The sequence below is a fragment of the Gordonia terrae genome, assembly GCF_001698225.1.
GTDB classification, from domain to species: domain Bacteria; phylum Actinomycetota; class Actinomycetes; order Mycobacteriales; family Mycobacteriaceae; genus Gordonia; species Gordonia terrae.
In genome coordinates, this window is sequence record NZ_CP016594.1 from 5,404,488 (window position 1) to 5,462,158 (window position 57,671).

General features: G+C 67.8%; 45 protein-coding genes and 1 pseudogene (2 of these 46 cut by a window edge). 23 read left to right on the top strand and 23 right to left on the bottom strand.

Annotated features, from left to right (window positions below):
* The 5 genes and pseudogenes from BCM27_RS23965 to BCM27_RS23985 all read right to left on the bottom strand — a co-directional run.
* A protein-coding gene (locus BCM27_RS23965; protein ID WP_004020456.1) for an acyl-CoA synthetase crosses the window boundary here: on the bottom strand, positions 1–1,165 show its 5' portion. The gene continues 482 nt to the left of window position 1, outside the view; 1,165 of the gene's 1,647 nt are visible here — the first part of the coding sequence; the start codon lies at positions 1,163–1,165; its stop codon lies off the left edge, out of view.
* A gap of 329 nt (positions 1,166–1,494) precedes the next feature.
* Positions 1,495–3,188: pseudogene (locus BCM27_RS23970) on the bottom strand (HNH endonuclease signature motif containing protein).
* A gap of 256 nt (positions 3,189–3,444) precedes the next feature.
* A complete protein-coding gene (locus BCM27_RS23975; protein WP_004020459.1) occupies positions 3,445–4,521 on the bottom strand; it encodes an acyl-CoA dehydrogenase family protein in 1,077 nt (358 codons plus the stop codon).
* A gap of 8 nt (positions 4,522–4,529) precedes the next feature.
* Positions 4,530–5,735 carry an acyl-CoA dehydrogenase family protein gene (locus tag BCM27_RS23980; RefSeq protein ID WP_004020460.1) on the bottom strand — a complete coding sequence of 402 codons (1,206 nt, stop codon included), beginning with the start codon at positions 5,733–5,735 and terminating at the stop codon, positions 4,530–4,532.
* A 64-nt stretch (positions 5,736–5,799) separates the two neighbouring features.
* The gene (locus tag BCM27_RS23985; protein ID WP_004020461.1) at positions 5,800–7,476 is read right to left on the bottom strand and encodes an AMP-binding protein; all 1,677 of its coding nucleotides are present in this window, start codon (positions 7,474–7,476) and stop codon (positions 5,800–5,802) included.
* Between the two features lie 116 nt (positions 7,477–7,592).
* Here BCM27_RS23985 and BCM27_RS23990 point away from each other — a divergent pair, with 116 nt between their 5' ends.
* Together BCM27_RS23990 and BCM27_RS23995 are read left to right on the top strand one after the other, a co-directional pair.
* The gene (locus BCM27_RS23990) at positions 7,593–8,912 is read left to right on the top strand and encodes an MFS transporter (RefSeq protein WP_033204149.1); all 1,320 of its coding nucleotides are present in this window, start codon (positions 7,593–7,595) and stop codon (positions 8,910–8,912) included.
* A gap of 132 nt (positions 8,913–9,044) precedes the next feature.
* Entirely contained in the window at positions 9,045–9,998 is a 954-nt protein-coding gene (locus BCM27_RS23995; RefSeq protein ID WP_004020463.1) for a DUF808 domain-containing protein, read from the top strand.
* A 70-nt stretch (positions 9,999–10,068) separates the two neighbouring features.
* On the opposite strand, the gene BCM27_RS24000 is transcribed toward BCM27_RS23995, so the two are convergent.
* From BCM27_RS24000 to BCM27_RS24025, 6 genes are all read right to left on the bottom strand, one after another.
* The gene (locus BCM27_RS24000) at positions 10,069–10,851 is read right to left on the bottom strand and encodes a sulfite exporter TauE/SafE family protein (protein ID WP_004020464.1); all 783 of its coding nucleotides are present in this window, start codon (positions 10,849–10,851) and stop codon (positions 10,069–10,071) included.
* A gap of 62 nt (positions 10,852–10,913) precedes the next feature.
* The gene (locus tag BCM27_RS24005; RefSeq protein WP_004020465.1) at positions 10,914–12,020 is read right to left on the bottom strand and encodes an ABC transporter ATP-binding protein; all 1,107 of its coding nucleotides are present in this window, start codon (positions 12,018–12,020) and stop codon (positions 10,914–10,916) included.
* 106 nt (positions 12,021–12,126) lie between these two features.
* Complete coding sequence (locus BCM27_RS24010) at positions 12,127–13,014, bottom strand: carbohydrate ABC transporter permease (RefSeq protein ID WP_004020466.1); 888 nt, start codon at positions 13,012–13,014, stop codon at positions 12,127–12,129.
* Positions 13,014–13,967 (bottom strand): carbohydrate ABC transporter permease, encoded by a 954-nt coding sequence (locus BCM27_RS24015; RefSeq protein ID WP_004020467.1) that lies wholly within the window; start codon positions 13,965–13,967, stop codon positions 13,014–13,016. The genes BCM27_RS24010 and BCM27_RS24015 overlap by 1 nt, the downstream gene beginning before the upstream one ends.
* Positions 13,968–13,969: 2 nt before the next feature.
* Positions 13,970–15,328 carry an ABC transporter substrate-binding protein gene (locus BCM27_RS24020; RefSeq protein ID WP_004020468.1) on the bottom strand — a complete coding sequence of 453 codons (1,359 nt, stop codon included), beginning with the start codon at positions 15,326–15,328 and terminating at the stop codon, positions 13,970–13,972.
* Entirely contained in the window at positions 15,325–16,368 is a 1,044-nt protein-coding gene (locus BCM27_RS24025; protein ID WP_004020469.1) for a sugar-binding transcriptional regulator, read from the bottom strand. Before BCM27_RS24025 ends, BCM27_RS24020 begins: the two co-directional genes overlap by 4 nt.
* 149 nt (positions 16,369–16,517) lie before the next feature.
* Between BCM27_RS24025 and BCM27_RS24030 the strand changes: the two genes are divergently transcribed.
* The 4 genes from BCM27_RS24030 to BCM27_RS24045 all read left to right on the top strand — a co-directional run bounded on the left by BCM27_RS24030 (position 16,518) and on the right by BCM27_RS24045 (position 21,304).
* Entirely contained in the window at positions 16,518–17,582 is a 1,065-nt protein-coding gene (locus BCM27_RS24030; RefSeq protein WP_004020470.1) for an NAD(P)-dependent alcohol dehydrogenase, read from the top strand.
* Entirely contained in the window at positions 17,579–19,054 is a 1,476-nt protein-coding gene (locus tag BCM27_RS24035) for a mannitol dehydrogenase family protein (protein WP_004020471.1), read from the top strand. The genes BCM27_RS24030 and BCM27_RS24035 overlap by 4 nt, the downstream gene beginning before the upstream one ends.
* On the top strand, positions 19,051–20,457 hold the full coding sequence (gene xylB / locus BCM27_RS24040; RefSeq protein WP_004020472.1) for a xylulokinase: 1,407 nt from the start codon (positions 19,051–19,053) through the stop codon (positions 20,455–20,457). Before BCM27_RS24035 ends, xylB begins: the two co-directional genes overlap by 4 nt.
* Positions 20,458–20,530: 73 nt before the next feature.
* Positions 20,531–21,304 carry a class I SAM-dependent methyltransferase gene (locus BCM27_RS24045; protein ID WP_004020473.1) on the top strand — a complete coding sequence of 258 codons (774 nt, stop codon included), beginning with the start codon at positions 20,531–20,533 and terminating at the stop codon, positions 21,302–21,304.
* 199 nt (positions 21,305–21,503) lie between these two features.
* Here the strand turns inward: BCM27_RS24045 and BCM27_RS24050 are convergent, their stop codons facing one another.
* Entirely contained in the window at positions 21,504–22,337 is an 834-nt protein-coding gene (locus tag BCM27_RS24050) for an aldo/keto reductase (RefSeq protein ID WP_033204264.1), read from the bottom strand.
* Between the two features lie 154 nt (positions 22,338–22,491).
* Complete coding sequence (locus tag BCM27_RS24055; RefSeq protein ID WP_004020475.1) at positions 22,492–25,914, bottom strand: serine/threonine-protein kinase; 3,423 nt, start codon at positions 25,912–25,914, stop codon at positions 22,492–22,494.
* Positions 25,915–26,130: 216 nt separating this feature from the next.
* On the opposite strand from BCM27_RS24055, the gene BCM27_RS24060 reads away from it, so the two are divergent.
* From BCM27_RS24060 to BCM27_RS24080, 5 genes are all read left to right on the top strand, one after another.
* Positions 26,131–26,334, top strand: coding sequence for a cold-shock protein (locus BCM27_RS24060; protein ID WP_004020476.1), 204 nt, complete (start codon positions 26,131–26,133; stop codon positions 26,332–26,334).
* A 130-nt stretch (positions 26,335–26,464) separates the two neighbouring features.
* Positions 26,465–27,232, top strand: coding sequence for an oxygenase MpaB family protein (locus BCM27_RS24065; RefSeq protein WP_004020477.1), 768 nt, complete (start codon positions 26,465–26,467; stop codon positions 27,230–27,232).
* Positions 27,233–27,304: 72 nt separating this feature from the next.
* Entirely contained in the window at positions 27,305–29,623 is a 2,319-nt protein-coding gene (locus BCM27_RS24070; protein ID WP_004020478.1) for a glycerol-3-phosphate 1-O-acyltransferase, read from the top strand.
* Complete coding sequence (locus BCM27_RS24075) at positions 29,620–31,113, top strand: HAD-IB family hydrolase (protein WP_004020479.1); 1,494 nt, start codon at positions 29,620–29,622, stop codon at positions 31,111–31,113. The genes BCM27_RS24070 and BCM27_RS24075 overlap by 4 nt, the downstream gene beginning before the upstream one ends.
* A complete protein-coding gene (locus tag BCM27_RS24080; protein ID WP_004020480.1) occupies positions 31,110–32,564 on the top strand; it encodes a wax ester/triacylglycerol synthase domain-containing protein in 1,455 nt (484 codons plus the stop codon). Before BCM27_RS24075 ends, BCM27_RS24080 begins: the two co-directional genes overlap by 4 nt.
* 7 nt (positions 32,565–32,571) lie before the next feature.
* Here the strand turns inward: BCM27_RS24080 and BCM27_RS24085 are convergent, their stop codons facing one another.
* Positions 32,572–33,321 carry a FadR/GntR family transcriptional regulator gene (locus tag BCM27_RS24085; protein ID WP_033204266.1) on the bottom strand — a complete coding sequence of 250 codons (750 nt, stop codon included), beginning with the start codon at positions 33,319–33,321 and terminating at the stop codon, positions 32,572–32,574.
* Between the two features lie 240 nt (positions 33,322–33,561).
* Between BCM27_RS24085 and BCM27_RS24090 the strand changes: the two genes are divergently transcribed.
* Complete coding sequence (locus BCM27_RS24090; RefSeq protein WP_004020482.1) at positions 33,562–34,332, top strand: enoyl-CoA hydratase-related protein; 771 nt, start codon at positions 33,562–33,564, stop codon at positions 34,330–34,332.
* Positions 34,333–34,357: 25 nt separating this feature from the next.
* On the opposite strand, the gene BCM27_RS24095 is transcribed toward BCM27_RS24090, so the two are convergent.
* Both BCM27_RS24095 and BCM27_RS24100 read right to left on the bottom strand, forming a co-directional pair.
* On the bottom strand, positions 34,358–35,128 hold the full coding sequence (locus BCM27_RS24095) for an SDR family NAD(P)-dependent oxidoreductase (RefSeq protein ID WP_004020483.1): 771 nt from the start codon (positions 35,126–35,128) through the stop codon (positions 34,358–34,360).
* 26 nt (positions 35,129–35,154) lie between these two features.
* Positions 35,155–36,036: a sugar phosphate isomerase/epimerase family protein gene (locus tag BCM27_RS24100; RefSeq protein ID WP_004020484.1), complete on the bottom strand. Its 882-nt coding sequence runs from the start codon at positions 36,034–36,036 to the stop codon at positions 35,155–35,157.
* A gap of 169 nt (positions 36,037–36,205) precedes the next feature.
* Between BCM27_RS24100 and BCM27_RS24105 the strand changes: the two genes are divergently transcribed.
* The 4 genes from BCM27_RS24105 to BCM27_RS24120 all read left to right on the top strand — a co-directional run bounded on the left by BCM27_RS24105 (position 36,206) and on the right by BCM27_RS24120 (position 40,222).
* A complete protein-coding gene (locus BCM27_RS24105; RefSeq protein WP_004020485.1) occupies positions 36,206–37,585 on the top strand; it encodes an MFS transporter in 1,380 nt (459 codons plus the stop codon).
* A complete protein-coding gene (locus tag BCM27_RS24110) occupies positions 37,582–38,478 on the top strand; it encodes a transketolase (protein ID WP_004020486.1) in 897 nt (298 codons plus the stop codon). Before BCM27_RS24105 ends, BCM27_RS24110 begins: the two co-directional genes overlap by 4 nt.
* Position 38,479: 1 nt before the next feature.
* Positions 38,480–39,466 (top strand): transketolase family protein, encoded by a 987-nt coding sequence (locus BCM27_RS24115; protein WP_004020487.1) that lies wholly within the window; start codon positions 38,480–38,482, stop codon positions 39,464–39,466.
* A 96-nt stretch (positions 39,467–39,562) separates the two neighbouring features.
* Entirely contained in the window at positions 39,563–40,222 is a 660-nt protein-coding gene (locus tag BCM27_RS24120) for a GntR family transcriptional regulator (protein WP_004020488.1), read from the top strand.
* A gap of 67 nt (positions 40,223–40,289) precedes the next feature.
* On the opposite strand, the gene BCM27_RS24125 is transcribed toward BCM27_RS24120, so the two are convergent.
* Together BCM27_RS24125 and BCM27_RS24130 are read right to left on the bottom strand one after the other, a co-directional pair.
* Positions 40,290–40,880: a TetR/AcrR family transcriptional regulator gene (locus BCM27_RS24125; protein WP_033204152.1), complete on the bottom strand. Its 591-nt coding sequence runs from the start codon at positions 40,878–40,880 to the stop codon at positions 40,290–40,292.
* 198 nt (positions 40,881–41,078) lie between these two features.
* Positions 41,079–44,468 carry a pyruvate carboxylase gene (locus BCM27_RS24130; RefSeq protein WP_004020490.1) on the bottom strand — a complete coding sequence of 1,130 codons (3,390 nt, stop codon included), beginning with the start codon at positions 44,466–44,468 and terminating at the stop codon, positions 41,079–41,081.
* Between the two features lie 256 nt (positions 44,469–44,724).
* Between BCM27_RS24130 and BCM27_RS24135 the strand changes: the two genes are divergently transcribed.
* The 4 genes from BCM27_RS24135 to BCM27_RS24150 are packed head-to-tail and all read left to right on the top strand — an operon-like array spanning position 44,725 to position 49,299.
* Entirely contained in the window at positions 44,725–46,476 is a 1,752-nt protein-coding gene (locus BCM27_RS24135) for a PEP-utilizing enzyme (RefSeq protein ID WP_004020491.1), read from the top strand.
* Positions 46,476–47,432 carry a TIGR03619 family F420-dependent LLM class oxidoreductase gene (locus tag BCM27_RS24140; protein ID WP_004020492.1) on the top strand — a complete coding sequence of 319 codons (957 nt, stop codon included), beginning with the start codon at positions 46,476–46,478 and terminating at the stop codon, positions 47,430–47,432. Before BCM27_RS24135 ends, BCM27_RS24140 begins: the two co-directional genes overlap by 1 nt.
* Positions 47,429–48,532 carry a zinc-binding dehydrogenase gene (locus tag BCM27_RS24145; RefSeq protein WP_004020493.1) on the top strand — a complete coding sequence of 368 codons (1,104 nt, stop codon included), beginning with the start codon at positions 47,429–47,431 and terminating at the stop codon, positions 48,530–48,532. Before BCM27_RS24140 ends, BCM27_RS24145 begins: the two co-directional genes overlap by 4 nt.
* Entirely contained in the window at positions 48,529–49,299 is a 771-nt protein-coding gene (locus tag BCM27_RS24150) for an SDR family NAD(P)-dependent oxidoreductase (RefSeq protein ID WP_004020494.1), read from the top strand. Before BCM27_RS24145 ends, BCM27_RS24150 begins: the two co-directional genes overlap by 4 nt.
* A gap of 10 nt (positions 49,300–49,309) precedes the next feature.
* Here the strand turns inward: BCM27_RS24150 and BCM27_RS24155 are convergent, their stop codons facing one another.
* Genes BCM27_RS24155 through BCM27_RS24165 form a run of 3 tightly spaced genes read right to left on the bottom strand, consistent with a single transcriptional unit; the run spans position 49,310 to position 52,232 of the window.
* Complete coding sequence (locus tag BCM27_RS24155; protein WP_004020495.1) at positions 49,310–50,359, bottom strand: zinc-dependent alcohol dehydrogenase; 1,050 nt, start codon at positions 50,357–50,359, stop codon at positions 49,310–49,312.
* 8 nt (positions 50,360–50,367) lie between these two features.
* Entirely contained in the window at positions 50,368–51,345 is a 978-nt protein-coding gene (locus BCM27_RS24160) for a TIGR03621 family F420-dependent LLM class oxidoreductase (RefSeq protein ID WP_004020497.1), read from the bottom strand.
* Positions 51,342–52,232, bottom strand: a complete 891-nt coding sequence (locus tag BCM27_RS24165) for a sugar phosphate isomerase/epimerase family protein (RefSeq protein ID WP_004020498.1) — start codon at positions 52,230–52,232, stop codon at positions 51,342–51,344. The genes BCM27_RS24160 and BCM27_RS24165 overlap by 4 nt, the downstream gene beginning before the upstream one ends.
* Before the next feature lie 92 nt (positions 52,233–52,324).
* Here BCM27_RS24165 and BCM27_RS24170 point away from each other — a divergent pair, with 92 nt between their 5' ends.
* Complete coding sequence (locus BCM27_RS24170; protein ID WP_004020500.1) at positions 52,325–52,843, top strand: VOC family protein; 519 nt, start codon at positions 52,325–52,327, stop codon at positions 52,841–52,843.
* Positions 52,844–52,854: 11 nt separating this feature from the next.
* Here the strand turns inward: BCM27_RS24170 and BCM27_RS24175 are convergent, their stop codons facing one another.
* Both BCM27_RS24175 and BCM27_RS24180 read right to left on the bottom strand, forming a co-directional pair.
* Positions 52,855–53,343, bottom strand: coding sequence for a nuclear transport factor 2 family protein (locus BCM27_RS24175; protein WP_004020502.1), 489 nt, complete (start codon positions 53,341–53,343; stop codon positions 52,855–52,857).
* A gap of 29 nt (positions 53,344–53,372) precedes the next feature.
* Complete coding sequence (locus BCM27_RS24180; RefSeq protein WP_004020503.1) at positions 53,373–54,833, bottom strand: aldehyde dehydrogenase family protein; 1,461 nt, start codon at positions 54,831–54,833, stop codon at positions 53,373–53,375.
* 264 nt (positions 54,834–55,097) lie between these two features.
* Between BCM27_RS24180 and BCM27_RS24185 the strand changes: the two genes are divergently transcribed.
* Together BCM27_RS24185 and BCM27_RS24190 are read left to right on the top strand one after the other, a co-directional pair.
* On the top strand, positions 55,098–55,724 hold the full coding sequence (locus BCM27_RS24185) for a hypothetical protein (RefSeq protein WP_004020504.1): 627 nt from the start codon (positions 55,098–55,100) through the stop codon (positions 55,722–55,724).
* A protein-coding gene (locus tag BCM27_RS24190; protein WP_033204155.1) for a putative PEP-binding protein crosses the window boundary here: on the top strand, positions 55,721–57,671 show its 5' portion. It continues 593 nt past the right edge of the window; only the first 1,951 of its 2,544 coding nucleotides appear in the window; its start codon is at positions 55,721–55,723; its stop codon lies off the right edge, out of view. Before BCM27_RS24185 ends, BCM27_RS24190 begins: the two co-directional genes overlap by 4 nt.

Below are 57,671 nucleotides of genomic sequence, written 5' to 3' on the forward strand. Positions count from 1 at the left end.
CGTCGAAGAGCGCCAACCGGCTGGTGACCGGCGCGCGACCCACCGTGCCCGGCGCCAGGCGGAGCTCCTTCGGTTGCGCGACCGTCGCGATCGCCACCTCGGTCGAGCCGTACAGGTTGTAGAGCACGTCGCCGAAGGTGTCCTGCACTGCTTCCGAAAGTGTCGGCGACAGTGCGGAACCCGCGAGCACGATGATCTTCAGCGACGACACGTCGTACTTGCCGATGACATCGGGGCCGAGCGCGACCATGCGGTGCAACATGGTCGGCACCGCCACCAGTACCTCCGCCTTGTGTTCGGCGATCGCCGCGAGCGTCTTCTCCGCATCGAACCGGCGCATCACCACGGTCTTGTTTCCCAGGGCGGTGCCCACGCCCCAGAGCGCGAACCCGGTGGAATGGAAGATCGGCGACACGATCACCATGGAACTGCGTTGCGGAATCGGGATACGGTCCAGGAGAAGAGCACTGGCGAACGGTGACATCTTCGACCGCTGAGCACCCTTCGGCAGGCCGGTGGTACCGCTGGTGAGGATGACCAGCCCGCCCCACTCTGCCGGTTCGGGCGGGGTGGACGTGTCGCCTCCGGAGACGATGTCGTCGAGGGTCCGGACGGCGTCGCCGATCGGGCGGTTGCCGTCGATCCAGGTGACGATGCGCAGGGTGTCGGCGGGCAGGGAGTCGGCGAGGTCGGTGAACTCCTCGTCGTAGAGCATCGCGACGATCTTCTCGCGTTCAGCGACCTCGGCGAACTGGGTCTTGCCGAATCCGGTGTTCATCATGGCGAGGCGGAACCCGGCCTTGCCCGCGGCGCTCATGGTGGTCAGCAGGCCACGATGGTCCCGCGCGATGACACCGATGACCGCTCCGGGCTTGATCCCCGACGACAGCAGGTGGTTCGCGAGCGCGTTGGCGTGTGCGTTCAGTTCACCGAAGGTGAGCTCGCCGTGTTCGTCGGCGACCGCTCCGGCCTCGGGATACTCGTCGGCCCCGTGCGCCACTGCTGCCGCGCACGGGCCGATGATCTTGGCACGCTTGACCGTCGTCAACAGTTCCTTGGGTCGCGTCGGATCCACCAGACCCGCCCGCCTGAGGACCTTGAACGCGCCGAACGCGTCCTGCGCCGATTCGACCACCGTGCCGACTGCACCGGTCACCGAGACCATGTCCACCCCACCTTTCGCGGCTGGGCCGCGTTGTCGCCTTCTTCTGGTCCGGCTGCGCTGTCGACGCACCTCTGGTCACCTTCGTCACCAGCCGCGATACAGGTGCAGGATATTGCCGACGCCGACGAACGATGTCCGTTTCGCCCAAACCGGTGTGCGCACTGCTGTATTCACGACATCTCGCGCCGAGGCCACCGTTCGCAGCCCCGATCGCGGGATCAGCGAGCGGCGAACTCGTGGCGACAGGCTACCAAGTCTGACAACTCACGTCATCAGATTGGAGCCTCCCCACTGACTGTCCCGAGTCGAAGCCCCCACGCCCTCTCGCGTCAGTATGGCGGCGGGTCCAACCGGTCGAGTTCTTCGCGGGCTTGTTTGTTGCGGGCGCGTTCGTGTCGCCGGCGGGCCAGTTTGGCGTCGAGTCGGCTGTGGGTGCGCTCGGGGTTGTCGGCGGACGCGATGATGTGTGGGGTGGGTGGGGCTTGGGCTGCTTGTTCGAAGCGGATGCGCCGCAGGTTGGGGAAGGTGTCTTCTAACGTTTCGGCGTCTCCGGGAACGGTGACGCCTTCGGGGGTGAGGTATTCGGTGACCAGCCGGCCATCCGGGTCGCGGTACTGCTCATCGATCCAGTCGCCGTGGGTTTTGAGGAGGTGCCCGGCGCGGCATTTGGCGTTGAGGTTCTCACTCGAGGTTGCCCCGCCCTGGGTGGGGTGGGTGTGGTCGTACTCGGTGACGTGGTCGAGATCGCAGTCGAACGCCGAACGGGTACAGCCGGGTTCGGTGCAGTATCCGTCCCGGACGCGCACGAAATCGGCGCACGCCCCGGTGGGCCGATACCCGTTACCGGGATGGGTCGCCGGATACACCACCGCCACCGAAGCAGCGGTATCGGTTGTGCTGTCAGGTGTCTTTGCGGCGGAATGGGTGTCGCCACCTGTGCGGGTTTCCGCAGCCGACGCCGGACGCTGCGCGGTCCGCTGTGCATCGTCGAGGCTTGCGAGGTAGGTGGGTTGGGTGCGGGCCGGGGTGACCGGAGTGAGGGTGGCATCAGGGCGGGCGGCGAGGTCACGCACATGCTCATCGGAGATGATGCCGTGCTCGTCGAGGAACCCCACCCCCGGCGCTCCGGCCAGGGTCGCAGCATCGGTGACCACATGAATCACGACCTCGGCACGGACCGCGTCGAGCACACTCTGCGGGTCCTGGATGACGGCGATGCAGGGCTCGTCGTCGTCGCACTGACACTCGAAGCTGGTCCGGGTCAACAGCGCGAACATCGCATCGGACTGCCGTATCCCTTTGGTGCGGCCGTCTCGCTTGCAGACCGCGTCAGCGAGAATGCCAACGGCTTTGGCCGCGATTCGTACGTTCTCTGCCGACATCACTGCGGTCAGTTCGGCGGTCCCGTCAGGCAGTTCATGGGTCCACACCCCACGCTTGTCCAGGGCATCTTTGCGGCGTTCACGCACCGCATCCGGATCATGACGAAACACCAGCCGATCGACCATGTCCCGCAGGCGGGCCCGGTCCCACACCCCGTGCGGCGGCGCAGCGTTGCGGCGATCTCGGCGTCGAGGACCGGAGTGATCGGGTCATCGGCGGGGATCAACTCGGTACGCGAGAGGATCAACCGGATCTGCCACTGCGACACAATCCCGTCCCGCAGCGTCTCCGCGGTGTCCGGTAACCGGTCCCGCAGCGCAATCGCCTCATCGATCAGAACTTCAGCTTGCCGACGCGACACCCCGCCCTGGCGGGCGATACGGGCCGCGCAGTCGGCGTGGCCGTCCATCACAAACCCGTCGGCGGTGGTGGTGACCAGACGGTCGGCCATCACCGCGATCGTCTGATACCGGTGCCATGCCAGATAGGACTCGCCGCGTCGTGTCGCGTCGAGGCCGGCCATCAACAGCACCATGTCGGTCTCGCCAGCACGGGCAGGATCGACCCCGGCGACGAACTCGCCCGGCAGATCGGTCCACACCGCCACCACGCACCCCCCGACACGCTGACCCCGACCCACCCCAGGCCGGGGCGTGATCTGTTACCCACCAATCTAAACGCCGCCACCGACGATTCCGGAGATCAGTCCACAAGCTGCACGCGACATACCGGATCTGTTGTTGCGCAGCCGCAATGGCCGACAGGTGGTTTCGACTCGGCGCCTCGCTACGCTCGGTGCCGGCTCAACCAGCGGGAGGGCGGCTCAACCAGCAGCGAGGGCGGCACCCCGACGCCCGGAGGTGGCCCAGCCAGCAGAAGGGCGGCTCCGCCGACCATCACACCGACGTCGCGCGAGCCCGTCCGAGCATCGCGTGGGCGACGGTGTCGACGTGCACGGCGTGGTCCTGGAACAGCAGCTGATCGGTCTTGGCCCGCCGGAAGTGATGATGCAGCGGGTGCTCCCACGTGAACCCGATGCCGCCGTGGATCTGGATGGCCTCCTCGGCGGCGAACATCGCGGCGCGCGAGGCCAGCACCCGTGCCGAGGCGGCACGCTCGGCCAGTTCCACGTCGTCGAAGCGGTCGGCGTCCGCAGCGTCGAGGACGGTTGCCTCAGCCAGTTCGGTGGCCACCAGCATGTCGACGAGGCGATGCTTGAGCGCCTGGAACGACCCGATGGTCCGGCCGAACTGTTGCCGCGTCTTCGCGTAGTCCACGGTCATCTCGAGGCACTGGCGGGCAATCCCCACCTGCTCGGCGGCCAGCGCGATCATCATCAGCGAGCGCGCCCGGCCCAGGCGTTTCGCGAGCTGCGGACCCGACACCCGGACCGCTTCCGCGCCCGCGAACTCGACGCAGGCGAACTCCCTTGTGAGATCGAGGCTTTCGCGCACATCGCGGCGGACTCCGGCAGCGCCGCCCTCCACGACACCCAGCTCCACCCCCGATGCGCTGTGCGCCACGACCACCAGCACGTCGGCCGACGCGGCGTCGAGGACGACGTCCTGACGACCGTTCAGGAGGAGCGTGCCCCGCTCGGAGAGTTCGGCGTCGATCGACGAGGACACGACCGCGGAACCGCAGACGAGCGCCGCACGACGCTCACCGGTCACGATGGCCGGCAGCTGCGCTCGCCTGCCCTCGTCGTCGGCGGCGTGGAGCAGGGTGAGGCCGGCCATGATCACCGACGAGAGATAGGGCGAGGAACCGAGACGGCGACCGTGGGCGGTCATCACGACCGACGCGTCCTTCAACCCGTATCCGGCCCCGCCCAGGTCCTCGGGGAACGGGATCTCGGTCAGGCCGAGCTCCCGAATCGACGACCAGAGATCCTGTGCGGGAGCGTGATCCGACCACGCATCGGTGAGGGCAGCCTGTAGATCGCGCTGCTCCACGGTGAGTTCGATGGGCATGTGTACTCCTAGCGGGGTTCGCGCGGCAGTCCGAGGCCGCGTTCGCCGATGATGTTCCGTTGGATCTCGTCCGAGCCGCCCGCGATGCGGTAGCCGGGTGCGCCGAGTAGATGCTCCGACCATGCGAAGGTGTCGGACTCACCGGTGTCGGCGATGATCCGGTCGCCGAGAAACGATGCTGCCGCGTCGCCGACGCGCTTCAGGTTCTGCGTCCACACGAGTTTCCCGATGGAACCCTCGACTCCCGGGACGGCACCGGCGCGCTCACGTTCGGCGTAGCGCGCCACCATCAGTGCCGCTGCCCGTTCGTAGATCGCGGCGTCCCCGAGGCGCTGCCGGACAAGCGGGTCGTCGGACAGCCCGAGACGGTCGACGAGACGAGCGAGATCGACGCTGTTGCCACCGGCACTGACGATTCCGGCGCTGGAGTTCCGTTCGAAACCGAGTGTGGTGAGCGCGACCTTCCATCCGTCGCCCTCGGCACCGACCCGCAGGGAATCCGGCAGCTCGACATCGGACAGGAAGACCTCGTTGAACGTCGATCCGCCGGACATCTGCCGGATCGGCCGGATCTCGACGCCGGGCGTGTCCATCGGCACCATGAATGCGGTCATGCCCTTGTGTTTCGGCACCGACCGGTCGGACCGGGCGATGAGCAGACCCCACTCCGAGAATTGCGCGCCGGAGCTCCACACCTTCTGGCCGTCGATCCGCCAGGTGTCCCCGGTACGCACCGCTTTCGTCGACAACCCGGCGAGGTCCGAACCCGCTCCGGGTTCGGAGAACAGCTGGCAGCACAGCTCGTCCGCGCGCAGGAACGGGCGGACGAACCGTTGCCGCTGCTCCTCGGTGCCCAGCGCGTGCAGGGTCGGCGCGACCAATTCCACTGTCACCAAGACATTCTCATGGCGTTCGGGCGTCTGGTACCCGCGTTCGAGATTCACATAGACGCGTTCATGACCCGCTGTCAGGCCCGGGCCGCCCCAGTCCGGACCCCAGGTGATCGCGCCGAAGCCCGCGTCCACGCGTCGTGCCTGCCAGGCCCGAGCCGCGTCGATCAGCGCGCGTTCCTCGTCGTGGGTCCGGTTGTGGAAGATGGCGTAGTTCGGTTCGTGCTCCTGTGTAGCCCGCGCGGGGAGTTCCGCGTCGAGCCAGGACCGTGCCTGGGTTTCGTAGTCGTCGAGCGTGATCGCGCCCGGCATCGTGGTCGTCATTCTCGTTGTCCCTGTCCTGCTCGGTGTGGCGGTCGTACTCGGAGTTTCACTGACGCAGCGCTTCTCATCTCTCGTGTGCAGCGGAGATGGTCACGGCCTGCATCTGTGGCGGTGTGACCGCACGGTCGCGCGTCCAGTCGCGGAGGGCGAATTTCTGGATCTTCCCGCTCGCCGTCTTCGGCAGGGAATCGACGACGAAGATGCTCTCCGGAACCTTCTGCATCGCGATTCCTCTCGCGGAGAGGAACTCCCGTACCTCCTCGAGTGTGAGATCGACGGCGTCCCGGGTGACGACGAAGGCGCACCCACGCTCTCCGGTCCGGGGATCCGGCCCGGCGACGACCGCGATCTCGGTGACGGCGGGGTGTTCGCTCAATTCGTTCTCGACATCGTGCGTGCTGATCTTCTCGCCGGACCGGTTGATGATGTCCTTGATCCGGCCGGTGATGTGGATGCCGCCCTGGGCGTCGAAGTAGGCGAGATCCCCGCTGCGGAAGAACCCGTCGGCGGTGAAGGCCTCCTCGTTCAGCGAGGCGTCGAGGTATCCGAGACAGGTGTCGGGTCCGCGCCAGAACACCTCCCCGACGACGCCGGTCGCAGCGCCGCCCCCGGCTCCGTCGGACACGATGACCTCGGTCGGGGCCAGCACGCGTCCATCCGTGCCGGTCCGCAGGTACGGATCATCCGATCTGTTCGCCGACGTCACCGAGGGTCCCTCCGTGGCCCCGTACATCCGCGTGACGGTGCCGAGCACCTCGGTCGCCCGGGTCACCAGCGAGTCCGGGATGTCGGCGCCCCCGCAGATGATGTACCGCACCGACGGGGTCCGGACGCCCCGCACGGTGGCGGCCTCGAGCAGGCCCCGCAGGAACGGCGTTGCGAAGATCATGAAACTCGCGTTGTTCTCGAGCACCCTGGTCAGCGCGACTTCGGGGTCCCACACGTCCTGCAGCACCACCGGCGCACCGAGCAGGAACGGCAGGGTCAGGGCACAGTTCACCCCGGTCACGTGCGTCACCGGTGACGGGTTGAACACGACGTCGCGCTCGTTGAGCCCGAACGTTTCGATCATCGAGCTGTTCTCGAAGACCAGCGTGTTGTGACTGTGCAACGCCCCCTTCGGGTCCGCGGTCGTTCCCGACGTGTACAGCAGCAGGCAGACGTCGTCGGGATCGGCGCGGGGCAGCGCGCGCACGGTCTCGATCATCTCCGGCGTCGCGGAATCGATCAGCGACATGAGGTCGACAGCCCCGGCGTCCGAGGTCGCGCGTCCGGTCGTCACCACCAGCTCGAGTTCCGGAAGTTGCTGCCGCAGAGAGGCATACATGGCCTCGTGATCGAAGCCCCGGTGCGTTCCGGGAACGAAGGCGGCCTTGGTTCGTGCCTGGCCCAGAATGAAACCGACTTCACGCTCGCGATAGATCGGCACGATCGGGTTCGCGACACCGCGAACCCGGTGGATCGCATGGAAGACGACGACCGCGTCGGCGGAGTTCGGGAGCTGGAAGGACACCACGTCCCCCGGTCGGACGCCGCGGTCGTACAGCGCGGCGGCGAGGCGCAGGGACTCGCGCTCGACGTCGGCAAATGTCAGTCGCCGGTCACCGTCGATGATCGCGACGACGTCCGGATACAGCGCGGCGGCGCGCTCGACGAAGTGGTCGACGGTCTTGTCCCGCCAGTGGCCCGCCGCCCGGTACTGCTCGGCGAGGTCGGGATGTGGAGAGTGCGTGGGACGCATGGTGTTTCCTCTGGGAACTCTTGCCGATTGCTCGTGTCGCGTTCTACAGTAACCCACGTCTCACTAAATATGTACATATTAGTGCTCCCAGCGCCCTTCCCTCAGAAAGAGACCCCATGGCAACCCAGGATCAACGGAGCCGGCGTGCGGTGATCGCCGCCGGCGTCGGAACGGTGGTCGAGTACTACGACCTGACGGTGTACGCATACCTCGCGGTGGTGGTCAGCCCGCTGTTCTTCCCGAGCGACGACCCGACCGCGTCCCTGTTGTCGAGCCTCGCGGTGTTCGCGTCGGCGTACCTCATGCGGCCGATCGGCGGCATCTTCTTCGGCCGCCTCGGCGACCGCTTCGGCCGCAAACGCGCGCTGCTGGTGTCGGTCATCCTGATGGGTGTGGGCACCACGCTGATGGCCCTGCTGCCGACGTACGCCGCGGTCGGGGTCCTCGCGCCGATCCTGCTGGTCGTCGCCCGGCTGCTGCAGGGCTTCTCCGCGGGCGGCGAGCTCGGTGGTGCGCTCACCTATGTCTACGAGGTCGTCGGACCGAAGCGCCGCGGCCTGGGCGGGTCGATCGTCGCGCTGGGATCGAACAGCGGCTTCGCGCTCGCCGCGATCGTCGTGGCGACGACCTCGGCACTGACCTCCGAGGCACAGATGGACAGCTGGGGCTGGCGAGTCCCGTTCGTCGCCGGACTCCCGCTGTTGCTGCTCTGCCTCTGGCTGCGGACCCGCATCGAGGACTCGCCGGAGTTCACCAAGACCGCCGAGCGTCGCGAACTCCCGAAGGCACCGCTGCGAGAACTGTTGCGCAGCCAGCCGATCCAGGTCCTGCAGGTACTCGGTCTCGGTATCGCGCAGAACGCGACCGGGTACATGGTGCTCACCTACATCGGCATCCATCTCGTGCGTGAGGGCGGTTACAGCCAGACCGCGGTCACCTGGACCGCGGCCGGTGTCATCGTGTTCGTCGCCGCATGCATGCCGATCGCGGGACTCCTGGTGGATCGCTACGGAAGTCGACCCGTCCTCATCGCCGGCCTGCTGACGGCGGCGACGCTCGCGTACCCCGCGATGGCCCTGATGACCGGGCACGGCCTCGCGGTCGCGGCCCTCGCCTTCGCGGTGTTCGCGCTGTGCACCCCGCTGATCCAGGTCGCCACCGCACCGTTGTTCCCGTCCTTGTTCGACACGAAGGTCCGTCTGACCGGCGTGGCGCTCGGCTTCAACCTCTCGACGGTCCTGGCCGGCGGCACCGCCGCGTACATCGCCACGTGGCTGATCGACCGCACGGGCAACTCACTCGCGCCCGCCTACTTCCTCATCGGCGCCAGCGCGATCGGACTGCTGACACTGATGACGATCCGGCGGAAGGCACGGGCCCTCGGGGACGCCACCGACGCCACCGGCGACGCAGTGGCTGCCCCCGCCCGTTCCTGACCCGAACGGCGCCATCCGGTACCCGAGGGGCGAATCCGACGAAACGGACGCGGGCCGCCACCAAGCGTGTGGTCCGCGTCCGTGTGGGCATACTGTTCGAGAACTCGATCCCCTCGAACCCCGGAGGTTCCCGTGGCCAGTGGTCTCGTCGCCTTGCTCGACGACATCGTGACCCTCACCCGGGCCGCCGCGGCGTCCCTGGACGACATCGGTGCGGCGGCCGGCAAGGCCAGCGTCAAGGCGGCGGGCGTGGTGGTCGACGACACTGCCGTCACGCCCCGTTACGTCCACGGTTTCACCCCCGACCGGGAGCTTCCGATCGTGCGGAAGATCGCCATCGGATCGATCCGCAACAAGCTGCTCATCATCCTGCCGGTCGCGATGATCCTGAGTCAGTTCCTCCCCGGCGCCCTTCCCTACCTGCTGATCGCCGGCGGCCTCTTCCTGTGCTTCGAGGGCGCCGAGAAGGTATGGGAGGCCATCGGCGGCGGCCACCACGCCGAGGAGCAGACCGCCGGTGAAGCCGGGCCCGAGTTCGAGAAGACGATGGTCAGCGGCGCGATCCGCACCGATCTGATCCTGTCCGCGGAGATCATGGTCATCTCGCTGTCGTCGGTCGAGTCCGAACCCTTCTGGACACGCCTGGCCGTCCTCGTGGTCGTCGCCGTCCTGATCACGGCGCTCGTCTACGGCGTCGTGGCGATCATCGTGAAGATGGACGACGTCGGTCTGGCACTGGCACAGCGCGAGTCACCCCTGCTCCAGAAGACCGGTCGGGGTCTCGTCCGCGCCATGCCCACGATCATGTCGACGCTGACGGTCGTCGGCATCGCGGCGATGCTCTGGGTGGGCGGTCACATCCTGATCGTCAACGTCGGCGAAGCCGGTTTCCACTGGCCGGCGGACCGCCTCCACGACGTCGAGCACTGGTTCGGCGAACTTGTCCACGGCGGGTTCGGCTCCGTCCTCTCGTGGACGGCGGGCACCGTGTTGTCCGCCGTCGTCGGCCTCGTCGTCGGTGCGGTGATCGTGGCGATCCTGCACGTCATCCCGCGCCGGAAGAAAGACGCCGCCCCCGCGCACTGACCCCCGCACCCGTCGACCGTGCGTCGTCTTCCGTCGACTGGGCGTCGTTGTCCGTCGACTGGGCGCCCGATCACGCGAGCAGGCGCCAGAGGCCTATCAGTCCGACGACGACGATCACCCCGCGAAGCGCGCGGGGTGAGAGCCGACGTCCGTATCTGGCGCCCAGGAAGCCACCGGCCAACGAGCCGATCGCGATGGCCGCTGCCGCCCACCAGTCGATCCGGTCGAACGCCACAAGCGTGTACGTGACGGCGGCGACAACGTTGACGACCAGGCTCAGCAGGTTCTTCGCGGCGTTCATCCGTTGGAGGTGATCGGGGACGATCACCCCGAGGACGCCCATCAGGAGGATGCCCTGCGCAGCGGTGAAGTACCCGCCGTAGACGCCGACGGCGAATGTCCCGACGGTCATCGCGGCGATCCGCACGGGACCGAGATGCGGGGGTGTGAGATCACCGCCGTGAGTGGAGCGACCACCCACCCATTTCTGGATGTAGGGCTGCGCGACGACGAGAATCAGCGCGGCGACGAGCAGGACCGGGACGACCGTCTCGAACACCGTCTCGGGCAGGTGGAGCAGGAGCCAGCAGCCGATGATCGCGCCGGCGAACGACGCCGGCATCTGCCAGCGGAGACGCATCCACTGCCCCTCGAGTTCGCGCCGATAACCCCACGTACCCGACACCCCGCCGGCCACCAGACCGATCGCATTGGACATGGTCGCGGTCACCGGCGGAACCCCGAAAGCGACCAGCGTCGGAAACGTGATGAGCGTCCCACTTCCGACGAGGGCGTTGATGGCTCCCGCCCCGACGCCGGCGACGAGCACGGCGGCCAGTTCCCAGATGGTCACAGTCTCCGAGAGTGCCCTCCGGGAGATTCGGCGGGTTCACCGGGGTGGCTTCGAGCCTTCTGTCAGTTGAGGCGGTCGCCACTGGATGGGTCGAACAGGTGCACCGCGCTGTCGGACTGGCGCAGGCGGATGCCCTCGCCCCGCTTGGCGGGTGCCCGCTCGGCCGACCGCGCGACCATCACCATCGGGTCGCCGTCGAGGTTGCGCACCGAGTCGTCGGCGAGGTTGGCGTAGATGTAGCTCTCGCTGCCGAGCTCCTCCAGGAGAGCGACATCGGCGTTGAGGCCGGTGCCGTTGTCCGACAGCGTGAGGTGCTCCGGACGGATGCCCACGACGACCGAGTCGAGACCGGAACGACGCAGGGCCGCCTGCGCTTCGGCGTCGATGTCCACGGCAGCACCCGACACGGTGATCACGCCGTCGACGACCGGTGCGACGAAGAGGTTCATGCCCGGAGATCCGATGAACCCCGCCACGAACGAGTTCACCGGTCGGTCATAGAGTTCCGTCGGCGTGGAGAACTGCTGCAGGACACCATTCTTGAGCACAGCAACGCGGTCGCCCATCGTCATCGCCTCGACCTGGTCGTGTGTGACATAAACCGTCGTGGTGCCCAGGCGTCGCTGCAGGGCAGCGATCTGAGTGCGGGTCTGGACACGGAGTTTGGCGTCGAGGTTCGACAGCGGCTCGTCCATGCAGAAGACCTGGGGTTCGCGAACGATGGCGCGGCCCATGGCGACGCGCTGCCGTTGTCCGCCAGAGAGTTTGGCGGGCTTGCGATCCAGGAAGTCGGTCAGGTCGAGCAAGCGGGCCGCCTCGGCGACCTTCTGTTTGCGCTTCTCGGCCGGCACACCGCGCATCTTGAGCGCGAAGCCCATGTTCTCGCCGACGGTCTTGTTCGGGTACAGCGCGTAGTTCTGGAAGACCATCGCGATGTCCCGGTCCTTCGGGGCGACGCCGACCATGTTGTCCCCGCCGATCCGGATCTGGCCGGAATCGATCTCCTCGAGACCGGCGAGCATCCGCAGCGCCGTCGACTTTCCGGACCCGGATGGCCCGACGAGGACCACGAACTCACCGTCGGCGATGTCCAGGTCCAGCGAGTCGACGGCGAGCTTGTCCGCGCCGGGGTAGACGCAGCAGGCCTTGTCGTAGGTGATGGAAGCCATGATGTTCTCCGGTTTCTACAAAGGTGTTGTGCGAGTGCGTGTCAGAGGGGACGGGTCACTTGATTGCGCCGCGCTGGGACCGATGGCGCGATGCCGAACTGAGCTGTCACTTGATCGCGCCGAACGAGAGGCCGCGGACGAGTTTGTTCTGGGCGATCCAGCCGCAGATGACGACCGGGAGCGCGGCGAGCACCGACGCCGCGGACAGTTGCGCCCAGTACAGACCCTGACCGGACATGAAGCCGGTCAGGAACACCGGCATCGTCTGCGCGTTGACCGCGGTCATGTTGACGGCGAAGAAGAACTCGTTCCAGGAGAAGATCACGCAGATCAGTGCTGTCGCTGCGATTCCCGGCGAGATCAGCGGGAGGATCACCTCGCGCACCGAGGTCCAGAGACTCGCGCCGTCGATGCTGGCGGCCTCGAGCAGTTCCCCGGGCACCTCGAGGAAGAACGAGCGCATCATCCACACGGCGATCGGGAGGTTCATGGCCGTGTACAGGATGATGAGGGTCCAGATGTTGTCGAGCATCCCGATCTCGCCGACGATCACGTAGAGGGGGATGATCGCGGCGACGATCGGCAGCATCTTGGTGCTGATGAAGAAGAACAGCGCGTCCTTGGTCTTGCGTACCGGCCGGAGTGACAGTGCGAACGCCGCGGGTACGCCGAGCAACAGCACCAGGATCGTCGAGACGATGGTCGCGAACACCGAGTTCAGCAGGGGTGTACCGATTCCCGCGTCGAAAACGTCCCGGAACTGCTGCAGTGTCGGTTCGAAGAAGAAGGTCGGCGGGTTCGTCGCCGCGTCGCTCTCCTGCTTGAACGCGGTCAGTACCATCCACAGCACCGGGAAGAAGAAGCCGATCGCGAGGATCCAGGTCACCGCGGTCAGCGCCGCTTGACGTGGCCGGCGCCGACGTCGGATCTCGGTGTCGGGCTTGTCGTCTGCGCTACCCGCCGAAGCACGGTCGGAGCGTATGTCGGTGGTCATCAGGCCGGCTCCTCTGTTCCGGAGAATGATGTGAAGATCAGCCGCAGGGCCAGGGTGGCGACGACGATCGTGCCGACCACGGTCACCACGCCCATCGCCGCGGCCTGGCCGATGTCGAAGCCGAGGAACGCGCGCTGGTAGATGTAGTACGACAGATTCGAACTGGACACTCCCGGGCCGCCAGAGGTCATCATGTACACCGCGTCGAAGGTGTTGACCAGGTAGATCGCGCCGAGCACCGCACCGAGTTCGATGAAGCGACGCAGGTGCGGCAGCGTCAGTTCCCGGAAGAGCCGGAAGCTGGTGGCGCCGTCGACGCGCGCCGCCTCTTGGATGTCACGGGGCATCGACTGCAGACCCGCGAGGATCAGCAGCATCATGAAAGGCGTCCACTGCCAGACCAGTTCGGCCATCACGCTCATCAGCGGGAACTCCGACAGCCAGTCGGTCTCGATGCCGAACGGACTCAGGGCCCAGTTGACGAGACCGTTGGTCGGCGACAGCAGGCTGGTCTTCCACAGCAGCGCGGCCGCCACCGGGGTGACGAGGAACGGAGTGATCAGCAACGTGCGGACCACCCCGCGGCCGAGGAACTTCCGGTCGAGCAGCAGCGCGAAGAGCAGGCCCAGGAGCACCGAGATCAGTACGGTGCCGACGATCAACAGGATCGTGTTCACGGTCACTCGCCAGAACTGGCTGTCGCCGAAGACCGCGACGTAGTTGTCGAGGCCGACGAATGCTCGCGAGTCCGGGCGCACCAGGTTCCACGACTGCGTGGAGTAGTACAGCGTGAACACGAAGGGGATCTGGGTGACCACGATCAGGAAGATCAGGGCAGGGAGAAGCGGACCACGTCGGCGCCATCCCTCGGCACGCGTGACGTGATCGCGCGAGGACCTCAGCGGCGCCGTCGGCGCGGTGTCGGGTGGCGGAGTGGAGACTGCGGTGGCCATGATCACTGCTCCCTCTGGTAGGACTTGCCGACGACCTGGGCGTACTCCTGCGCCTGCGCGAGCGCGTCGTCGACGCTGATCTGGCCGGCGATCGCTGCCGAGATCTGCTGGCTCACACGGGTTCCGAGATCCTGGAACTCGGGGATGGCGAGGAACTGGACGCCGGTGTAGGGCACCGGCTGCAGGGTCGGCTTCAGCTGGTTCGCCGCACGCATCGCGCTCAGCGTCTGCTCGGCGAACGGGGCGGCGAGTTCCTTGTAGGCCGGCAGCTCGTACGTGGACAGGCGGCTGCCCGGCGGTACGTGACTGGGCCCCAGGGTCTCCGAGACGTACTCGATGTAGCTCTTGCTGGTCATCCACCGGATGAACTTCCACGCCTCGTCCTGGTGCTTGCTGCTGGTGGGGATGCCCAGTGACCAGGTGTAGAGCCAGCCGTTGTCGCCTTTGGCCATGCTCGGGGCGGGCAGGTAGCCGACGTCACCCGCGATCGACGAGGTGTCCGGGCTCTCCAGCACCGACACCGCGGACGTCGCGTCGTACCACATCGCAACCTGGCCCTGCGACAACAGGTTTCCGCATTCCTGGAACCCGGACGACGCCGCGCCGGCCTCACCGTGGTTCCGGACCGTGTCGACGTAGAACTTCACCGCTGCGGCCACCTCGGGACTGTCCAGCTGCGCATTCCAGTCCTCGTCGTACCAGCGTCCGCCGAACGCGTTGATCACGGTGTTCAGCGGGGCGAGCACCTCGCCCCAGCCGGGTTTGCCGCGCAGGCAGATCCCCGCCGTGCGCTCGTTGTCGAGTTTCGCCGCCGCTTCGGCGACCTGGGGCCACGTCGGCTGAGGCGGCAATGACACCCCGGCCTCGGCGAACAACTTCTTGTTGTACATCAGGAATGACGACTCGCCGTAGAACGGCGCCGAGTACATCGAACCGTCGTGGGACAGAGCCGTCTTCAGCGTCGGGATGAAGTCGTCGGCGTCGTAGTCGGGATCGGCGTCCATATACGGGGTCAGGTTCACGAGCCAGCCGTACTCGCCCCACATCGGGGTCTCGTAGTTGCTGATCATCACGACGTCGAATTCACCGCCGCCGGTGGCCACCGATGCGGTGATCTTGGCGCGCGCCTCGTTCTCGGAGAGGGTCACGAACCGCACCGAGACGCCGGGATTCTGCTCCTCGAACTGCGTGGACAGCTTCACCGCGTCCTGCATCTGCGAGTTGGAGACCATCGCGACGGTGATCTCGCGACCTCCGCCGCCGGTGAGTGAACCCGCGCCGGAGCAGCCGGTGAGCACCAGCGCCACGGTCGCGATCATCGCACCCAGCGCCCATCGCACTCGCTGTCGGGAGAACGTCATTGTTCGCCTTTCTCTTGCATCACAAGCCATTCGGCGGTCTCCACATCGGTGACGAGAATGGTGGCGTAGCCACCACGCAGCGCGCCGAGGATGGATTCGCGACGGTGTGTCCCACCGGACACGAGGATCGAGGTCGGGCAGGCACGGACCGCGTCGAGTGATACCGAGACGGTCCGGTCGACGAGGCTGGAGGGGACGGCGCCGCCGTTCGCGTCGTAGAAGCGTCCGCCGATCTCCCCGACCGCGCCGAGGTCGAGCAGTTCGTCGAGGACGACCGCGTCGATGAACGAGCCCTCGAACAGAGTTGTCGAGGTCGACACCGAGCCGACACCGAACAACATCACCTGCGCACCGCGCGCCGCCGAGAGTGCCTGCGACAGGATCGAATCACGGTTCACGGCGGTGACCGTCTCCGGGTCGACGTAGAGCGGTGCGACCAGCCGCAGCGGTCGGGCATGGAGCCGTTCGGAGAATCGCGAGAGCGCGTGGTCGACGCCGGTGTGGTACTCGACGGAGGTCATCGAGCCGTCCATCTGCACGACCCGCTGACACGAGGCGGACGCAGCCATGGCGTCGGCGACGGCCACTTGTTCGGGCCCCCAGGTGAATCCGAAGGTGTCCGTCGGCTGAATCCGTCGGGTCAGCACCGACGCCCCCGCTCGACCGAGGGCGGCGTTGCCGGTGGTGGTGCCGTCGGCGACCTCGTCGATGACGAGGACCTCGTCGAGCCCCAGGGTCTCCTCGACCGCGCGTTCCAGATCGGTGTGGATGGATGCCGACAGGTGCGCCGGGGCCGATACCGACACCTGCACGAGACCCTGTGCCCTGGCTCGCGCGACGAGCCGGCCGGCCGTCGGGCGCGACACCCCGAGTCGGCCCGCGATCTCGGCCTGGGTGAGTCCCTCGAGGTGGTACATGGTCGCGGCGCGGACAAGGAGTCGCAGATCCTGGCCGGAGTCGCCACCGCCGCGCGGCGTGGCCACACGCGGCACGGCATGGGTCTCCCCCTCCGCGCCGATCGCCGACTTTCGAGGTGCCATCCGAGGGTGCCCCTTCACGTCCATTCGCCGTCACCACCGAGCCGTGGTGGTGAGCATCTGCTCACTGGCGGTCAATATGCTCAATAAGCTAGCATCTGGGTGTGACCCACGCAACAGTCGATCGCCGCTTATCCCGCATACCGGACGACATGCGCGCCGGCGTACTGCACCCCGACCTGACGGTGACCACCGAACGTCGCCGGTCACCCGAACCCGGAGCCGGCGACGTCACGGTGGCCGTTCGCGCAGTGGGCGTATGCGGCTCGGACACCCACTACCTCCGCCACGGACGGATCGGTGAGTACGTGGTCCGCGATCCGCTCGTTCTCGGCCACGAAGCCGCCGGAGTGATCGTCGCCGTCGGGAACGGCGTCGACCGGGCCCGGATCGGCGAGCGGGTCTCGATCGAGCCGCAACGTCCCGACCCGACCACGCCGGAGAGCAAGCGCGGTGACTACCACCTGTGCCCGCGGATGCGGTTCTATGCGACACCCCCGGTCGACGGCGCTTTCGCCGAATTCGTCACCATCGGAGCCGATTTCGCTCATGCGGTACCTCCTGGGGTCTCGGACGAGGCGGCCGCCCTGTTCGAGCCCCTCTCCGTGGGCATCGCCGCCATGCGCAAGGCCGAGGTCGCAGCCGGTGGCTCCGTGCTGATCGCCGGCGCCGGACCGATCGGCCTGATGGTCGCCCAGGTCGCGCGGGCGTCCGGTCTCGCGCGCATCGTCGTGAGCGAGCCGGACGAGCAACGCCGTCTGCGCGCGCGGGATTTCGGCGCGACGACGCTGATCACACCCGGCACGGAGATCGAACGGGTGGATGCGTTCGTCGACGCGAGCGGAGTCGCCGGCGCGGTCCGAGAAGGCCTGTCGCGGGTTCGCCCCGGCGGACGTGTGATCCTGGTCGGCATGGGCGCCGACACCATGGAACTCCCGATCTCGCTCATCCAGAATCGCGAACTGGTCGTGACCGGGGTGTTCCGCTACGCCAACACGTGGCCGACCGCACTGGCCCTGGCCCGGACGGGAGCAGTGGATCTCGATGCCATGGTGACCGCGCGGTTCGGCCTCGACGAACTGACGGACGCGCTCAACGCCGATCGCGTTCCCGGGAACATCAAAGCGGTGGTCTACCCGGCCATCTCGCGCTACGAACCGAACTCGGACGACGATGCCGAGACCGTCACGACCCGGCCGGAGGGAACCCGCCGATGAGCACATCGCTGACCGACGAGACGTTGCCGCGGCTCGATGGCGTCGACACGCCCGCGTTCGATCGCGCGGCGGTGACCCCGGGGATCGTCCACTTCGGTGTCGGCGCCTTTCATCGCGCGCACCAGGCGATGTACCTCGACCGCCTTCTCGCCGCCGACCCGTCGGCGAACGACTGGGGCATCTGCGGGGTCGGTGTCCGCACCGCCGACGCCGCCATGCGGGACGCCCTCGTCCCACAGGACGGACTGTTCACCCTCACCCTCAAGCATCCCGACGGCGCCGTGGAGACCTCGGTCGTCGGCTCGATCGTCGACTATCTGTACGCACCGGACGATCCCGAGAAGGTGATCGACCGGTTGAGTGACCCGGCGACGCGGATCGTCTCATTGACCGTCACCGAGGGCGGTTACAACTTCTCACCGTCGACCGGCGAGTTCGACGCCACGAACCCGGACATCGTCGCCGACCTCGAGGCGAGTGCGCCGCCACGCACCGTGTTCGGACTGGTGACCGAAGCGCTGGCTCGACGCCGCGAACGCGGGACACCGTCGTTCACGGTGATGTCCTGCGACAACATCGAGGGCAACGGCCACATGGCCCGTTCGACCTTTCTCGCCTACGCCCGGTTGCGCGACCCGGAACTCGCGGGGTGGATAGAGGACAACACGCGCTTCCCGAACTCGATGGTCGATCGGATCACCCCGGCGACGCCGCCCGACCTGGCCGACGAGGTCGAGGATCGCACCGGCATCGTCGACAACTGGCCGGTCGTCGCCGAACCGTTCACCCAATGGGTCCTCGAGGACGACTTCGCGATGGGACGTCCGGCGCTGGAGAAGGTGGGGGTCCAGGTCGTCGACGACGTGACCCCCTACGAGCTGATGAAACTGCGACTGCTCAACGCTGGCCACCAGGCGCTGTGCTACTTCGGTTATCTGCTCGGGTACCGCTACGTCCACGACGCCGCTTCCGACCCCGACATCCGTACTCTGCTGCGTCGCTACATGACCGAAGAGGGAGCGACCACGCTCCGCCCCCTCCCCGGCGTGGACGTCGACACCTACATCGACACCCTGCTCGAACGATTCGCCAACCCCGCGATTGCCGACACCATCGCCCGCCTCTGCCAGGACTCGTCCGACCGCATCCCGAAGTGGCTGGTGCCGGTCATCCGCGAGCGCCTCGAGCAGGATCAGCGAAGCGACCTGGCCGCCGCGGTCGTGGCGAGCTGGACCCGGTACGCCGAGGGCGTCGACGAGGCAGGCGACCCGATCGACGTCGTCGATCCTCTTGCGGCCGATCTCGTTCCGCGAGCGCAGCGCTCACGGACCAATCCCCTCGCATTCGTCGCCGATCCCGACCTGTTCGGGACTCTCGCGGAAAAGCCGTTGTTCACGGAGCCGTACCTGTCCGCGCTGGAGTCGTTGCGCAGCAGGGGCGCTCGTGCCACGCTCGCCGGTCTGCTCGCATGACGACGCTGGTCGCCGGGATCGATTCGTCGACGCAGTCGTGCAAGGTCGTCGTGTGCGATGCCGTCACCGGACGGGTGGTGCGCGCCGGGCAGGCACCACATCCTCCCGGGACCGAGGTGCACCCGGATCACTGGTGGGACGCACTGTGTTCGGCGGCGAGCGAGGCCGGCGGGCTCGAGGACGTCGCGGCGGTCTCGGTCGCGGGCCAGCAGCACGGCATGGTGTGCCTGGACGAGGCGGGGCGCGTCGTCCGAGACGCGTTGCTGTGGAACGACACCCGCTCCGCACCGAGCGCGACCGCCCTCGTCGCCGAACTGGGCGGCCCGCAATCCTGGGCACGCTCGGTCGGTGTGGTACCGGTGGCATCGATCACCGCGACCAAGCTCCGCTGGCTGGCAGACCACGAGCCCGAGCACGCCGACGCCACCGCGGCGGTCTGCCTACCCCATGACTGGCTCACCTGGCGCCTGCGCGGGAGCACCGACATCGGTGAACTGATCACCGACCGAAGCGACGCCTCGGGAACCGGCTACTTCAGCGCAGCGGCTGGTGAGTACCGAGTCGATCTGCTGGAGAGAGCGTTTCGGGGTCGACGGCCGCTGCTCCCCCGCGTACTCGGCCCCGCAGAGCGGGCCGGGACCACCCCGTCGGGGGCCGTCGTGGGCGCGGGGGCCGGTGACAACGCCTCAGCCGCACTGGGATTGCATGCCGGGCCCGGAGATGCGGTCGTGTCCCTGGGGACGTCGGGCGTGGTCAGTGCCGTCGGCGACGTGGCGCCGGATGACCCGTCAGGTCTGGTGGCCGGGTTCGCCGACGCGACGGGGCGTCACCTGCCGCTGGTCTGCACGCTCAACGGCGCACCGGTGCTGTCGGCGACCGCGACGATGCTCGGCGTGGACCTGGCCGCGTTCGCGCGGTTGGCGATGTCGGCCGAGCCGGGCGCGGGTGGCGTCACGATGGTGCCGTACCTCGCCGGCGAACGGTCACCGAACCTTCCCCAGGCGACCGGCACACTGGCGGGCCTGACCTCCGCCAATTTCACGCCGGCCTCGATCGCGCGAGCAGCCGTCGAAGGTCTCATCTCGTCGCTGGTCTTCTGCCGCGAGCAGATCGAGGGGCAGGGCGTCGGGGTCGATCGGGTGTTGCTCACCGGGGGTGGCGCGAAATCGGCAGCGGTCCGCGAGATCGCGCCGGGCTTGTTCGGCGGCGAGGTCGTCGTACCCGCCGACGGCGAACACGTGGCGCTCGGTGCGGCGCGTCAAGCAACCTGGGCGCTGACCGGCGAACTCCCCGTGTGGGAGTCTCCGACCCACACGCTCACCGGACCACCCACTCCCGAGGTGTACGCCCGGTACCGCGAGGCCGCGCGGATGGTCGCGCACGCGCAGGGGTCGTCCGGCTGATACGCCGAAGTCGCGCGCCGAGCGGTCGCACCGGGGACAATGACCCGCAGGTCGGACAACCGAGGAGTGCGCGATGGTCGATTGGGACGGCGAGCGTTACGCGGACGTGAGCGCGTTGCAGCGCATGGTCGCCGAGGACTCGATCGGGGATCTGGAACTCGCCGGCACCGAGCGACTCCTGGATGTCGGATGCGGCGACGGCTTCATCACGATGCTGCTGGCCGATCGGCTTCCGTCGGGAACTGTTGTGGGCGTCGACGCTTCGCGGCGGATGATCGAACGCGCGCTGGACCGTGTGCCGGCCGACAACCTGCGCGTGCAGTTCCACGTCGACGACGTCCTCGCCCTGCCGTTCGACGACGACTTCGACATCGCGGTGTCGTTCAACGCCCTTCACTGGGTCCACGATCAGGGCGCCGCCCTGCGCGGAATCGCCCGGAGCCTCGTCGACGGGGGCCGGGCGGTACTGCAGATGGTGTGCGCAACCGACCGACCCAGCATCGAGGACGTCGCCATGCAAGTCGCGGCGCAACCGGAGTGGCAGCGCCACTTCGACGGCTTCGACGCGCCGTACGTCCATGTGGAGCCACCTCGGTTCGGGGAACTGGCCACCGACGCCGGCTTCACCGTCGACGACCTGACGGTGAAAGACCTGAACTGGCAGTTCGACTCGGTCGACGACTTCCGCGCCTGGTTCGCGGTCGGGGCGTCGGACTGGACGAGCCGGTTGCCGGACGGCGCGGTCGATGACTTCGTCGATGCCGTCGTCGATCGCTACACCGACGTCGTCGGTGAACCCGCACTGTTCCGCTTCAGCCAGTTACGCGCCTCGCTGACCAGGCCGTAGCGCGAAAGCAACGCCCCCACCCGCCCCGCTCTGCTCCCTGAGGAGCGCCCGGAGCTTGCGGAGGGCGCGTCACGAAGGGTCCGGTGACCGAGCCGACGGACCCTTCGTGACGCTCGCAAGCTCGCTCCTCAGGGAGCCTCCTCAGGGAGCAGGACATGCCACCCGACGAAAAACGGTGCACGGTCGACGGAGCGTCAGGTCACTCCGGAACGTAGTTGAACGTGTCGGGGTCGGGGCCGATGCGTTCGTCGTTGTTCAGGCGGTCGATCTGGGCGACCTCGGCGTCGGAGAGTTCGAAGTCGAACAGGGCGAAGTTCTCCTCGACGCGCTTGCGGGTGACCGACTTCGGGAAGACGATGTCACCGCGCTGGATGTGCCACCGCAGGGTGACCTGCGCCGGCGACCGGCCCTTGGTCTTGGCGATCTCGGTGATGACCGCGTCGTCGGTCACCTTGCCCTGCGCGATCGGCGACCACGCCTCGGTGGCGATCTTGTGCTCGGAGTTGAACGCACGCAACGGGTTCTGCGAGAGGTACGGATGCACCTCGATCTGGTTCACCGCGGGCACGATGTCGGCCTCGTGGAAGAGACGCTGCAGATGAGCCTGCTGGAAGTTCGACACGCCGATTGCGCGCGCCTTGCCGTCGGCATAGGCCTTCTCGAGGGCCTTCCAGGTCTGGACGTAGTCGCCCACCTCGGGCAGCGGCCAGTGGATCAGGAACAGGTCGATCTGTTCGACGCCGAGGTCGGCCAACGTGCCGTCCAGCGCCTTCAGCGCGGCGTCGTGATCGTGGAAGCCGTTGTTCAGTTTGCTGGTGATGAAGATGTCGTCGCGAGGAATGCCGGAATCGCGGACCGCCTCACCGACGCCCTTCTCGTTCCCGTACATCTCGGCGGTGTCGATGTGCCGGTAACCGACCTCGAACGCCGTCAGAGTTGCCTCGCGCGTGTCTTCCGGCGGAATCTGAAAGACTCCGAAACCCAACTGCGGGATGGTGACTCCGTTGTTGAGGGTGATGGTGGGGACTGTCATGAGCACTTGTCCTCTCGTAGGGGTCTGGAGACGTCGGTCGCGCAGGTCTCCGCTACGACCTGTTCGGGACGCCCGACATCGGGGCGCCCGGCCGCGGCCACGTTCAGGTTCAAGTCGATCCGGCGGTCCCGGTATTCCCCATGGGTCGTCGGCCCTACGTCTCGTCGCCGATCACGCGGTCGAGGAAGTCAGGGGACAACGACGCCGCCTCTGCGCGCTCACCTGCGCGGACACCGGAGGCGACGTGTTCGACGAGCCGCCGGAACTCGTCGCCGCCGTCCAACGGATATCGCACCAGCCCGGCCTCGGCGCACTGCTCCAGCACCGTCACGGTGAGGTCATACGCCTCGTCGAACCGTCCCGCAGCCCCGAGGCACACGGCGAGCAGTCGTTGCGCACGCAGCAGAGCTCGCCGCCGTCCGGTCCCGGTCAGAGCGTCCACCCACCGTTGCGCCCGCCCGCACGCGGCGTCCGACGCGTGCGGGTCGACGTCGGAGTCCAGCGACAATCGGATCGCGGTCTCGGCGTCGAGTTGCGCGACGATCGCGGCGATGCCCTGACGCGGCACATCCGCGCCGGGATCGACGCGGGGCACGATGGGCAACCGGGTCGGGAGGCGCCGCGTCACCTGCTCGTTCTCGGCGAGGGCACGGAGTCGTGGGGTGCCCAGACGCTGGGCCACGTGCACGGCTTCATCCAGATACCGCGCCGCGGTGTCCTGATCGCCGCGGCACAATGCCACTCGCGCTCCGACGAGGTGGCGCGCCTCGATCATGTCGACGACTCCCTCGGCCGCCCCGATCAGAAAGCTCTCGTCCAGCAGACGCTCGGTTTCCTCCAGTTGGCCACGTTCGTAGAGGATCTCGGCGAGTAGAGCGCAGGCGAGCCGGGCGCCCTGCGACTGTGTCGGAGAACCGCGTTCGCGTGACAGCCGGAGTCCGGTACGAAAACACGCTTCGGCGCGGTCGAGGTCGAGCTGCTCGAAGAAGGCGAGCCCGTCGAGCCCGTAGCCGTACATCACCGCGTACGGACCGGTGTTGCGTTGATGCGCCGGGATCGCGCGTTGTTGCCAGCGATGGGCTTCGTCGAAGTCGAATCGCATGGTGGCGCCGAGGGTTCCGACATTGTGGATGGCCGACACGAGGAACGGGGACAATCCCTCCAGGTCCTCGGCGAGGCTCGCCACGAGTTCGTCGAGCCCGTCCAGACGGTCGGAGATGGCGCGTACGCACGCGTCGGCGATATCCGCTTCGCGGCGAATCCCCGCGGCCGCGTCCGATCGCGGCAATCGTTCGAGGGCTATCCGGACCCGTTCGAGAGACGACTCCGCCAGCGCGGCCCGGTGCAGGAGGAGGTTCGCCCAGGCGAGCTGCAGTTGCAGGATCGGATTGGCCGCGACCGTCACCGGCGGCAGCTTCTCGATCAGTGTGAGCAGGGTGGTCATCCGTGAATGCTCGATGAGCGACCGGCCGTCGGTCTCGACCAGTTCGACGGCGCGATCGGCATCACCGGCGGCGAGCGCGTGGTCAACGGCCTCGGTGAGCATGCCGTGCCGGGCGAACCACTCCGAGGCCTTGCGATGAAGCGGTGTGATCAGTTGCGGCTCATCGCGTTCGAGCCTCCGACGGAGGAATTCGACGAAGAGCGAGTGGAACCGGAACCACTCACCGGCTTGGTCCACCCGGGTGAGGAAGAGGTCTCGGACCTCCACCTCCTCGAGCAGGGCCTGCCCCCGGGGCTCGCCACTCAGGGTTGTCGCGAGGTCGGCGCAGATCCGTTCCGGCAACGACACTTTCAAGAGGAATTGCAGAATCTCCGGCTCCAGGACCCCGAGAACGTTCTCGGCCAGGAAGTCACCGATCGCATGATGCCGTCCGGAGATGTCACCGATCAGCTCGGACGGCTCGCCGGATCTGCGCAGGGAGACACACGCCAGCTGGAGTGCGGCCACCCACCCGTCGGTGGACGACCACAGTTCGGCGACCTGGTCGGCGCGAAGGTCCAGCCCGGCGACGTCACGGAGGAATCGCTCGGCCTCGTCGGCATCGAAACATAGTGCCGACATGTCGATCTCGATGATCTCGTCGTGCACTTGCAGGCGACTCACCGGAAGGCCGGCCCGGGTCCGGCTGGTCACGATCACCTGCAGGTGGTGACATCCGTGCTCGAGCAGATAGTCCATTGCTCCGATGACCGCCGCGTCCGTGACCCGATGCCAGTCGTCGATGACGAGCGCGATCCGCCGTCCTCGCGCGTGGACATCGTTGATCAGAGACGTCAGCACGTACTCGTCGGCGCGGTCGCCGTGTTCTTCGACCACCGCCGCGAGATCCCCGACCGTGTCCGGGTCCGCCCGGCCGAGCGCCTCGATGAGGTCGGCGAGGAACCTCGCCAGGCCGTCGTCGCTGTCGTCGACCGTCAGCCAGGCCACCGGTACGCCGTCCTCCGCGAGCTTCTCGGCCCACTGCGCAGCGACCGTGGTCTTCCCGTAGCCGGTGGGTGCGTGGATGAGCGTGAGTCGTCGCAACTTGCCGTCTCGCAGGGTTTCCAGCAGCCGAGACCTGGCGACCTGTGCCCGCGGCCGAACGGGAGCCCGGAACTTCGTCGACGGCATGGGCAGATTCATCGTCGTGCGTCGCCGCTGCGGAGTGGTCGGCGTCGCGGGCCCCATGGCCCCGGCGGGCAGCGCCATCTCGTCGAGCGGGACCCCGAGCAGTCCCTGCGCGTTCCGCAGTTCCTCACCGAGCGCCAGTGCGGAGTCGGGGCGGTCTTCGGGTTCGCGCGCCATCGCGTGTTCGATACAACCGGACACCTCTGCGGGAAACCCGGCGGCCGCGAGGTCCGGGACCCCCTCGCTCGCCACTCGGAGGAAGTGCGCGACGACCTGCTCTCCGCTGCGTCGCTCGAAGGCGGCATGCCCGGTCAGTGCGCAGAACAGGGTCGCGCCGAGCCCGTAGACGTCAGAGGTCACCGAGGGAGCGGCGCCCGCGAGCAGCTCGGGTGCGGTGAAGGCCGGCGACCCGGTGACCAGGTCGGCATCGGTCTCGAAGCCCCCGCTGATGCGCGCGATCCCGAAGTCTGTCAGCTGGGGTTCGCTGTACTCGGTGATGAGGATGTTCCCCGGTTTGATGTCGCGATGCAGTGTGCCCGCACGGTGCGCGGTCTCGAGGGCGCCGGCCACCTTGATCCCCAGGCGCAAAATCTCGCGCCACTCGAGAGGGCCGTCCTTGCGAATGCGCACGTCGAGCGACGCGTGGGGGTGATATTGCATCACGATGAACGGAAAGCCCTCGGGCGTCGAACCCACCTCGAGGATGTTGACGATGTTCGGGTGACCGGAGAGACGGCCCATGGCGCGCTGCTCGCGAACGAATCGCTCGAGGTTCTCCTTGTCGAGGTGATCCGTCAGCACCTTCACCGCGACGTCGCGGTCGAGAGCCGGTTGCCGACAGCGGTACACCGCTCCGTAACCGCCACGCCCGATCTCGACCGGGTCGGCGAAACCCGCACCCACCAATTCACCTGCGACGTCGCGAACGGCATCGCGCTGTGTGGTCAACGGATCGTTCTCGACCATGATCTGCCTCGATCGCGTGTCGATCGGCTGCTGCCCTGTCCAGCCTACTCAGGCATGCGTCGGGAGCGGGGCTTTCGTTACCAGAGCGGAGTGCCCCCGGACCGAGCGGCCACACCAATTCGGCCCCTGCGTTTCCCAACCGTCGACATCTGTGACAGAGTTGACGCGCAGCCATCGGTCTTGGTGGTTGCTCACTGAAGAAAGAAGTACAGCAGTATGGCACAGGGAACCGTCAAGTGGTTCAACGGCGAAAAGGGCTTCGGCTTCATCGCTCCCGACGACCAGGGCGCAGACGTCTTCGTCCACTACTCCTCGATCACCGGTAGCGGCTTCCGCAACCTCGAGGAGAACCAGCGTGTCGAATTCGACGTGGAGCAGGGTGCCAAGGGCCCCCAGGCTACCAACGTCAGCGCGCTCTGAGCTCCTGACTTTCGCGAAACGCCCCACTCGGCCATCAGGTCGGACGGGGCGTTTCGTCGTCTCCGGGGCGTAGACGCAATCTGATAACGTTCGTATTCAGATATCGGTCTGGTACGGACGGGAGACGAGTGTGCCGCTCGACGAGAACTCATTGCTCTGGCGCTACGTGGGAGACCGCCGGTTCGTCATGGCGATCTGCCGGGCCGTGTCCCTGCAGATGTTGCACCCGTCGATAGCCGCCGCCACCCACGAGTTCTCGATGGTCCAGAATCGGGTGTACGTCCACAAACGGCGAACGACTCCCTGCATCATCCGGTCGGCATACGAAGACGACTTCGACGCCTTGCGACGAATCCGGTACAGCCACGACCACTTTCACGGTCGACGCCCCGACGGCCGGCGTTACCACGCACTCAACCCGGAGGTCTTCCTCTTCGAGCACGCGACATACGTCGATGCGCTGTTCACCTGTGTCGACGTGTTCTTCGACGGACTCGACCCCGACGACCGCGAGCAGCTGTACGCCGAGACCTGCGAGTGGTACGGCCGATACGGAATCTCCACTCGCACGCTGCCGACGACGCTGAGCGACTTCCGGGACTACTTCACCGAGGCGCTGGCCACCGAACTCGATCCCGACCCGGGTCTGGGGTGGTACCGGGAGCAGCTGCTTCGGCCCGACTATTGGTATTTCCGCGCACTTCCGACGCCCGCTGTGCGCGCCATCCAGCATCCCGTGGCCGCCGGGCACCTGGGACTGACGCCGTCGCGGTCCGACCGGCGCGTTCTCGCGACCACCGCGTCGATGCTGAGGACCGCAGACAGGGTCGCCCCGGCACACAACATCTGGCCGGGCGAGGTGCGCGCCAAAGTCCTCGCGGCACGTCGACCGTCCTGACGAAAACCCGCCCTCCCCGATGTAGTCCACGTCACAATGAGGCGTGGTACGGCCCGAGGAGACGTGAGGGTGATGCAGGTGACCGATCCCGTGGTGGTGCTGACCAAGGCCCGAACATCAAGCGAGATGCGGGCGGTACGCGAGTGGACCGCGGCGAACTACCCGGATGCGACGATCTCCCGGTCGGCGGACATCGATTTCGACACGATGGCGCCGGAGACCCTGCTCGTACCGGTCCGAGCGGTCTGGCTGCCCGCGGTCCGGCAGGGCGAGCGGCGGGTCACGCTCGGCGACGTGCTGGTGCTGTCGAATCCTCGACGCCCGCTCGGCGCGGTTCAACCACTCATCCGCAGGAGACGGCCGGACAGTCTCCGCGTCGTCGCCGGCGCGCCCGCGACGATCGAGGAACTCCTTACCCGATACGCCCATCATCAGGCTCAGGGTGAACCGTTCGCCCAGTTCGTCCTGTTCCAGGCGTCGGTCTCGGCCGAGCGGGCCGAACGTCAGATCGTCGGTGACCGCTACAAGGTCCCCCGGCTCGTCGCCGAGCAGATCAGCAGCTCGTCGCGATTCCAGACGTCCGCGGCGAAACTCGCCGCCGAACTGGGCCGGCCCACCGACGCGGTGGTCGCCGAGGCCACCGACAAACTCTCCACCTTCGTCGCCACGCAGAGCCGCCTCATGGACGACGTGTTCTCGGCGACCTTCAACCGGTTGCACGAGCGGGCCTGGAACGTCACCGTCGACGTGGAGAACCTCAACACCCTGCGCACCCTCAACAAGTCGACCGGCCTGATCTTCCTGCCGTCGCACCGGTCCTACGTCGATCCGCTCGTCCTCGCCAAGGTGTTGCGCACCAACGATTTCCCACCGAATCTCGTCCTGGGTGGAAACAATCTGTCGTTCTGGCCGGTGGGGCCGGTCGCGCGCCGCGCCGGCATGATCTTCATCCGGCGGAAGTTCGGCGCGGACCCGGTCTACAAGTTCGCCATGCGCTCCTACCTCGCCTACATCGTCGAGAAGCGCTTCAATCTGGAGTGGTACATCGAAGGAGGCCGCAGCCGGACCGGCAAGCTGCGGAAGCCGAAACTCGGCCTGCTCACCTATGTCGTCGATGCCGTGGGCCAACTCGACGAGGCCGACGTGACGATCGTGCCGACGTCGATCGTGTACGACCAGCTCCAGGAGATCGGTGCGATGGCGGCCGAGGATGCCGGTGGCACAAAGAAACCCGAGGGAGTCGGGTGGCTGCTGCGCTACGCGAAGGCGCAGCGCGCCTATCTTGGCGAGGCGCGGGTGCGATTCGGCACGCCCATCTCGCTGCGGACCGCTCTCGACGACGCCGGCGAAGGGCGCTCCCGACTGGAGAAGGTCGCGTTCCGGGTGATGGACGAGATCAACTCGGCCACCCCGATCTCGGCCACCTCGCTGGCCGGCTTCGCGCTCCTCGGCGCCCAGGACCGGGCCTACACCCTCGCGGAGATCGAGAACATCCTGGCGCCTCTGCTCGACTACATCCGCCGGCGCGAGTTGCCCGGGCCGGATCCGGCACTGTGTCGCGGGGTCGGGCTGACCCAGACGCTTCGGGTCCTCGCCGGGAACGGCGTCGTGAGTTGTTACGAGGGCGGGTCCGAACCGGTGTGGTCCATCGTGCCCGACAACCACGCGGTCGCCGCCTACTACCGCAACGGCGCGCTGCACCATTTCGTCGACCGGGCGATCGTCGAGGTCGCCATGCTCGCCGTGGCCGACGGGGAGGTCCGGGCCGATGATGTCCCGCCCGGCGAGGCCCCGACCGGGTACGACGAGGCGGCCGACGGTCCGGTCGCCGACGAGGGCCTGCTCGCCGCGTCGCAACGCGAGGCCCTGCGGATTCGGGACCTGCTCAAGTTCGAGTTCTTCTTTCCGCCGAAAGTCGAGTTCCTGCACCGCCTAGGCCTCGAACTGGACCTGCTCGCCCCGGGTTGGCGTGCCGTCACCCCGACCCAGGAGTGGACCTACGAGGTCTTGCACGGGCATACCGGCGGCCTGCTGGCCCGACGCACACTGCAGCCGTTCTTCGACGCCCAACTGGTGTTCGCAACCAAGCTCGTGGAGCTCGGCACGGCGTCGCGCGACAAGGACGAGCTGATCACCGACTGCCTGGGCCTGGGCCGTCAACTGTCGCTGCAAGGCGCTGTGCGCAGCAAGGATTCGGTCTCCAAGGACATCTACGACGGGTGCTACCAGCTCGCCGACAACCGCAATCTGATCCACGGCGAGAACATCACCGATCTCGCGGCCGCCCGGCACGACTGGCTCGACGAGGTCGAGGCGATGCGCGAGCGACTGGCCCGGATCGCCTCGATCGAGGACATCCAACCCGCTGTGTGGGCGGAGGCCACGCCGTGAGTGCCTTCACCGACCGCATGCGGGCCATCCGGTCCGCGCCCACCGGCAAGAAGGTCGCCGCCCTCTTCGACTACGACGGCACCTTGATCGAGGGATTCTCCGCGGCCGCCATCATGCGGGCACGGTTGCGGAGCATGGAATTCGGGCTGGGCGAGCTCGCCGACTTCCTCGTCATCGGTCTGCGCGGCGTCGTGTCCGAGCAGGACTACGCGGAGGTGCTCGATGCCACGCGGCCCACCTTCGCCGGCAAGACGTACGCCGAGATGATCGAGTTCGGCGAACACCTCTTCAAGTACGAGACGGCGGCCAAGTTGCGGCCGCAGATGTGGCAGATCCTGCGCGCGCACCGGGAGATGGGCCACACGATCGTCATCGCATCATCGGCCACCCGATTCCAGATCGAGCCCATCGCACGGGAGATCGAGGCCGACTTCGCGCTGGCCACCGACGTCGAGGTCGTCGACGGGGTGGTCACCGGCAACATCCGGGGACGCCCGCTCTGGGGGCCCGGAAAGGCCGCCGCGGTGCGGACTCTCGCTCGCGAGCACGGCATCAACCTCAGCGCCTCGTTCGCCTACAGCGACGGCAACGAGGACATCCCCTACCTCGAATCGGTGGGCAACCCGGCGGCCGTCTCACCACGTCGAATCCTGCGGGCGGAGGCCGAGACCCGCGGGTGGCCGATCATCGACCTGAAGAACCCCACGTACAACCGGCTCGGGATGCTGGCCAGGACCGGTGCCTTCTACAGCTCGTTCCTCGCATCCGCCGCGGTGGGCGTCACGACCGGGCTCGTCCGGCGCGACCCCTCCGCCCTGGTCGAGGCGCTGCCGACCGGCACCGACGTCGGACTGTCCCTGGCCGGGATCCACGTACAGGTCCTCGAAGGGGGTGAGTACCTCACGTCGGCGCGTCCCTGTGTGTTCCTCTTCAACCACCAGTCGAAACTCGACCTGCCGGTGATGATCAACCTGGTCCGGTCCGAGGCGACCGGCGTGGCCAAGAAGGAAGTGCAACGGGTGCCGGTCGTCGGGCCGATCCTGCAGCAGGCCGGGCTGGTGTTCATCGATCGCGCCGACCCCGGCCGCGCGATCGAACAACTGGCACCGGCGGTGAGAGCGCTGCGAGACGAGGGGATGTCCCTGGTGGTGGCACCCGAGGGCACCCGGTCCCCCACTCCCCGCGTGGGCCGGTTCAAGAAGGGTCCCTTCCACATCGCCATGCAGGCGGGTGTGCCGATCGTCCCGGTGGTCCTCCGCAACACCGGTGAGTTGATGTGGCGCGGTGCGCAACTCATCCGGCCGGGCACCGTCGAGGTGATGGTTCTGCCGCCGGTGCACACCAGCGACTGGTCGCCTGCCGAGATCGGCGACCGCGCCGAAGAGGTGCGGCAGATGTATGTCAGCGCCCTGGCGGATTGGCCCCTGGACTTCTTCGCCGACGACGACGCCCGGCCACCGACCGAGGTCCCCGAGGAGAGGCAGCTGTGAGCGACGAGACCGACCTAACCGACGGCGTCGACCGCCCGCTGGACTGGGCGAACGAGCCACACATGAGCTCGGTGGACACCATCATGTGGCGCGGCGACACCGACCGGCGCATGCGCGGGACCATCTGCATGCTCGAGGTGTACGACTGCGCGCCCGACTGGGGCCGGCTCGTGGCCGCGCACGAATGGGGAAGCCGGATGGCGCCACGATTCCGGCAGCGCGTCGTCGATTCGCCGTTCGGTACCGGTACGCCCAGCTGGGCCGTCGACCCGGATTTCGACCTGCATTACCATCTGCGCCGAATCCGATTGGGCGGCAACGGAAGCATGCGCGAGCTGCTTGTCACCTGTGAACAGCTCGCGATGACCGCGCTGGACGCGGCACGCCCGCCGTGGGAGGGCACGCTGATCGAAGGGCTTCCCGACGGCAGGGCCGCGTATTTCCTCAAAGCCCACCATGCACTCACCGACGGCATGGGGGCCATCATCGGACTCGCACAGCTGCATTCACCCACCCGCGAACACAATCCGGGCAAACCCCAGCCGCCGAGTCCCGACCCGGTGAACATCACCCCCGTCGACCTGCTCCGCCGGCAGCTGGGCGAGGAGATCCGTCGGATCCCCCATCGCCTGGACACGACCTTCCGCGGAGTCCGCGCCCTGCAGCATCCCCGGCAGGCATTGAGTTCTGTGCTGCGATATGGGCGTTCGGTCCCCCGCGTGGCCGGTCTGGTCAGCCCCCCGGGTTCACCGCTACTCGCACACCGGAGTCTGTCGTGGCGTTTCAGCGCATTCGAGGTCCCGTTCACCGACCTCAAGGCGGCCGCCACGGCGACCCGCGCGTCGATCAACGACGTGTATCTGGCCGGGCTCGTCGGTGGCTTCCGCCTGTATCACGAGAAGATGGGCACCCCGATCGAGACGATGCCGGTGGCCATCCCGATCTCGGTGCGTCGTCCGGAGGACCCGGCGGGCGGAAACCGCATCGCGGTGGGACGACTCGCCGGGCCGGTGGGGATCGCCGACCCGTTCGAGCGTGTGCTCACCATCCGTGAGCAGGTACGCGTCGCCCGGCACGAACCGGCAGTCGACATCTTCAACACCCTCGGGTCGGTCATGGCGTGGCTCCCCGGTTCGGTTCTCATGCAGTTCAGCGGCACGACCAGCCAGAACGACCTACAGGCCAGCAACGTACCGGGTATCCCGTGGGACACCTACGTGGCCGGCGCCAAGGTGGAGCGGATGTTCCCCTTCGGCCCGCTCCCCGGCTGCGCGATGATGGCGACGATGATCACCCACAACGGGACGGCTTGTCTCGGAATCAATTCCGACGGGGCCGCGGTCACCGACCTCGAGTTGTTCGCGGACTGCCTCGTCGCCGGATTCGGCGAGGTGCTCGCGCTGGCCGCCGACGACGAGGTGGTGCCGGGGACCCTCCGGCGGGTGGTGTGACCGAAACTCAGATCTGCCACCGAACCGGGCGGGAGATGATGTCGCGGAGCCGGCGGCGGTAGTACCGCGCGGACTCCTGGTTGAACACGTCCATGGCGGCCGCCGTCGCCTCGACGTCGCGAGCGCGCATGGCGTCGAGGATGTCCTGCTGGAGTTCGAAGGCCGCGAGCCTGGTCGCGATGGGGTGTTCGACGGGTTCGGCGTCGCGGACGAGCAGCCACAGTGTCTCCATCACGACCCGCAGGGCGGGATTGCCCGCAGCCTCGTAGACACCGCGCTGGAAGGCCGCGTTGTTCTCCTGGAAGTTGTCGTGGTCCTCGGGGTGCTCGCGCATCCGGTCCAGCGCGGCCTGCATCGCATCGAGTTGATCGTCGGTGACATTCTCCGCCGCCGCGCGCGCGACCATCGGTTCGAGCATCAGCCGAACGTCGATGACATCGCTGATGTTCGCGCCGTTGATCTGCAGGAAGAGCTTCATGATGTTGCCGAGGGAATCGAGTTCGGGCCGCTTGGCGATGGGGCCACCACCGATCCCGGCCTTGATCGTCACCAGGTCGCGACTCTCGAGCAGCCGCAGCGCCTCGCGCACCGTCGTCCGGGCCACCCCGTACTCGGTGACCATCTCCTTCTCGGTGGGCAGCCGTTGGCCCTCGACGATGCCGCCACCGAGAATCTCGTCGGCCACCATGTTGGCCACCTTCGCGGACATCTTCTGTCCACGAGGCTGACGGGTGTCGGGCTCGTCGGCGACGGTCATGGGTCTCCCGTGGGTGCGCAGGTCGGTCGGTGTCGATACCTTACCGACCTCGGCGTCCGGCGGTTCGCGAACAAGCCGGTTGCCCGAACTCCGTGACTCCTTCGCCATAAACTCTGTACATATTTAAGGAGCTTCGATACCGTGGGGCCGATCACGATCTGTTCGCGCCCGCCGCCCGTGCGCACCGCCGCCGCGAGCGAGCGATCAATCGGCGCGGCTCAGGAGAGGTAGGCACACGAGATGGCGACAACCACTGCATCAGAGCATCTCTCGGTCACGATGCGCGAGCCCGGCGTCGCGTGTGTCGAGCTGGCCCGCGGCAAGGTGAACGCCGTGGACGGCCAGATGTACGACGACATCGCCGCCACCTTCGACGCCCTGTCCGACGATCAGGAGGTCCGCGCGATCGTCCTGACCGGGCGCGGCCGGATCTTCTGCGCGGGCAACGACATCAACGAGTTCCGCACGATGTCCACGATCAGCGGTGACATCGCCATGCGACGTGCCCGGCGCGCGCTGTTCAGCATCCGTGACTGCCATCTGCCCGTCGTCGCGGCGGTCAACGGCCCCGCCCTGGGAAGCGGTTTCGGCTTTGTCGCCCTGTCGGATCTCGTCGTCGCCTCCGAGCGGGCCACGTTCGGACTTCCCGAGATGAATGTCGGCGTCCTCGGCGGTGGTCGCTTCACCGCACGGATGCTGCCCCAGCAGGCGATGCGCCGGATGTTCCTCACGGCCGAGCCCGCCGATGCGACGACGCTGGCACGCTGGGGTGCCCCGATCGAGGTCGTCGCGCACGAGGAACTGATGGAGATCGCCACCGCGCGCGCCCGTTCGATCGCGGCGAAGAGCCGGCACGCCATCGTGCTGGCCAAGCAGTCGCTGAACGGATGTGAGGACCTCGACATCCGGCGCGGCTACGAGCTCGAACAGTCGTTCACCGTCCGGCTCTCCGAACATCCGGATTCCAAGGCGGCCGTCGAAGCACAGGTCGCCGGCCTGGCCAAGGGCTGATCACGACGACCTGTGCTACCGAGCGTCAGTGCATGTGGCTTCCGCCGTTGATGTCGATCGTGGTGCCGGTGAGGTAAGCAGCATCCTCGGAGCTGAGGAAGGTGATGACCGAGGCGACCTCGCGAGTGGTGGCAACGCGGCCCAGCGGGATGCTCGCGGCGATCGCCGCCTCCTGCTCGGAGGTGCTGCCGACCCGGATCGCGGTGTCTGCTGCGCCCGGCGCGACCGCGTTGACGGTCACTCCGCAGTCGCCGAGCTCGCGCGCGAGGCTCTTGGTGAAGCCGAGGACCGCGGCCTTGGCCGACGAGTAGGGAACCTTGCCGAAGACGCCGCCGCCACGCTCAGCCGACACCGACGACATGTTGACGATCCGCCCCCATCCGTTCTCGATCATGTCCGGCAGGAATGCCTTCGTGACGAGGTAGGTGCCGGTGGCGTTGACGGCCATCACCTTGTTCCACAGGTCGACCGTGGTCTCGAGGAACGGGACGGGTGAGGTGATGCCCGCGATGTTGGCGAGCGCGCCGATCGGGGGCAGCGCTCCCGAAGCGACCTCGGCCGCGATGGCCTCATGGGCTCGTGCGACCGAGGACTCGTCGGCGACGTCGATGGCGGTGCCGAACGCGGGAACGTCGTAGGCGTTGCCGATCTCGGCGGCGACCTTGGCCGAGCTCTCGCCGTCGAGATCGAGAACGACGATGGCCCAGCCGTCCTCGGCGTAGCGCGCGGCAGTCGCGCGACCCAGTCCGGATTCGGATGCGGCGCCGGTGATGACGGCGGTGCGCTTGATGGTCATGGTGAATCTCCTTGCTGTAGCGATGTTCAGGTGCCGGCGGGGTGCAGGTTCAGAAGCGATTCGATGGTGTCGGCCGCCGCGGCGGCTGAAGATGCGCGCGCGCCCTCGGACACGTCGTGCGTCTCCAGTTCGAGGGTGAAGTGACCGTCGAAGGCATTGCGTTGCAACGCGACCAAGCCCTGCTCGAAGTCGACCTCGCCCCGCCCGATGCTGAGATTGATGTTGCCTGGCATCAAGGGGTCGGGCAGATCGGAGACGAGTCCTCGGGTCGCGTCGCGGAGATGGACGTGGGCGGTGCGGTCACCGTACGCGTCGATCGTCTCGGTCAGCCCCGCTCCGGAGGCGACGACGTGGCTGAAGTCCACGACGTGACGGACCCGGCTCCCGTCGAGCCGGGCCGCAAGGGCCAGCGCGCGTTCGGCCGTGCAGCACAACCGATGTACGTGCAGGGACTCGGTCCACAACTCGACCCCGCAGTCCTCTGCGGTCTCGGCGGCCTCGGCGAGCCGGCCGGCCACCCGGTCGAGATCGGCGGTGAGCGTCTCGACCGGCTCATGCGACAACGCCCCGTTCGGCAGGACCAGGGCAGTCGCTCCCACCGCGGCGGCGAGCGTCAACAGTTCATGGAGGTGTGCGCGGGAGGCGTCCAGTTCGCTCGTCGAAGCCGGGCGGTTCAGGTCGCCGATGTCGGCGTTGATCGAGCGCACGCCGAGTCCGCTGTCCCGAACTGTCCGGGCGACTCGAGATCGCACCTGCTCATCGAGCGCGAGCGGGACGTGCTCGCACACCGTCGGTAGAGAACCGAGATCGACTTCACGAAACCCCAGTTCGGCGATGGTGCCGAGGGCTCGGCTCAGCTCTTGTCGACGAAACGTGATCGTCGAACAACCGAGTCGTGGGTGGCGCATTTCCTGCCTCCTTGGTCGTGATGCGGACCACAGTAAGCGTCAACCTGCAAACAGTCAACCGCCAACCGTCGACTGTTGACAATGAAAGTGTGTCGGGTCACACTCGTGGTTGTTGCGGCCCAACGCTCACTGAGAAACTTGACCCATCTACTCGAAGGAGGGGTGCGCGATGACGACAGCGGCACTCCAGATGCGCGGCCCGATCGAGGGCACGCCGGACGCAAAACGCGTCGCCGTCGGCTCCTCGGTCGGCGCCGTGATCGAGACCTACGACTTCATCGGCTTCGGTACGGCTGCAGCGCTGTACTTCGGCACTGCGTTCTTCCCCGGACAGAGTTCGGTGGCCGGCACGCTCGCGGCATTTGCCACGCTCGGCGTCGGGTTCGCCGCCCGCCCCATCGGCGGCATCATCGGCGGGCACCTCGGTGACCGCGTCGGGCGTAAACCCGTCCTCGTCGCCTCGCTGATCGTGATGGGCCTGGCGACCTTCGTCATCGGCCTGCTCCCGACCTACGCCCAGGTCGGCGTGATCGCCCCGATCCTCCTGGTCATCGTGCGGATCGTGCAGGGCCTCGCCTTCGGCGCCGAATGGGGTGGCGCGATTCTGATGAGTTACGAACACGCGCCATGGCGGTCGAAGGGCAAGTACACCGGCATCGTGCAGGCCGGCTTCCCCGTCGGATTGCTGCTGGCCAATCTGGTGTTCCTCGGCAGCGTCCACCTCGGTGGCGACTGGGCCTGGCGGGTGCCGTTCCTGGCCAGCATCGTGCTGGTAGCGGTCGGGCTGATCATCCGGGCCAAGGTCCCCGAATCCCCGGTGTTCGAGGAGGTCAAGGACTCCGGCCGGGTCGAGAAGTCCCCGGTCATCGAGTCCATCAAGCACGATTGGCGAGACATCCTGCGCGGCATCGGACTTCGCGTCGCCGAAACCGCCGGTTACGCGGTGTCGATCACCTACATGATCTCGTACCTGCACAGCGAGGAACTCGCCACCAAGAGCGAGACCCTGACGTCTCTGTGTATCGCCTCTGCGATCGGTGTGGGGGCCACCGTCGGGTGGGCGACACTGACCGACAAGGTCGGTCGGCGTCCCGTCTACATCGGCGTCTGCGCGTTCGCCGTACTCTTCGCGATCCCGATGTTCCTGCTGGTCAACACAGGCTTGATCTTGTTCATCGCGGCGACGATCGTCCTGTCCTATGCGGTCTGCCAGAACGCTCTTGCCGGTGCGCAGGGCGCGTGGTTCCCCGAACTGTTCGACGCCGCGCGCCGCGCCTCGGGAGCCTCCCTCGCCTACCAGATCTCGGCCATGGTCTCCGGCTTCACGCCCTTCATCACGACCCTGCTCTTCATCTGGCTCGGGTGGGTCGGACCCGCCCTGTTGTTCGCCTCCTACGCCGCGATCGGGCTCGTCGCCGCGCTGATGACCCGCGAGACGTGGGGCCCCGAACAGCGCCGCCTGGTCGCCGACGCGCACCGCAATGCAGCTGAACACGACCATGTCGACGAACGCCCTTCTGTCTCCCATCCCACCAAGGAACTGCTGTGACTGTCACCTCCCACACCGCCGTCGACATCGAGATCGACCCCACCGACCGCCTCGCCGAGGTCACCGACTTCGCCTACCGGATGCGCCACCATGTCATCGACATGGGTGAGGTCCAGGGGCAGGGATATGTCGGCCAGGCGCTCGGCGCCGCCGACATCCTCGCGACCGTCTATGCGAGCCAGCTCCGACACCGCCCGACCGACCCCCACTGGGCCGAACGCGACCGCTTCCTGCTGTCCACCGGGCATTACGCCATCGGCCTCTATGCCGCACTCGCCGCGGCGGGGATCATCGAGACCGACGAACTCCTCACCTACGCCGCCGACGACTCCCGTCTTCCCATGTCCGGGATGGCCTCGTACACACCGGGAATGGAGATCTCCGGGGGCTCGCTGGGCCACGGACTGACCGTGGCGGTCGGCATGGCCCTCGGCTTGCGCCACCAGAACTCGGAATCCCGCATCTTCAACTTCCTGTCCGACGGCGAACTCGACGAAGGGTCGACGTGGGAGGCCGCGATGGGCGCCCATCACCATCAGCTGGGCAACCTCATCGCGATGGTCGACATGAACGCGCTGCAGGCCGACGGCCCGACGGCCGGGATTCTGAACATCGAACCGGTCGAACAGAAATGGGAAGCTGCCGGCTGGTACGTACGCCGGGTCAACGGCAACGATCCGGTCGCACTCCTCGACGCGTTCGACGACGTGGCATCCCGGGCCACCCCGCGCGGGACACCGTCGATCGTCATCTGCGACACCAAGGTCGGTTATGGCGCGACAATCCTCGAGGATCGCGAGAAGGCGCACTTCATGCGGATCGAGGAGCACGAGTGGCAGATCTGCCGAGACCAACTGACCGAACGCTTCTCATCGAACATCCCGAAGGCCTGACATGACCACCACCGCACCGAAACTCAAGACCTCGGCGATGATCGCCTCGTTCGTCGACCCCGGCCAGCGCACCGTCACGGCGCCGTTCGGCCATGCGCTCGTCCGCGCCGCGGAGGCCGACCCGCGGATCGTCGGCCTCAGTGCCGACCTCGCCAAGTACACCGACATGCACATCCTCGCCCAGGCGATGCCGGACCGCTTCTTCCAGATGGGCATGGCCGAGCAACTCCTGTTCGGCGCCGCGGCCGGTATGGCCGAGACAGGACTCATCCCGTTCGCGTCGACCTACTCGGTCTTCGCCGCACGCCGCGCCTACGACTTCCTGTGCTTGGACATCGCCGAGCCGAACCTGAACGTCAACATCGTCGGTGGATTGCCCGGCCTCACAACCGGCTACGGCCCGAGCCATCAGGCCACCGAGGACATGGCGATCTTCCGCGGCATGCCGAACCTGACGATCGTCGACCCCTGCGACTCGGTCGACCTGGAACAGGCTGTGCCGCAATTGGCGGCGGCGCCCGGGCCGTCGTACCTGCGCCTGCTGCGCGGCAAGGTGGCGACGATTCTCGACGAGTACGACTACACCTTCGAGCTCGGCAAGGCCAAGGTGCTTCGTCCCGGCAACGACGTCGTGTTCGTCTCCTCGGGGTTGATGACCATGCGTGCATTGCAAGCCGCCGAACAGCTCGAACGGCACAACGTGGACGTGAGCGTCGTCCACACGCCGACCATCAAACCGTTCGACTCCGAGACCGTGCTCGGGGAACTGGCGAAGGGTCGCCGCGCCTACACGATGGAGAACCACACGCGCGTGGGTGGGTTGTTCGAGACCGTCGCCTCGGCGATCGTCGAGCGCGGACTGGGCGTCCAGGTCGGGGCCATCGCGTTGCCCGACGAGTTCCTCGACGCCGGCGCGCTGCCGACCCTGCACCACCGCTACGGCCTGTCCACCGACAGCATCGAGGCGCGGGTCCTCGCCGAACTCTGAGATCTCCGCGCCGTCCGCCCTTCTGGAAACGCCGTGCACGTACACTCATGTCAACAAACAGCAGTCAACATCGGTGTTGTCGACAGGAGGACGGCCATGGCGGACCAGAAGGGCGCGCTGCTCGGTCTGCAACGCACAAATTTGCGTGAACAGGCCGTCGCGGCCCTGCGCACGGCCATCACCAGCGGCGAGTTGCGTCCGCGGAGTGCCCTGGTCGAGACGGAACTGTCGGAGCGCCTGGGTATCAGCCGCGGCACACTGCGGGAGGCGTTGCGCCAACTTCAGCAGGAGGGGCTGGTGGTGTCGGGCCCGCGCGGCCGGCTCTCCGTGCGCAGCCTCGATCAGAAAGAGATCCGCGACATCTTCGCGGTCCGCGCCGCTCTCGAGGAACTCGCAGCCGTCCAGCTCGCCGCCCGGTCCGATCGGGGTCTCGTCGCAGAAGAACTGCGAGAAACCCTGTCGCGCATGGCCAGTGCGGGAGCCGACAATCTCGACGAGCGAATCGAGGCCGACCTCGACTTCCACCGCACGATGTGCCGCCTCACCGGCAACGAGACGCTCGTGCACTCGTGGACTTCGCTCGAGGGTTCGATACGGATGTCGATCATGTACGCCGGGACTGATCGAGCGCTCGGCAACATGGACACCGATCGCCACATGGCGGTGGTCGACGCGATCGACAGCGGAGACACGGCGGCGGCCCGACAGACGGTTGCCGATCACATGAACTGGGCGGCGGACAACCTGGTGCGGTGACCGGGCCACCGGTGCCGACCGTCAGCCCTACGTCGAGATCCTGAGGCGCATCGCGGCCCTCAGCCGATCACGCCTGCTGCAGCAGCGTCGAGGCGATCGTCGCCAGGCCTTTCACCGCGGCGGTGGCGTCGCGGTGCCACTGCGCTTGCACGACTGCGCCGTCGACCGCCACTCCGAGGGCTTGTGCTGTCCGGTTGCGGTTCGCACCTGGCGGAAGAGTCGCTTTGATGGCCGCGACCACATCTGCCTTGTGTCGAGCGGTGACGGCATACACCTCGGGTAGATCGGCCCCGATCTCGTTGACGCTGTTGATGAAAGCGCAACCGCGGAAAGAGTCCGCGGTGAGCCACTCCTCGATCGCCGACACCACCGCGGGGCGGCGACGATTGCCGGCAGCATGGCGGTCGAGCGCGCCGACGAACCACTCCACCCAGCGCCGATGTCGCAGATCCAGAAAAGCCAGGATCAGTGCGTCCTTACTCGGAAAGTGTCGATAGAAGGTCACCTTGGTGACCCCGGCCTCGGCGATCACCTTGTCGATGCCGGTCGCCCGGATGCCGTCGCGATAGAACAGCCGGTACGCGGTGGCCAGTATCCGTTCCCGAGCCGGGAGGGTCGGCACATCGATGTGCGGATCCAGTGTTTCGGCGATGCTCACGCCACCATCGTAGACAGATCTGTCCACAGTCTCCAGCGCCCGGGTGGACAAGTCTGTCTACATTGCCTACGGTCGTCATGTAGACAGGTTCGTCTACATGAGCAGGACACCTCCCCCCACACAGACTTCGACAGTGACCACGGGCCCGCACCAGGGGTGCTGGTGCGGGCCCGGAATCGCTTCCAGCGCGGGCGGGTATCAGGAGGAGGCCAGCGTCAGAAGCAGGTCACCACCCTCGACCTCGGCCGAGCCCGACACCGTGACCCGTTGCACCACACCGGAACACGGTGCGGTGATCGTCGCCTCCATCTTCATGGCCTCGATGGTCCCGACCGGCTCGCCGCGTCGTAGCTCGTCGCCTTCCTTCACGGCGAGCGTCACCACGCCCGCGAAGGGCGCGGCGAGGTGTCCCGGATCGCTGCGGTCGGCCTTCTCCGCCGCCCGCGTCGTCGACTCCACGGACCGATCCCGAACCCGCACCGGCCGAAGCTGTCCGTTGAGGATGCACAGCACGTTGCGCATCCCCGACTCGTCCGCATCGGAGATCGCCTCGAGCCCGATGAGCAGCTCGACGCCCTTCTCCAGTTCGACGCGGTGCTCCTCGTCCTGGCGGAGTCCGTAGAAGAACTGGTTCGTCGACAGGCGCGAGGTGTCACCGAAAGTCCGCCGATGCTCGAGGTATTCGCGATCCGGCGCCGGGAAGAGCAACCGGTTGAGGGCGCTGCGGCGTTGCGCCGACGTCCCGGCGAGAGCCCCGAGGTCGTCGTCGGTGAGTTCCTGCGCCGGACGCGGGTCCGCGCGGCCCTCCAACGCGCGCGTGCGCAGCGGCTCCGGCCAACCGCCCGCCGGTTCGCCCAGGTCTCCGCGCAGGAACTCGAGGACCGAGTCCGGGATGTCGTAGGCCGTGGGGTCGGCGGCGAACTCCGCGGCGCTCGCACCGGCCCCGACGAGCGCGAGCGCCAGGTCGCCCACGACCTTCGACGAGGGCGTCACCTTGATGAGCCGGCCCAGGGCGGCGTCGGCACCGGCATAGGCGGCCTCGACGTCCTCGAACCGGTCCGCCAGCCCCAGGGCCAGTGCCTGTTGCCGTAGGTTGGAGAGCTGGCCGCCGGGGATCTCGTGTGCATAGACCCGGCCCGTCGGCGCAGGCAGGCCGGTGTCGAACGGCGCGTACGCGGCACGGACCGCGGCCCAGTACGGTTCCAGCGCGCACGTCGCACCGAGGTCGATCCCCGTGTCGCGGTCGGTGTGCCGGGTCGCGGCGACGATCGCCGACAGCGGAGGCTGACTGGTCGTCCCGGCGAGAGGGGCGCTGGCCCCGTCCACGGCGTCCACGCCGGCCTCCCACGCCGCGAGGTACGTCGCGAGCTGGCCGCCTGCGGTGTCGTGCGTGTGCAGATGTACCGGTAGGTCGAATCGAGACCGCAACGCGCGCACCAACGTTGCTGCGGCGGCGGGGCGTAGCAGGCCGGCCATGTCCTTGACGGCCAGCACATGGGCACCCGCCTCGACGATCCGCTCGGCCAGGGCGAGGTGGTAGTCCAGCGTGTACAGGGTCTCGCCCGGATCACCGAGATCGCCCGTGTAGGACATCGCGACCTCCGCGACGCCGGTCCCCGTCTCGCGCACCGCGTCGATCGCCGGGCGCATCGCGTCGACGTTGTTCAGGGCGTCGAAGATCCGGAAGACGTCGACGCCGGTGGCTGCCGCCTCTCGGACGAACGCATCGCTGACCTGCTGGGGATAGGGCGTGTAGCCCACCGTGTTCTTGCCGCGCAGCAGCATCTGCAGACAGATGTTGGGCATCTCTTCCCGGAGGGCGGCCAGACGCTCCCAGGGGTCCTCCTTCAGGAACCGCAGTGCGACGTCGAAGGTGGCGCCGCCCCACGCCTCGACCGACCACAGCTGTGGGGTCATCCGCGCGACGTACGGAGCGACCGTCAGCAGGTCCCGGGTACGGACACGGGTGGCCAGCAGCGACTGGTGGGCGTCCCGAAAGGTGGTGTCGGTCAACGCCAGTGCGCTCGACGCGCGCAGTTCCGCGGCGAAGGCCTCGGGCCCCAGTCTGCGCAGGCGGTCGCGGGATCCTTCCGGCGGGGTGACCGACAGGTCGACGACCGGCAGCTTGTCGGAGGGATACACCGTCGAGGGACGCTCGCCGTTGGGCCGGTTCACCGTGATGTCGGCGAGGTAGCGGAGGATTCGGGTGCCGCGGTCGGCCGACGCATGCTGGTCGAGGAGGTCCGGCCGGGACTCGATGAACGACGTGGTCACCCGCCACTCGCCGAAGTCCTCGTCGGCCAGAACCGCCTGCAGGAACGGGATGTTGGTGGCGACCCCGCGCACCCGGAACTCCGCGATAGCCCGTTGGGCGCGCGCCCTGGCCGTGGCGAGATCCCGCCCGCGGCAGGTCAGTTTCACCAGCATCGAGTCGAAGTGCGACCCGATCTCGGAGCCGAGTCCGACGCTGCCGTCGAGTCGCACCCCCGAGCCGCCCGGGGTGCGGTAGGCGGTGATCCGGCCGGTGTCGGGCCGGAATCCGTCGGTGACATCCTCGGTGGTGATCCGGCACTGCACGGCGGCTCCGCGGATCTCGATCGACTCCTGGGCGAGCCCGAGGTCCGCGAGAGTCGCGCCCGACGCGATCTGCATCTGGGCCGCAACGAGGTCGACGTCGGTGATCTCCTCGGTGATCGTGTGCTCCACCTGGATTCGCGGGTTCATCTCGATGAAGACGTGGCGGCCGTCGGCACCGAGCAGGAATTCCACCGTGCCGGCACAGGTGTAGCCGATGTGACGGGCGAACGCGACCGCGTCGGAGCAGATCCGGTCCCGGACTTCCGGGTCGAGCCGGGGCGCCGGCGCCACCTCGACGACCTTCTGATGGCGCCGCTGCAGCGAGCAGTCCCGCTCGTACAGGTGGATGACCTCGCCCGCGGCGTCGGCCAGGATCTGCACCTCGATGTGCCGGGCGTCGACCACCGCGCGCTCCAGGAACACCGTTCCGTCACCGAAGGCCGTCGTCGCCTCCCGCGATGCGGCCTCGATCGCCGTGCGGAGACCCTCGGGTCGGTCGACCCGGCGCATGCCCCGACCACCCCCGCCGGCCACCGCCTTGACGAACAGGGGGAACCCGATCTCCTCGCCCGCCGCCACCAACTGGTCCACATCACTCGACGGCGCCGAGGAGACCAGCACCGGCAGGCCCGCCGCCGCGGCGGCGGCCACGGCCCGCGACTTGTCGCCCGCCAGCTCCAGCACGTCGGCGGACGGCCCGACGAACGTGATCCCCTGAGCCGCACACGCGCGCGCCAGAGCGGGATTCTCGGACAGGAAGCCGTACCCCGGGTAGACGGCGTCGGCGCCGGCTGCGACCGCGGTGCTGACCACCTCGTCGACCGAGAGGTAGGCGCGTACGGGATGTCCGCGCTCACCGATCTCGTAGGATTCGAACGCCTTCGCCCGGTGCACCGAGTTGCGATCCTCATGGGGGTAGACAGCGACGGTCGTCGCACCGAGTTCGACCGCCGCGCGGAACGCCCGCACCGCGATCTCGCCCCGATTCGCCACCAGCACCTTCTCGAACATGGGTTTTCCTTTCTGTCACCGGATGCGCCGGGGAGAACCACGTGGAAGGACGGGCGGCGCCGGGAAGTCTGTGACCCAGATCTCCGGGGTCTGCACGCACCATACTAGATACACCGTCAAGTTACTGATTGAGCGTGTACGCGCGACTCATGCGTCCAAACAGCTGCGAAATATCTCTGTACATGTTTCCATCAGCGTCAGCTTTCTATAGTGTGACTTGACATACACATCTCGTCACCTCGATCGAGGAGGAACCATGAGTGATCAGCCTGCGGGACCGGTCGACATCGACCGCTGGATCACCGACTGGGAGTTCAGCAGCCGCTACCCCGTCTACACCCGGGCCAATGCGGGCGAGGTCCTTCCGGACCCGTCGAGTCCCCTGAACGTGACGATGGTCTGGAACAAGGGCCTCAACATCGGGTGGCGCGAGGGTTACACCAAGCACCTCGGCACGCACCTGCCGGAGGAGATCGACGAGGTCATGCCGGAGATCATCGGCAACTTCGGCGGCTATCACTACACGAACTTCTCGATGACCGAGCTGAACGGTGCCCGCCTCCCGGGGCTGACCGTGCCCGTGTGGAACAGCCTGTGGGTCGGCGATCACCCCGACATCCCCGAGTACCAGCCCAAGCCCGGCGACGAGAACGCCGAACTGACCGCGGGCCTCGCGGAGAAGACCGCCTGGGCGCTCACCACCGACACCTTCCCGGAGGCGGAGGAGGCCAAGCGCCGCGCCGACGCCGCACGTGAGCAGCGCCCCGACTTCGCTTCCCTGTCCGACGCCGAACTCGTCGAGCACGCGAGGTCGCTGCTGCCCGACCTCATCTACTGCTACGCCTACCACCCCGTCACCACGACGCTGTCGACGATGGGCCCGGCCGTCGCCGGCGAACTGCTCGCGAGCATCGGTGAGGCCGACAAGCTGGGTGACCTGCTCAGCGGCCTGGGCGGTGTCGACTCGGCTGCACCGTCGTACGCGATGTGGAAGCTCGGACGCCTCGTTGCGGGCTCGGCCGAACTGACCGAGATCTTCGACGCCGGGCTGTCGTCGGTGCTGGAGACCATCGCGTCCAGCGAGTCCGCCGACGCCAAGGAGTTCCGGGACCAGTTCGACGACTTCCTCCACCGGTACGGGTCCCGCGCACCCAACGAATGGGACATCCGTTCCGACAGCTGGGAGACGAAACCCGTTCTCGCCCTGATGGCGATCAACGGAATGCGCAACAGCCCGGCCGAGGCCGACCCCGAACTCATCCTCCGCCGCAATCAGGAGAAGCGCATCGCTCTCACCGCCGAGCTCGCCGAGAAGATGCCCGATGCGGAGACGAAGACGGCATTCCTGAACGCGGCGAAATCCATCACCAAGTTCATGCCCTGGCGCGAGCGGACCAAGACCGCCTGCGTCAAGATCATGGGCGAGATGCGCGGCGCGCTCTACGAACTCGGCTCCCGGATGGTCGAGCGCGGCGTGATGGACGACCACCACGACATCACGATGATCGTCGACGACGAACTGGAGCAGTTCGTCGCCGACCCGGAGTCCTTCGCCGACACCATCAGAGAGCGTCGCGATCAGTACCTCGCGCTGTTCGATCTGCAACCGCCGTTCTTCCTGTTCGAACCGCTCCCGCTGTCGCAGTGGCCCCGCCGCACCGGGCAGCGGGTGGAGCCTGCGGTTCCCGGCGACGTCCTCACCGGCGTCGGCGGCGCTCCCGGGGTGGCTCGAGGACGCGCCCGCATCCTGCACGACCCCTATGAGGCCGAACAGCTGGAGGAGGGCGACATCCTGGTCGCGCCGCAGACAGACCCGGCGTGGACACCGCTGTTCGTGTTCGCGGGCGGGGTCGTCGTCAACGTCGGCGCCACCATCACACACTCCTCCATCGTGTGCCGCGAACTCGGAATCCCCTGTGCCGTATCGGTGCAGGACGCCACCGCCCGCATCACGGACGGCGCGATGATCGAAGTCGACGGCACCACCGGCCAGGTCACCATCCTCTGATGGCGACCGTCGGCCTCGCACTGCCCCAGCTCGGTGAACACGTCGATGTCGCGGCGGTGCGCGACTTCGCGGTGGCCGCCGAGGAACTCGGCTTCACCGGCCTGTGGGCGCAGGAACACCTCTTCTACTCCGAGCAGAACAGCTCCGTGTACGGCGGACGCCACACCACCTCGGTGCACCCGGCCTACCGGTCGGTGCTCGGGGCCACCGAACTGATGGCCTTCGCCGCCGCCTGCACGGATCGAACCCTGATCGGCAGCAGCATCCTGGTCGCCGGGTATCACCGGCCCGTCGAACTCGCCCAGCGGTTGGCCACCCTCGACCTGCTCTCCGGCGGACGCCTCGTCGCGGGGCTCGGCGTCGGCTGGTCCGACGAGGAACATCGCCTCATGGACGTCGATCCCCGGACCCGGGGGCGTCGGATGGACGAGCTGGTGCGCGCCGTCCAGGCGTGTTGGGGTCCCGACCCGGTGGAGTTCTCCGGTGACTTCTTCGAGATCCCGAGGTCGACGGTGCGCCCGAAACCGGTCCAGACTCCCCACCCGCCGCTGCTGTCCGGGTTACGCTCGGAACGTGGTCTCGCCCGCACGGCAGCGCTTTTCGACATCTGGAACCCCAGCAGCGGAACGGCCGACGCGCTGCGCGAGCAGCTCGATGCCATGGCCGCACAGCGCCCGGCCGACCGTGCGCCGGTGCGGTTGTACCTGCGTTCCTACCTCCAGCGCCCCACCGATCCGGTGGGTTCGGGAGGCCAGGGACTCGACGGCGTCGCCGCCGACCTCGAGACCGCGGTCGCGGTGGGTGCCGACCACTTCATCATCGAATGCAATTTCTCCGACGACATCCGGTCGTCGGACGACTGGGCCGCGATGCCCGAACGACTCGCGCCGCTGATCCGGCTCGCGCACGACGCGACCGGCCCGGCCGCCCGGGAGCAGAAGGAGAACGCATCATGAAAGCCGCCGTCTTCGAGGGCGATTCGCCGACACTGACCGTCGAGGAGATCCCGCGTCCGACGCCGCGCCGCGGTGAGATCCTGCTCAAGGTCACCGCATGCGGGGTCTGCCACACCGACCTGCACGTGCTGAAGTCCGAGGTGAGGTTCCCGGCCCCGGCGGTTCTCGGGCACGAGGTGTCCGGTGTCGTCGAAGCACTCGGCGACGGCGTCGACACGCTGGCCGTCGGCGATCGCGTCGTCTGCAGCTTCATCATGCCGTGCGGCGAGTGTCGGCACTGTGCGCGCGGAATGGACGACCTCTGCGAGAAGTTCTTCGCGCACAACCGTCTCAACGGAACGCTCTACGACGGCGAGACCCGCCTCCAGCGCGACGACGGCAGCCCGCTGGCGATGTACTCGATGGGTGGGTTGGCCGAGTACTGCGTGGTCCCCGCCTCGGACGCCTTCGTCGTCCCCGACGGCGTCGGACTCGGTGAGGTGTCGATCCTCGGGTGCAGTTCGTTCACCGCACTCGGTGCGGTCAACAACGCCGAACTCCATCTGGCCGACCGGATCGCCGTCGTGGCGGCCGGCGGTGTGGGTTCCTCGATCGTGCAGTTCGCCGCCGCCGCGGGCGTCGCGCAGATCATCGCGATCGACGTCAACGACGACAAGCTCAAGGCCGTGGCGGCGCTCGGTGCCACCCACACGGTCAACTCACGCGACACCGACGTCGTCGAGGAGGTCCGCGCGCTGACCGACGGCCACGGTGTCGACGTCGCGTTCGAGGCACTGGGACACCCGAGCACCTTCGCGACCGCACTCGACATCCTCGACGACGGCGGTCGCGCCGTCGTCGTCGGTATCGCACCCGCCGGTTCGCCGGGCGAGATCGACCTGGCCCGGCTCGTCCGGCGCAGCCTGCAGATCCGCGGTTCGTACGGCGCCAAGGCTCGCCGGGACATGCCCGCCCTGCTGCGCATGGTGGCCGGCGGGATCGTCGAACCCGAGCGGGTGATCACCCGTCGTTACCGCCTCGACCAGGTGGACGAGGCCTACCAGGCGCTGGCCCGCGGCGAGATCGTCGGCCGCGCGATCATCGAGATGGGCTCCGAGTGAGCGACTCCGTCGCGGTGGTCACCGGCGCCGGGTCGGGTATCGGACGGGCCGTGACCGAACTGCTCGTCGAACGCGGCGGTTCCGTCGTGGCGGTGGACACCTCCGCGGAGGCCCTCGCCAGGTTCGACGACCATCCGCAGATCGTCCCTGTCGTCGGGGACGTCACGTCTGCCGACGACAACCGGCATGCCGTCGAGACCGCCGAGCAGAGGCTCGGCCGTCTCGACGCGCTCATCCTCAACGCCGGGGTGCCGGCCTCCGGGTCGATCGAAACCCTCGACCTCGACGTCTTCGACCGATCCCTCGACGTGAACCTGCGGTCGGTGGTTCTCGGTGTGCGCGAGTCGATTCCGGCCTTTCGTCGGAGCGGGGGAGGTTCGGTCGTGGTGACGGCGTCGGCGACAGCCCTCGGCGGTGAACCGAACCGGTGGCCCTATGCGGCGGCCAAGGCCGGCGTGGTGAACCTCGCGAGGTCCCTGGCCATCGACCTCGCCGGCGACCGCATCCGCGTCAACACCGTGTGCCCCGGCCCCATCGAGACCGGCATGACGCGGCGGATCGCGGTGAACACCCCCGAGCGCTATGAGTCACTACGACGCATGGTGCCGCTGCAACGATGGGGAACCGCCGATGAGGTCGCCGAGGTCATCGCCTTCCTCGCCTCTCCCCTGGCCTCGTTCGTCACCGGTACGACGATCCCGGTGGACGGCGGGGCCACCTGCGGAAGCGGTCAGACGGTCCCGCCCCGCGTGGACGTGCCCGTCTGACCGCTCCGACTCAACGACGTGGATCGACGAGTACCTTCGTGTGCGAGCTGCGGCCCGAATCGAGTTCGGCGAACATCGATTCGAGGTCGCCGAGGCCGATGGTGCCGGTGTGCAGCGACGCCAGATCGATCCGCCCCTCCGCCACCAGGGTCATGGCACCGATGAAGTCCGAGTGCGTGTAGGCGAGCGATCCGATCACGGTGAGTTCGCGGCTCTGCCAATCCCCGTAACTCACCGAGGAGTCGGTCCCCGGATAGCCGAGCAACGCCAGCGTCCCGCCGCGTCGGACGAGTTCCGCACTCGGCTGCAGCAGCGACGCCACGCCCGAGCATTCGAAGACGATGTCGGCTCCGAGACCGTCGGTCAGCTCGGTCAGTCGGTCGCCGAGGCTCTCCGGGGCCAGGACGTCGGTGAACCCGAGCGCGGTCGCGGCCTCTCGTCGTGCGGGAGACGGTTCGGACACGAGGATCCGGCCCGCGCCGGCCGCTCGTGCGTGCTGGGCGGTGAGCAGACCGATGGGTCCCGCGCCCTGGATCACCACGGTCGCACCCAGCGGCACCCGCGCCCGCCGCACTGCGTGATAGGTGACCGTGGCCGGCTCCATCAGAGCGGCCTCGACATCCGACAGGGCCTCGGGTACCGGGATCGCACGTCGCGCCGAGACCCGCAGGCGATCCGCGAACCCGCCGTGTGCCGCCGCGCCCGGCGAGATGCCGTTGGCCTCTGCGAACGCGAGATCGCAGTTGTCGGCGTGCCCGACACGGCACTGGGCACAGATGCCGCATGCGGGGCCGACCCCGGCGATCACCCGTTGCCCGGGCCGCAGGTGCGTGACACCGGAACCCACCGCCGCCACCGTGCCCATCCACTCGTGTCCGAACACCGCAGGCGGCAGGCCCGCCGACTGGTAGCCGTGGGTGTCGGTGGCGCAGATACCGCAGAATCCGATGTCGACGATGACCTCGCCTGCGCCGGGCTCCGCATCGGTCTCCGGGGTCGTCTCGAGCACTCCGGGCTCGGGCACGTGGACGTAGCGGGCAGACGCTGCCGTGACCGTCATTCGTTGTCTCACTTTCCTGTCATGCGTTCGACGACCGGGGCGAACTCCTCGAACGCGCGATCACCGATCGTGAAATAGGAGAAACCGAATTCCTCGCGGCGTTGTTCCAACTGCTCGCAGATGTCGTCGACCGATCCGACGAGGGCGTGCGGGAACGACCGCAGTTCGGTGGAGGTGAAGCCGGTGCGCTCGAGCAACGATTCCTCGGTGACGTCCGTGGCACCCTCGATGGCCACGAAGTAGGCGCCGGTCTCCAGCTCGATCTGTGGCATCCGGTCGCCCGCCCCGGCCCGGACCCACTCGAGCTTCTTGTGGGTCTCGTCGACCGTGGACGTCGCCACACTGTCCGAACCGAGCTTTCCGGAACGGTTGTTGAAGTTGATGCTGACGATGTCGGCAGTCGCCCCCGCCAGGGTCAGGACCCGCCGAGCACCACCACCGATCATGATGGGCGGCACCATCTCCGGCACCGGCAGCGGCTCGAAGCCGGTGGCCCGTACACCGCCCCGGTCGACGTCGATGGTCTCGCCGGCGAACTGCTGCCGGCACAGTTCGACGGTCGCGGCGAGCCGGTCGATCCGCTCACCGGCAGACGGGAACGGCACACCCATCGCCTCGTACTCGGCGCCCAGCCATCCCGCACCGAGACCCACCTCGATCCGCCCCGGCGCGAACATCGCCAGGGTCGCAGCCTCTTTCGCGAGAACCACCGGTTCGTGGTAGCTGGTGCAGAACATCCGGCACCCGATCACCAGGTCGTCGGTCACCTCCGCCGCGATGGCCATGCTCGCGATCGGAGCGAGGGTGACCGGTCGGTGCGCAGTGGGATCGAGCGCGGGACCCGGACCGATGTAGTGGTCCGAGACGTGGAGGGCCGAGTACCCCAGCGCCTCGGCCTTCTTGGCGGTCTCACGCCATTGGGCACCGGTGCCCGATCGGTACACCTGCGCGGCGAAGCGGAAGGGTTTCTTCACATGCGTTGTCATGAGGGGACTTTCGTATCGTCGGGGTCGGCGACTGCGGCTGGTGCTGTTGTCGTCAGAGGTGTGCCCGCCGGCACTCTGGAGAGCAGCCGACGCGTCGCCGAACCGAGCTCCATCGCCCATCGGCGGGGATCCGCGTCGCCGCGTGCGGACGGGACCTCCACGCTGACCGGCATGTCGGGTCCGAGGATGCTTGCGAGTCGCAGCAGCGGCAACGCGCCCGCACCAGGCGCCAGTCGGTTCCCACGCGCTTCGGCGATGGCCGCGTTGTCGTTACGCGCCGGCCCGGTGACGCGGGCATCGCACAACTGCCAGTAGGGAATCCGCTCGTTGCGGACGCCGGCTTCGAGTTCGGTCACATCGCCACCCGCACGCGACCAGTGCAGCGCATCGAGGAGGAGCCCGGCCGACGACGACCTCGCCGAGGCCTGCTCGATCATCGTCCGGCCGGTACGGAGGTCGCGTACCGCGGTGAAGACCATGGGTTCGAGACAACAGCGCAGACCGTGATCGGCAGCCGCATCGGACAGCGCGGCGAGATTGTCCGCGGCCCGGTTGCGATCGTCGTCGAGCACGGTGGCGATCACGAAGCGCGCTCCCAGCGCCGCGCCCGCGAACAAGACCGGCCCCCAGTCATTTCGGGACGATCCCGGATGCAGTTTGACCACCTCGACATCGAGCACCTCGAGACCGTGATCGTCGAGTGCGAGCAGAGTGTCGGCGAGGAGGCGCGACCCCTCGGCGAGCTGGTGTCCGCGTCCGCCCGACCGGTCGGACACCCGCACACCGACCGCGTCGAATCCGCCGGCCGCGGCGTACTCGACGAACCTCGGCGGCGGGACCGCGAGCGCCGACAACGACGCGAGCGAGACGACCGGGTTCACGCTCATCGCGGCACCTCCTAGTTACTTTATTTTGACTAGTGTTACATGGATCATACTAGCGTTCGCCGTTCTGCTGTCCACCTCGACGAGGAGTCCTCATGTCCCCCACCCTCGGCGCGATCGCACAGATCGCCTACGTGGTCGACGACGTCGCCACCGCTGCACAGCGCTTCTCGGCACGGACCGGCGCCGGCCCGTTCTTCCTGCGTCGCAACATCATCGAGGTCGCCCACGGGCCCGCAGGCGAGGGAGGCGAGTTCGATCATTCGTCGGCCTACGGCCAGTGGGGCGCCGTTCAGGTCGAGCTCGTCGAAGTCCACTCGGCGGCACCGGCAGAGTTCGCGGCAACCACCTCCGGACGAGGACGGGTCCATCACGTGGCAACACTGGTGCCCTCATTCGACGATGAGCAGGCGCGGCTCACCGAACTCGGGCACCCCGCACTGCTGACCGCGACGACGCCCAGCGGAAACTCGTTCGCATTCCACGACACTCGCGCCGAGTTCGGCCATCTCGTGGAGATCTACGAGCCGGCGGCGTCGATCGTCGCGCTGTACGCGAAGGTCGCCGCGGCCGCGAACGGGTGGGACGGGCGTCGAGCCGTGCGGGACTTCTGAGAGACCGCGCTCTAGACAGCCGCAGCCTCGACCTCGAGCAGTTCGGCCGCGCGTTCACGGGCCATGGTCAGCACCTGTGGGTTACCCGAATTCCACAGGACGGTGAGGCGTTTGGTACAGATCCGCCACTCACCATTCACGCGAACCACATCGTCGGTGTAGTAGCCGCCGATCGTGAACACGGCGTCGCCCGCGGTGTTCGGCAGCACGTGTTCGGCCCGCACGTAGGTCACCACCCGGCCCGTGCCGGAATCCGAGTCCACGTCTATGTCGAAGTTGGACAGGAAGTGCTGGGATGCGGCCAGCCCGGGGAACAGCATGCGACCACGCTGGACCCAGTCGTCGGCACGGAAGCGGCCGGCGTTGCCCGCGCGGTAACTGGAATAGTCGATGTCGATCTCGTCGGTGAACACCGAGCGGTACAGCGCCCAGTCGCGCAGGTCGATGCCCCGCGCGAAACGCGCCAGCAGAGACGTCAGCGCCTCGTGATCAGAGGTCATGGGTGAGTCCTTTTCCTGTGGTGTGCGCACTAGGCGGGCATCTGCAGCGAGATCTTCTCGAAGTACTCTTCGAGGCCGTCGGGCCCGAGCTCACGGCCGATGCCCGACTTCTTCATGCCCCCGAACGGAGCCATCGGGTTGAATCGACCTCCGTTGATCGCCACCTGCCCGGTCCGCAGCCGGCGCGCGATCGACACGGCCGCGTCGTCGTCGGCCGCGAACACCGCACCCGACAGCCCGTAGTCGGAGTCGTTCGCGATCGCCACCGCCTCGTTCACGTCCGAGTACTCGAGCACGGTCAACACCGGGCCGAAGACCTCCTCGCGGGCGATGTCCGCGGAATTGTCGACGCCGCTCACCACGGTCGGCCGCACGAAGTAGCCGCCGGACAGGCTGTCGTCGAGACCCGGGACCTCGCCCGGTCCGCCGACCAGAACCCGCGCGCCGTTCGGCAGCGAGTCGAGGAATCCGAGGACGACCCGTTGCTGGGCCGCCGACGCCATCGGGCCGACGTCGTTCGAGGGGTCGAGGGGGTCGCCGACGGTCATCGCGCCGACGAGCTCGGCCAGGCGCTCCTCGACCGCGGCGATGTCGTCGCGGGCGACGATCAGCCGGGTCGTGGCGGCACATGTCTGCCCGTTGTTGACGAAGCAGCCGCGGACCGCGGCCGCCAAAGCCGTGTCGAGATCGGCGCCCGGCGCCACGATGAACGCCGACTTGCCGCCCAACTCGAGCGTGACTTTCTTGATTCCGGTTGCAGCCAGCTCGGCAACCTTCGCGCCCGCGCCCGTCGATCCGGTCAGGCTCACGAGGTCGACTCCCGGATTGGTGGCCAGCCGCTGTCCCACCGTCCGCCCCGGACCGGACACCACGTTCAGCACACCGGCCGGCAGACCGATGGCGTCGGCGATGTCGGCGACGACGAAGGCCGCGAGCGGCGCCACGCTGCTCGGTTTGACGACCGCCGTGCAACCGGCCGCGAGCGCAGGCGCGACCTTGGCCGCGAGTTGATAGAGCGGATAGTTCCACGGGGTGATCGCACCGACGACCCCGGCCGGCACGCGGAGAATCCGGGAGTTGCCCCGGCGCTCTTCGAGGGGCATCGCCTCGAGGGCGTCGGCCATGGTCCGGAAGACAGTGACCCCGAGGCCCACCTGCACGCTCCGCGAGCGACCGATGGGTGTGCCCACCTCCCGCGTCATCATCGTCGCGAGCTGGTCTTCGCGTGCCGCGAGCTCGTCGGCGAACGTGCGGAGGATCGCGGCTCGTTCGGGGACCGGAACCGTCGACCACGAATCGAACGCGACGTTCGCCGCCTCCACCGCGTCGTCACAGTCGGCGGTGTCGCCGTCGGGCACATGCGCCAGCGTCGCGCCGGTCGCGGCCTCGCGCACCTCGATCCGCGCCTCCGAGACCGACGGCACCCACTTGCCGCCGATGTACAGCTCGTCCCGGTCCTCGACCGTCGTGGCCTCGTTCGTGCTGGTCATCCCGCCGGACCCCTTCCTGCCACCCGTACTCTCGACAGTGGTGGCGATCACATCGACGACAGTAGCGCCCTAAGCGTATGCGGTGTCAAGTAAGTAGCCTCCACCCTAACTCTGTTCACAGTTTGGCCAACTTTCTTGACATGAACTACTATTTGGGTAACTTATGAGCAGCGTCACAACACCGGCGGTCGCGCCGTCCTGTCACAACGCACCGGTATCAGCCCCGTCCCGGCCCGGGACCCGATCTTCGTCTGCAGGAGCATCATGAACGACCTGGCGATCAACCTCTCGGCACCGACGACCGCAACGGACGAGCTGGTGGGGCTCGTGATCAAGGGCATGTACCGGGGTCCGGTGAATCCTGTGATGCAGGAGGTCATCGACGCGGGTCATGCCGTCGCGAAGGGGCCCATGGTGATGCCGACTCCCGCCGGCATCGCCGAGGCCGGTCGGCTCGTCCGACTCCCCGAGGGTGGCGATCAGGAACAGGCGATGATGGACTTCTTGCGCGCGTTCCTCCCGGTCAACCGCAGGCTCCGCGAGCTGTGCACCGCGTGGCAGTGCCGGCCCGACGGGTCCGCGAACGACCACTCCGACGCGCAGTACGACGCCCGGATCCGAGACCAGCTCGACGACATCCACACCGAGGTGTCCAAGTTCCTGCGTCGCTCGGGCAAGGCCGCCCCCGAGCTGCTCGACCACCGCGACCGTCTCCGCGTCGCGCTCGAACGCTTCGACGACGGGGACACCGCGTCCCTCACCTCTCCGCTCACCGACGGCTATCACACCGTGTGGATGTGGCTGCATCAGCACGTACTCATGCTGCTCGGCCTCACCCGCGCACAGGACGAGGCCCTCGAAGAGGAGCTCGTCGCGGGCGCGGCCGGATGACCCTCTCCGACAGCGCGGTGCACACCCTCACCCGGATCGCGGTACCCCACGGTCAGGGACGGGCACGCGGACTCGGCGCGGCGGAACTCGGCGTCCACGGGGTCGAGATGGACAACCTCGTCGGTCTCGGCCTCCCGGTCGTGCCCGGCCTGACGATCCCGGTCGGGGCGGGCGAAGAGCTCGCCAACCGCGAGACCGCCGGGGTCGCCATCGACCTGTTGGAGAAGCTCGCCGTTCGCGGCATCTGGCCCGCCGTCCGCACCGAGCGGCGCCCCATGCTGATGCACCTGAGATGCAGTGCGGCGGTACCGGTGTCGGCTCTTCCGCCAGCCATCTCGGTGATCGGCTTGTCCCCGCGCAACGTCGACGCCCTCGTCGACGTGATCGGCCGTGATCGCGACATCTACGACTCGTGGGCCGAGACGCTCCGGTTCATCGCGGAGAACGCACTCGGCGTCGACGCCGACGACCTCGACGACGTGGTCGACGATCATTCCGACAGCCGCGCACGCGTTCCGGCTCTGCTCGATCTCATCGTGGACGCGACGGGGGTCGCCTTCCCGGCCGACCCGGCCGAACAGCTCGGGCTCGCCGCCAAGGCGATGCTGACCCGGTGGGCGTCACCGCGCGGGCAACGGGCGCGCAAGGCGTTGTCGCTGCCCGACGATCTCGGCATCGCGCTTCACCTCCGCGCCCTTCGTCTGGGTTCATGGAACGAGTCGGGCTATGGATCGGCGGTCAGCCGTGACCTCGAGACCGGCAGGTACTCCCCGAGTGGGGTGTTCCACCTCGGCGTGCGCCGCACCGATCCCGAGCCCGGCCCCGGTGAGCCGCTGGGCGCGATGCCCGGTGGCACGGCCATCCTCGACCAGATCTTCGCCACACTCGAACCTCATCTGCGCGGCGTCGCGCAGGTCGAGTTCGAGGTTCGCGACCGCCAGCTGGCACTGCTCAGTGCAGGTGCTGTCGAACACCCCGGACCCCGGGCGATCACCACTCTCGCCGTCGATCTCGTCAACGACCATGCCATCGGCCGTCGCGAGGCCGTCGCGATGCTCGACCCGGACCTGATGCAGGACCTCCTCCATCCGCAGATCAAGCTGACCGGTGGCGAACAGCTCGTCGCGCGTGGCCTGCCCGCGTCGCCGGGCGCGGCGACCGGCGAGATCGCACTCAGCGCCGACACCGCGCTGCAGTGGGCTGCGCAGGGCCGCAACGTGATCCTGGTGGCTTCCGAGACCAGCCCGGCCGACGTCCCCGCACTTCTCGCGGCCACCGCGGTCCTGACCTCGAACGGCGGACTGGCGTCGCATGCGGCCGTCGTCGCGCGAGGCGCCGGGCGTCCGGCGGTCTGCGGCGCCACCGACCTGCGCATCGATCGTGCTGCCGGGACGGTGACGAACGGCGACCTGACACTCACCGAGGGTGAGGTGGTGTCCCTCAACGGACGCACCGGTCACGTCTACCGCGGCGCGGTCACCATCCGCCCCGCCGAACCCTCGGCCGAGCTCGACCGGCTGCTCGGCTGGGCCGACGACATCCGCCGTCTCGGAGTGCGCGCCAATGCCGACAACGCCGAGGACGCAGCGACCGCGTTCCGCCTGGGCGCCGAGGGAATCGGCCTGTGCCGCACCGAACATCAGTTCCTGGGCGACCAGTTGCCGCTCGTCCAGCGACTCGTGCTCGCGGAATCCGACGCCGAGGAACTCGACGCCATCGCCGCCCTGACCGCCGCGCAGCAGGCCGACTTCACCGAGCTGCTGCGCGTCGTCGGAGACCGGCCCATCACCGTCCGGCTGCTCGACGCGCCACTCCACGAGTTCCTCCCCGCCGACGGCGACTACCGCGACGAGGCGCAGGCGCGACGTGCCGCCGACGCACACGAGTCCAATCCGATGCTCGGTCTCCGCGGCGTGCGGTTCGCGATGGTTCAGAAGCGTCTGTATC

What these genes read in the sequence shown, in the direction of transcription:
- BCM27_RS23975 (WP_004020459.1), bottom strand. Translation starts at nt 4,521, where the DNA reads ATGCCCATCGAACTCACCGTGGAGCAGCGCGATCTACAGGCTGCCCTC.
- BCM27_RS23980 (WP_004020460.1), bottom strand. Translation starts at nt 5,735, where the DNA reads ATGACGACCACGATGCCGGGCGCGATCACGCTCGACGACTACGAAACC.
- BCM27_RS23985 (WP_004020461.1), bottom strand. Translation starts at nt 7,476, where the DNA reads ATGCGTCCCACGCACTCTCCACATCCCGACCTCGCCGAGCAGTACCGG.
- BCM27_RS23990 (WP_033204149.1), top strand. Translation starts at nt 7,593, where the DNA reads ATGGCAACCCAGGATCAACGGAGCCGGCGTGCGGTGATCGCCGCCGGC.
- BCM27_RS24005 (WP_004020465.1), bottom strand. Translation starts at nt 12,020, where the DNA reads ATGGCTTCCATCACCTACGACAAGGCCTGCTGCGTCTACCCCGGCGCG.
- BCM27_RS24010 (WP_004020466.1), bottom strand. Translation starts at nt 13,014, where the DNA reads ATGACCACCGACATACGCTCCGACCGTGCTTCGGCGGGTAGCGCAGAC.
- BCM27_RS24015 (WP_004020467.1), bottom strand. Translation starts at nt 13,967, where the DNA reads ATGGCCACCGCAGTCTCCACTCCGCCACCCGACACCGCGCCGACGGCG.
- BCM27_RS24020 (WP_004020468.1), bottom strand. Translation starts at nt 15,328, where the DNA reads ATGACGTTCTCCCGACAGCGAGTGCGATGGGCGCTGGGTGCGATGATC.
- BCM27_RS24025 (WP_004020469.1), bottom strand. Translation starts at nt 16,368, where the DNA reads ATGGCACCTCGAAAGTCGGCGATCGGCGCGGAGGGGGAGACCCATGCC.
- BCM27_RS24030 (WP_004020470.1), top strand. Translation starts at nt 16,518, where the DNA reads ATGCGCGCCGGCGTACTGCACCCCGACCTGACGGTGACCACCGAACGT.
- BCM27_RS24035 (WP_004020471.1), top strand. Translation starts at nt 17,579, where the DNA reads ATGAGCACATCGCTGACCGACGAGACGTTGCCGCGGCTCGATGGCGTC.
- xylB (WP_004020472.1), top strand. Translation starts at nt 19,051, where the DNA reads ATGACGACGCTGGTCGCCGGGATCGATTCGTCGACGCAGTCGTGCAAG.
- BCM27_RS24045 (WP_004020473.1), top strand. Translation starts at nt 20,531, where the DNA reads ATGGTCGATTGGGACGGCGAGCGTTACGCGGACGTGAGCGCGTTGCAG.
- BCM27_RS24050 (WP_033204264.1), bottom strand. Translation starts at nt 22,337, where the DNA reads ATGACAGTCCCCACCATCACCCTCAACAACGGAGTCACCATCCCGCAG.
- BCM27_RS24055 (WP_004020475.1), bottom strand. Translation starts at nt 25,914, where the DNA reads ATGGTCGAGAACGATCCGTTGACCACACAGCGCGATGCCGTTCGCGAC.
- BCM27_RS24060 (WP_004020476.1), top strand. Translation starts at nt 26,131, where the DNA reads ATGGCACAGGGAACCGTCAAGTGGTTCAACGGCGAAAAGGGCTTCGGC.
- BCM27_RS24070 (WP_004020478.1), top strand. Translation starts at nt 27,305, where the DNA reads ATGCAGGTGACCGATCCCGTGGTGGTGCTGACCAAGGCCCGAACATCA.
- BCM27_RS24085 (WP_033204266.1), bottom strand. Translation starts at nt 33,321, where the DNA reads ATGACCGTCGCCGACGAGCCCGACACCCGTCAGCCTCGTGGACAGAAG.
- BCM27_RS24090 (WP_004020482.1), top strand. Translation starts at nt 33,562, where the DNA reads ATGGCGACAACCACTGCATCAGAGCATCTCTCGGTCACGATGCGCGAG.
- BCM27_RS24095 (WP_004020483.1), bottom strand. Translation starts at nt 35,128, where the DNA reads ATGACCATCAAGCGCACCGCCGTCATCACCGGCGCCGCATCCGAATCC.
- BCM27_RS24100 (WP_004020484.1), bottom strand. Translation starts at nt 36,036, where the DNA reads ATGCGCCACCCACGACTCGGTTGTTCGACGATCACGTTTCGTCGACAA.
- BCM27_RS24105 (WP_004020485.1), top strand. Translation starts at nt 36,206, where the DNA reads ATGACGACAGCGGCACTCCAGATGCGCGGCCCGATCGAGGGCACGCCG.
- BCM27_RS24115 (WP_004020487.1), top strand. Translation starts at nt 38,480, where the DNA reads ATGACCACCACCGCACCGAAACTCAAGACCTCGGCGATGATCGCCTCG.
- BCM27_RS24120 (WP_004020488.1), top strand. Translation starts at nt 39,563, where the DNA reads ATGGCGGACCAGAAGGGCGCGCTGCTCGGTCTGCAACGCACAAATTTG.
- BCM27_RS24130 (WP_004020490.1), bottom strand. Translation starts at nt 44,468, where the DNA reads ATGTTCGAGAAGGTGCTGGTGGCGAATCGGGGCGAGATCGCGGTGCGG.
- BCM27_RS24135 (WP_004020491.1), top strand. Translation starts at nt 44,725, where the DNA reads ATGAGTGATCAGCCTGCGGGACCGGTCGACATCGACCGCTGGATCACC.
- BCM27_RS24140 (WP_004020492.1), top strand. Translation starts at nt 46,476, where the DNA reads ATGGCGACCGTCGGCCTCGCACTGCCCCAGCTCGGTGAACACGTCGAT.
- BCM27_RS24145 (WP_004020493.1), top strand. Translation starts at nt 47,429, where the DNA reads ATGAAAGCCGCCGTCTTCGAGGGCGATTCGCCGACACTGACCGTCGAG.
- BCM27_RS24155 (WP_004020495.1), bottom strand. Translation starts at nt 50,359, where the DNA reads ATGACGGTCACGGCAGCGTCTGCCCGCTACGTCCACGTGCCCGAGCCC.
- BCM27_RS24160 (WP_004020497.1), bottom strand. Translation starts at nt 51,345, where the DNA reads ATGACAACGCATGTGAAGAAACCCTTCCGCTTCGCCGCGCAGGTGTAC.
- BCM27_RS24165 (WP_004020498.1), bottom strand. Translation starts at nt 52,232, where the DNA reads ATGAGCGTGAACCCGGTCGTCTCGCTCGCGTCGTTGTCGGCGCTCGCG.
- BCM27_RS24170 (WP_004020500.1), top strand. Translation starts at nt 52,325, where the DNA reads ATGTCCCCCACCCTCGGCGCGATCGCACAGATCGCCTACGTGGTCGAC.
- BCM27_RS24175 (WP_004020502.1), bottom strand. Translation starts at nt 53,343, where the DNA reads ATGACCTCTGATCACGAGGCGCTGACGTCTCTGCTGGCGCGTTTCGCG.
- BCM27_RS24180 (WP_004020503.1), bottom strand. Translation starts at nt 54,833, where the DNA reads ATGACCAGCACGAACGAGGCCACGACGGTCGAGGACCGGGACGAGCTG.
- BCM27_RS24185 (WP_004020504.1), top strand. Translation starts at nt 55,098, where the DNA reads ATGAACGACCTGGCGATCAACCTCTCGGCACCGACGACCGCAACGGAC.